Source organism: Acetobacterium tundrae, from assembly GCF_008086615.1.
In the GTDB taxonomy this organism is placed as follows: domain Bacteria; phylum Bacillota; class Clostridia; order Eubacteriales; family Eubacteriaceae; genus Acetobacterium; species Acetobacterium tundrae.
In genome coordinates this window covers 57672-115342 of sequence record NZ_RXYB01000008.1, presented here as the reverse complement: position 1 = coordinate 115342, position 57671 = coordinate 57672, and the positions used below count along the sequence as shown (strand labels likewise).

General features: G+C 38.1%; 50 protein-coding genes (2 of these 50 cut by a window edge). 39 read left to right on the top strand and 11 right to left on the bottom strand.

Features of this window, described 5'->3' with window-relative positions; all coding sequences use genetic code 11:
* Window positions 1-193, bottom strand: the 5' portion of a protein-coding gene (locus FZC40_RS08445) for an LCP family protein (RefSeq protein ID WP_186843702.1). The gene continues 1382 nt to the left of window position 1, outside the view; only the first 193 of its 1575 coding nucleotides appear in the window; it begins with the start codon at window positions 191-193; its stop codon lies off the left edge, out of view.
* 251 nt (window positions 194-444) lie between these two features.
* Between FZC40_RS08445 and rfbD the strand changes: the two genes are divergently transcribed.
* The 21 genes from rfbD (at window position 445) to FZC40_RS08340 (ending at window position 27376) form a co-directional block, all read left to right on the top strand.
* On the top strand, window positions 445-1305 hold the full coding sequence (gene rfbD, locus FZC40_RS08440; protein WP_148603463.1) for a dTDP-4-dehydrorhamnose reductase: 861 nt from the start codon (window positions 445-447) through the stop codon (window positions 1303-1305).
* Window positions 1306-1324: 19 nt separating this feature from the next.
* Window positions 1325-2194 (top strand): glucose-1-phosphate thymidylyltransferase RfbA, encoded by an 870-nt coding sequence (gene rfbA, locus FZC40_RS08435; protein ID WP_148603462.1) that lies wholly within the window; start codon window positions 1325-1327, stop codon window positions 2192-2194.
* Window positions 2195-2202: 8 nt separating this feature from the next.
* Complete coding sequence (gene rfbC, locus FZC40_RS08430) at window positions 2203-2769, top strand: dTDP-4-dehydrorhamnose 3,5-epimerase (RefSeq protein WP_148603461.1); 567 nt, start codon at window positions 2203-2205, stop codon at window positions 2767-2769.
* 18 nt (window positions 2770-2787) lie between these two features.
* Window positions 2788-3891 carry a dTDP-glucose 4,6-dehydratase gene (rfbB, locus tag FZC40_RS08425; RefSeq protein ID WP_148566872.1) on the top strand — a complete coding sequence of 368 codons (1104 nt, stop codon included), beginning with the start codon at window positions 2788-2790 and terminating at the stop codon, window positions 3889-3891.
* 66 nt (window positions 3892-3957) lie between these two features.
* Entirely contained in the window at window positions 3958-4767 is an 810-nt protein-coding gene (locus tag FZC40_RS08420; RefSeq protein ID WP_148603460.1) for an ABC transporter permease, read from the top strand.
* Window positions 4768-4798: 31 nt separating this feature from the next.
* Window positions 4799-6031: an ABC transporter ATP-binding protein gene (locus FZC40_RS08415; RefSeq protein ID WP_148603459.1), complete on the top strand. Its 1233-nt coding sequence runs from the start codon at window positions 4799-4801 to the stop codon at window positions 6029-6031.
* Window positions 6009-8285 (top strand): glycosyltransferase family 2 protein, encoded by a 2277-nt coding sequence (locus FZC40_RS08410; protein WP_148603458.1) that lies wholly within the window; start codon window positions 6009-6011, stop codon window positions 8283-8285. Before FZC40_RS08415 ends, FZC40_RS08410 begins: the two co-directional genes overlap by 23 nt.
* Before the next feature lie 64 nt (window positions 8286-8349).
* Window positions 8350-11175 carry a GBS Bsp-like repeat-containing protein gene (locus tag FZC40_RS08405; RefSeq protein ID WP_148603457.1) on the top strand — a complete coding sequence of 942 codons (2826 nt, stop codon included), beginning with the start codon at window positions 8350-8352 and terminating at the stop codon, window positions 11173-11175.
* Between the two features lie 192 nt (window positions 11176-11367).
* Complete coding sequence (locus FZC40_RS08400; protein ID WP_186843701.1) at window positions 11368-13605, top strand: GBS Bsp-like repeat-containing protein; 2238 nt, start codon at window positions 11368-11370, stop codon at window positions 13603-13605.
* A 90-nt stretch (window positions 13606-13695) separates the two neighbouring features.
* The gene (locus FZC40_RS08395) at window positions 13696-14679 is read left to right on the top strand and encodes a glycosyltransferase family 2 protein (protein WP_148603455.1); all 984 of its coding nucleotides are present in this window, start codon (window positions 13696-13698) and stop codon (window positions 14677-14679) included.
* A gap of 92 nt (window positions 14680-14771) precedes the next feature.
* Window positions 14772-15638 (top strand): glycosyltransferase family 2 protein, encoded by an 867-nt coding sequence (locus FZC40_RS08390; protein WP_148603454.1) that lies wholly within the window; start codon window positions 14772-14774, stop codon window positions 15636-15638.
* 26 nt (window positions 15639-15664) lie between these two features.
* A complete protein-coding gene (locus FZC40_RS08385; protein ID WP_148603453.1) occupies window positions 15665-17062 on the top strand; it encodes an undecaprenyl-phosphate glucose phosphotransferase in 1398 nt (465 codons plus the stop codon).
* Between the two features lie 23 nt (window positions 17063-17085).
* Complete coding sequence (locus FZC40_RS08380) at window positions 17086-17433, top strand: EamA family transporter (RefSeq protein WP_148566881.1); 348 nt, start codon at window positions 17086-17088, stop codon at window positions 17431-17433.
* A gap of 7 nt (window positions 17434-17440) precedes the next feature.
* A complete protein-coding gene (locus tag FZC40_RS08375) occupies window positions 17441-18163 on the top strand; it encodes a glycosyltransferase family 2 protein (RefSeq protein WP_148603452.1) in 723 nt (240 codons plus the stop codon).
* Window positions 18160-18519, top strand: a complete 360-nt coding sequence (locus tag FZC40_RS08370) for a DUF2304 domain-containing protein (RefSeq protein ID WP_148603451.1) — start codon at window positions 18160-18162, stop codon at window positions 18517-18519. Before FZC40_RS08375 ends, FZC40_RS08370 begins: the two co-directional genes overlap by 4 nt.
* A 1-nt stretch (window position 18520) precedes the next feature.
* On the top strand, window positions 18521-19297 hold the full coding sequence (locus FZC40_RS08365) for a glycosyltransferase family 2 protein (protein WP_148603450.1): 777 nt from the start codon (window positions 18521-18523) through the stop codon (window positions 19295-19297).
* 34 nt (window positions 19298-19331) lie between these two features.
* Window positions 19332-21188, top strand: coding sequence for a DUF2142 domain-containing protein (locus tag FZC40_RS08360; RefSeq protein WP_148603449.1), 1857 nt, complete (start codon window positions 19332-19334; stop codon window positions 21186-21188).
* A gap of 162 nt (window positions 21189-21350) precedes the next feature.
* Window positions 21351-22322: a UDP-glucose 4-epimerase GalE gene (gene galE / locus FZC40_RS08355; RefSeq protein ID WP_148603448.1), complete on the top strand. Its 972-nt coding sequence runs from the start codon at window positions 21351-21353 to the stop codon at window positions 22320-22322.
* 46 nt (window positions 22323-22368) lie between these two features.
* Window positions 22369-24537, top strand: coding sequence for a DUF7657 domain-containing protein (locus FZC40_RS08350; protein ID WP_148603447.1), 2169 nt, complete (start codon window positions 22369-22371; stop codon window positions 24535-24537).
* Between the two features lie 98 nt (window positions 24538-24635).
* Window positions 24636-25997, top strand: coding sequence for a DUF3329 domain-containing protein (locus FZC40_RS08345; RefSeq protein ID WP_148603446.1), 1362 nt, complete (start codon window positions 24636-24638; stop codon window positions 25995-25997).
* Window positions 25998-26011: 14 nt separating this feature from the next.
* Window positions 26012-27376, top strand: a complete 1365-nt coding sequence (locus FZC40_RS08340) for a DUF6056 family protein (RefSeq protein ID WP_148603445.1) — start codon at window positions 26012-26014, stop codon at window positions 27374-27376.
* Between the two features lie 90 nt (window positions 27377-27466).
* Here the strand turns inward: FZC40_RS08340 and FZC40_RS08335 are convergent, their stop codons facing one another.
* Window positions 27467-28669, bottom strand: coding sequence for an LCP family protein (locus FZC40_RS08335; protein ID WP_148603444.1), 1203 nt, complete (start codon window positions 28667-28669; stop codon window positions 27467-27469).
* A 284-nt stretch (window positions 28670-28953) separates the two neighbouring features.
* Here FZC40_RS08335 and FZC40_RS08330 point away from each other — a divergent pair, with 284 nt between their 5' ends.
* From FZC40_RS08330 to FZC40_RS08305, 6 genes are all read left to right on the top strand, one after another.
* Window positions 28954-29523 carry a hypothetical protein gene (locus FZC40_RS08330; RefSeq protein WP_148603443.1) on the top strand — a complete coding sequence of 190 codons (570 nt, stop codon included), beginning with the start codon at window positions 28954-28956 and terminating at the stop codon, window positions 29521-29523.
* Between the two features lie 4 nt (window positions 29524-29527).
* A complete protein-coding gene (locus tag FZC40_RS08325) occupies window positions 29528-31051 on the top strand; it encodes a hypothetical protein (protein ID WP_148603442.1) in 1524 nt (507 codons plus the stop codon).
* A 285-nt stretch (window positions 31052-31336) separates the two neighbouring features.
* Window positions 31337-32107: a transporter substrate-binding domain-containing protein gene (locus tag FZC40_RS08320; RefSeq protein ID WP_148603441.1), complete on the top strand. Its 771-nt coding sequence runs from the start codon at window positions 31337-31339 to the stop codon at window positions 32105-32107.
* A gap of 152 nt (window positions 32108-32259) precedes the next feature.
* Window positions 32260-32925, top strand: a complete 666-nt coding sequence (locus tag FZC40_RS08315) for an amino acid ABC transporter permease (protein WP_148603440.1) — start codon at window positions 32260-32262, stop codon at window positions 32923-32925.
* A complete protein-coding gene (locus FZC40_RS08310; RefSeq protein WP_148603439.1) occupies window positions 32906-33637 on the top strand; it encodes an amino acid ABC transporter ATP-binding protein in 732 nt (243 codons plus the stop codon). Before FZC40_RS08315 ends, FZC40_RS08310 begins: the two co-directional genes overlap by 20 nt.
* A 112-nt stretch (window positions 33638-33749) precedes the next feature.
* The gene (locus tag FZC40_RS08305; protein ID WP_148603438.1) at window positions 33750-34853 is read left to right on the top strand and encodes a hypothetical protein; all 1104 of its coding nucleotides are present in this window, start codon (window positions 33750-33752) and stop codon (window positions 34851-34853) included.
* Between the two features lie 64 nt (window positions 34854-34917).
* On the opposite strand, the gene FZC40_RS08300 is transcribed toward FZC40_RS08305, so the two are convergent.
* On the bottom strand, window positions 34918-36156 hold the full coding sequence (locus tag FZC40_RS08300; protein WP_186843700.1) for a glycosyltransferase family 2 protein: 1239 nt from the start codon (window positions 36154-36156) through the stop codon (window positions 34918-34920).
* Between the two features lie 290 nt (window positions 36157-36446).
* On the opposite strand from FZC40_RS08300, the gene FZC40_RS08295 reads away from it, so the two are divergent.
* Genes FZC40_RS08295 through FZC40_RS08275 form a run of 5 tightly spaced genes read left to right on the top strand, consistent with a single transcriptional unit; the run spans window position 36447 to window position 41195 of the window.
* Window positions 36447-37316 carry an efflux RND transporter periplasmic adaptor subunit gene (locus FZC40_RS08295; RefSeq protein ID WP_148603437.1) on the top strand — a complete coding sequence of 290 codons (870 nt, stop codon included), beginning with the start codon at window positions 36447-36449 and terminating at the stop codon, window positions 37314-37316.
* On the top strand, window positions 37316-38005 hold the full coding sequence (locus FZC40_RS08290) for an ABC transporter ATP-binding protein (protein ID WP_148603436.1): 690 nt from the start codon (window positions 37316-37318) through the stop codon (window positions 38003-38005). Before FZC40_RS08295 ends, FZC40_RS08290 begins: the two co-directional genes overlap by 1 nt.
* Window positions 37998-39170, top strand: a complete 1173-nt coding sequence (locus tag FZC40_RS08285; protein WP_148603435.1) for an ABC transporter permease — start codon at window positions 37998-38000, stop codon at window positions 39168-39170. The genes FZC40_RS08290 and FZC40_RS08285 overlap by 8 nt, the downstream gene beginning before the upstream one ends.
* Before the next feature lie 21 nt (window positions 39171-39191).
* On the top strand, window positions 39192-39863 hold the full coding sequence (locus tag FZC40_RS08280) for a response regulator transcription factor (RefSeq protein ID WP_148603434.1): 672 nt from the start codon (window positions 39192-39194) through the stop codon (window positions 39861-39863).
* Window positions 39864-39881: 18 nt separating this feature from the next.
* Entirely contained in the window at window positions 39882-41195 is a 1314-nt protein-coding gene (locus FZC40_RS08275) for a HAMP domain-containing sensor histidine kinase (RefSeq protein ID WP_148603433.1), read from the top strand.
* Window positions 41196-41378: 183 nt separating this feature from the next.
* On the opposite strand, the gene FZC40_RS08270 is transcribed toward FZC40_RS08275, so the two are convergent.
* The 4 genes from FZC40_RS08270 to FZC40_RS08255 all read right to left on the bottom strand — a co-directional run bounded on the left by FZC40_RS08270 (window position 41379) and on the right by FZC40_RS08255 (window position 46429).
* Window positions 41379-41615: a hypothetical protein gene (locus FZC40_RS08270; protein ID WP_148603432.1), complete on the bottom strand. Its 237-nt coding sequence runs from the start codon at window positions 41613-41615 to the stop codon at window positions 41379-41381.
* 235 nt (window positions 41616-41850) lie between these two features.
* Window positions 41851-43731, bottom strand: coding sequence for an ABC transporter transmembrane domain-containing protein (locus tag FZC40_RS08265; RefSeq protein ID WP_148603431.1), 1881 nt, complete (start codon window positions 43729-43731; stop codon window positions 41851-41853).
* On the bottom strand, window positions 43728-45962 hold the full coding sequence (locus FZC40_RS08260; protein ID WP_148603430.1) for an ABC transporter ATP-binding protein: 2235 nt from the start codon (window positions 45960-45962) through the stop codon (window positions 43728-43730). Before FZC40_RS08260 ends, FZC40_RS08265 begins: the two co-directional genes overlap by 4 nt.
* The gene (locus tag FZC40_RS08255; protein ID WP_148603429.1) at window positions 45959-46429 is read right to left on the bottom strand and encodes a MarR family winged helix-turn-helix transcriptional regulator; all 471 of its coding nucleotides are present in this window, start codon (window positions 46427-46429) and stop codon (window positions 45959-45961) included. The genes FZC40_RS08260 and FZC40_RS08255 overlap by 4 nt, the downstream gene beginning before the upstream one ends.
* 244 nt (window positions 46430-46673) lie before the next feature.
* On the opposite strand from FZC40_RS08255, the gene FZC40_RS08250 reads away from it, so the two are divergent.
* The gene (locus FZC40_RS08250) at window positions 46674-47387 is read left to right on the top strand and encodes an AzlC family ABC transporter permease (protein WP_148603428.1); all 714 of its coding nucleotides are present in this window, start codon (window positions 46674-46676) and stop codon (window positions 47385-47387) included.
* Complete coding sequence (locus tag FZC40_RS08245) at window positions 47384-47716, top strand: branched-chain amino acid transporter permease (RefSeq protein WP_148603427.1); 333 nt, start codon at window positions 47384-47386, stop codon at window positions 47714-47716. Before FZC40_RS08250 ends, FZC40_RS08245 begins: the two co-directional genes overlap by 4 nt.
* Before the next feature lie 90 nt (window positions 47717-47806).
* On the opposite strand, the gene trmB is transcribed toward FZC40_RS08245, so the two are convergent.
* The gene (trmB, locus tag FZC40_RS08240) at window positions 47807-48460 is read right to left on the bottom strand and encodes a tRNA (guanosine(46)-N7)-methyltransferase TrmB (protein WP_148603426.1); all 654 of its coding nucleotides are present in this window, start codon (window positions 48458-48460) and stop codon (window positions 47807-47809) included.
* Window positions 48461-48746: 286 nt separating this feature from the next.
* On the opposite strand from trmB, the gene FZC40_RS08235 reads away from it, so the two are divergent.
* Window positions 48747-49898, top strand: coding sequence for a transglutaminase domain-containing protein (locus tag FZC40_RS08235; RefSeq protein WP_186843699.1), 1152 nt, complete (start codon window positions 48747-48749; stop codon window positions 49896-49898).
* Window positions 49899-49949: 51 nt separating this feature from the next.
* On the opposite strand, the gene FZC40_RS08230 is transcribed toward FZC40_RS08235, so the two are convergent.
* From FZC40_RS08230 to thrC, 3 genes are read right to left on the bottom strand one after another with little or no spacing between them, the layout of a single operon-like run.
* A complete protein-coding gene (locus tag FZC40_RS08230) occupies window positions 49950-50384 on the bottom strand; it encodes an ACT domain-containing protein (RefSeq protein ID WP_148603424.1) in 435 nt (144 codons plus the stop codon).
* Window positions 50385-50388: 4 nt separating this feature from the next.
* A complete protein-coding gene (thrB, locus tag FZC40_RS08225; RefSeq protein ID WP_148603423.1) occupies window positions 50389-51279 on the bottom strand; it encodes a homoserine kinase in 891 nt (296 codons plus the stop codon).
* The gene (gene thrC, locus FZC40_RS08220) at window positions 51272-52777 is read right to left on the bottom strand and encodes a threonine synthase (protein WP_148603422.1); all 1506 of its coding nucleotides are present in this window, start codon (window positions 52775-52777) and stop codon (window positions 51272-51274) included. The genes thrB and thrC overlap by 8 nt, the downstream gene beginning before the upstream one ends.
* Before the next feature lie 140 nt (window positions 52778-52917).
* Between thrC and FZC40_RS08215 the strand changes: the two genes are divergently transcribed.
* The 4 genes from FZC40_RS08215 to FZC40_RS08200 all read left to right on the top strand — a co-directional run.
* Entirely contained in the window at window positions 52918-54174 is a 1257-nt protein-coding gene (locus tag FZC40_RS08215) for a homoserine dehydrogenase (protein ID WP_148603421.1), read from the top strand.
* 20 nt (window positions 54175-54194) lie between these two features.
* The gene (locus FZC40_RS08210) at window positions 54195-55403 is read left to right on the top strand and encodes an aspartate kinase (protein WP_148603420.1); all 1209 of its coding nucleotides are present in this window, start codon (window positions 54195-54197) and stop codon (window positions 55401-55403) included.
* A gap of 159 nt (window positions 55404-55562) precedes the next feature.
* Entirely contained in the window at window positions 55563-57230 is a 1668-nt protein-coding gene (locus FZC40_RS08205) for a C39 family peptidase (RefSeq protein WP_148603419.1), read from the top strand.
* 171 nt (window positions 57231-57401) lie between these two features.
* Window positions 57402-57671: the beginning of a GGDEF domain-containing protein gene (locus FZC40_RS08200; RefSeq protein ID WP_186843698.1), read on the top strand. It continues 849 nt past the right edge of the window; only the first 270 of its 1119 coding nucleotides appear in the window; it begins with the start codon at window positions 57402-57404; its stop codon lies off the right edge, out of view.

Below are 57671 nucleotides of genomic sequence, written 5' to 3'. Positions count from 1 at the left end.
CGTCGATACCAAAGACTGCGATATTAACGGTATCAATATCTAAATTATTAGTCACATTTAATTGTGATTCATCCAGTTGGGGTACTGCGACCATTTCATTGATTTTGCTGAGCGTGTTAAAGCCATAGACTATTCCGGTGCCGACAAGTGAGGCAATCAAGAAAAGTATGACTAGAATTATTTTCTTTTTCATAAAGATTCCTTTCGCTTTACGAGTTAAAATCATATACACTACATAATAACATAAACTTGCTTAAAAAAACATTGAATAATGACGGGAGACGATAAATATTTAATCGAAAAGATCATTTTAAATCGCTAAGATTATCTTAAGAATGAGAATGAATCCAGAAAAAAATAGACTTTTAAGAGAATATCGAGTATAATAACAATGAATTTTTATGGCTAAAAAAGTTAAAAAAGAACAATGAAATCAGGTGAATTATGAAAGTATTATTAACAGGTTCAAACGGTCAACTTGGTAGGGAACTCACGCAGCAGCTTAAAGAAAAAGAAATAGCTTTTGTGGGATATGATATTCCTGAGTTTGACATTACTGATAAAGAAAAGATTGCCGATATTATTGATAAAGAGCAGCCGACCGTTATTATTAACTGCGGTGCCATGACGAATGTAGATGGCTGTGAAACCCAGAAAGAAATGGCCATGGCGATCAATGCCATGGGACCGAAATATTTAGCGGAAATTGCCAGAGCCAAGGATATTGTGCTGGTACAGGTTTCAACGGATTATGTGTTTGACGGAGCGGGAATATTGGAAAACGGGTCTTTGCGGCCTTATGTCGAAACGGATGCGATTGATCCTCTGACAGTCTATGGCGAAAGCAAAGCCGCTGGCGAAAAAGCGGTTTCGGACATTGCGCCGAAGTATTTTATTGTTCGAACCGCCTGGCTATACGGGGATGGCAAGAACTTTGTGAAAACCATGTTGGATCTCGCCTCCAAGCATCCAAAGATCACCGTTGTAAATGATCAGATCGGTTCTCCGACGAGCACGGTGGATCTGGCCGCGGCGATTATTGATTTGATTCAGACCGATCATTACGGACTTTATCACGGGACTTGTGAGGGACAGTGCAGCTGGTATGATTTTGCGTTGGAAATTTTCAGATTGTCGGGGATTGACATTCCGGTGGAACCCGTCACTTCAGAGCAATTTATTAGTCCGACTCCCCGTCCCAAATATTCGGTATTAGACAATAAAAAACTGAAAGATTTGAAGATGAATCATTTCAGACCATGGCAAGAGTCTTTAGTGGAATATCTGAAAAAATTGAACGCATAATTTAAGGAAAGAGGCAATCATGAAAGGTATTATATTAGCTGGAGGTTCCGGCACACGACTTTATCCCATTACTCGGGCGGTATCAAAACAATTGTTACCTGTTTACGATAAACCGATGATTTATTATCCTCTGGCAACACTGATGCTGGCAGGGATTAGAGACATTTTAATTATTTCAACCCCCATTGATCTTCCCATGTTTGAACGACTTTTTGGCACTGGTGAAGAATTGGGATTGAATTTTTCTTATGAAGTTCAGGAAGCCCCTAATGGCTTGGCGGAAGCCTTCATTATTGGTGAAAAATTTATTGGTGACGATAAGGTTGCCCTTGTATTGGGCGACAATATTTTTTACGGACACGGATTCACCGAATCCGTTCGTAATGCAGCTAAGCTGGAAGAGGGGGCCGTTATTTTCGGGTATCCGGTTACCGATCCGGAACGCTATGGAGTGGTTGAGTTTGCAGAAGATGGCACAGTTCTTTCGATAGAAGAAAAACCGGAGATGCCAAAATCGCATTTCGCCGTTCCAGGGCTTTATTTTTACGACAATAAGGTTATTGAAATTGCCAAAAACATTAAACCATCACCACGAGGTGAATTGGAAATTACAACGGTCAACGAAACTTACCTAAAGCAGGGAAACTTAAAGGTTGAACTATTTGGACGGGGAATGGCATGGCTTGATACGGGAACTCACGACAGTTTAATTGAAGCATCCAACTTTGTTGAAACCATTCAAAAACGACAGGGGCTTTATGTAGCGTGTATTGAAGAAATTGCCTATCGACATAAATTTATAAATCAAGATCAGTTATTGAAGCTGGCTGAACCATTAAGGAAAACAGCCTATGGTCAATACCTGATTCAATGTACAAAAGAAAAGTAGGAGAGAATATGGCAAAAATCAATGTAATAGAAACAAAAATCAAAGGCCTGGTTATTATCGAACCCTCTGTTTTTGGGGATGAACGCGGTTATTTTATGGAAACTTATAATGAAGAAGAATTTCATAAAGTTGGATTGACGATGCGGTTTGTCCAGGATAATGAATCAAAATCAAGCAAAGGTGTGTTTAGAGGCCTTCATTTTCAGCGGAAATTCTGTCAGGGAAAATTGGTTCGGGCAACCAGAGGCAAAGTATTTGATGTCGCTGTTGATCTTCGCGAGGGTTCGCCAACTTATGGACAATGGGCAGGCGTGACTTTAACGGAAGAAAACAAAAAAATGTTTTATGTGCCGGAAGGCTTTGCCCATGGTTTTTTGGTCTTGTCTGATGAAGCGGTGTTTAATTATAAATGCACCAATCTTTATGCCCCGGAATATGATGGCGGGATCCGCTGGAATGATCCGGAAGTTGGCATAGAATGGCCGCTCGATGGAATCGGAGATCTTTTGCTTTCGGAAAAGGATACAAAACTGCCGTTTTTAAGAGAAATCAAAGACACGTTAAGATTTGAATAAGGATAGAATGGAGTAAAAATGAAAACAGTATTAGTCACCGGTGGTGCCGGATTTATTGGTTCTAACTTTGTAAAATACATGCTGAATCAGCACCCGGATTATAAAATAGTTAATTTGGATGTCCTGACCTATGCCGGAAATCTTGAAAATTTAACCGATATTGAAGATAATAAGAATTATGTTTTTGCAAAAGGAGATATTGCGGACCGTCCTTTTGTTAAGGATCTTTTTGCAAAATATGATTTTGATACGGTGGTCAATTTTGCCGCCGAGTCTCACGTCGACAGAAGCATTGAGGACCCTGAGATTTTTGTCCAGACCAATGTAATGGGCACACTGGTGCTTTTGGATGAGGCGAAAAATAACTGGCAAACGGGGAAAGATGAGAATGGCTATCCGACCTATCGGGCTGGGGTACGGTATCATCAGGTATCCACCGATGAGGTTTACGGAGCGTTGGGAAAAACGGGAATGTTTACCGAAACAACACCGATTGCCCCAAACAGCCCTTATTCAGCATCCAAGGCCAGTGCGGATTTGATTGTTCGGTCTTATGGTCAGACGTTTAAATTACCAGTCACCATCAGTCGCTGTTCAAATAATTATGGCCCTTATCATTTCCCGGAAAAGCTGATTCCACTGATGATTTCAAACGTCATCGCTCTAAAAAGTCTTCCTGTTTACGGGGATGGCATGCAGATCAGGGATTGGCTGCACGTGAAGGATCATTGCAGTGCGATAGATACCGTTTTGGAAAAAGGGGTGGCCGGCGAGGTCTATAATATTGGCGGAAACAATGAAAAAGCCAATCTTGAGATCGTTAATTTAATCATTGAAAATGTCGGCAAAAAACTCCGCTCAGGAAAATATAATATTGATAATGATGGCACAAAAATCAGCAAAGATCTCATCACCTATGTTGAAGATCGCTTGGGCCATGATCGCCGGTATGCCATTGACAATACGAAAATCACTACTGAACTGGGCTGGAAACCATCCTATACCTTTGAACAGGGGATCGCGGAAACCATTGAGTGGTATTTGAATAACCAGGAATGGCTGGAACGCGTGAAATCCGGTGGGTACAAAGCGTATTATCAGAAAATGTATTCAAAAAAGTAAAATAGCTTGGAAAAAAAGCACATTAGATTGTGCTTTTTCAATTAAGATTTATGATGAGGTGTTAAGTTGTATTTATTCAAAGATTTATTGGAGTATTTCAAAGATTTATATGAAAATCGCGAACTGATCGCAAAATTTTCGAAAAATGATTTTAAGTCACGGTATGCCGGTTCGTTTTTAGGAGTTCTCTGGGCATTTATTCAGCCAACGGTCACCATTGCCGTGTACTGGGTTGTTTTTGGTTTGGGCCTGAAATCAAGCCCGGCCGGGGGGATGCCTTTCGTGCTATTCCTGATAACCGGAATTATTGTCTGGTTTTTCTTTTCAGAAGGACTGACCAATGGTACAAACTGTTTTCGGGAATATAATTATCTGGTTAAAAAGATGACGTTTAATATAAAAATATTGCCAACGGTAAAAATAATATCTTCTTTATATACCCATGCATTCTTTATCGCCTTTGCAGTGGTTATGGTGTTGCTTTATGGGTATTCGATCACGCCCTATTTTTTGCAGATTTTCTATTATTTATTTTGTTTAATTGTTTTTTTAACCGGACTAACGTGGGTAACGGCTTCATTACAGCCCTTTTTTACGGATATTCTGCAATTTATCAATGTGATAATGCAGGTTCTATTCTGGGGAACCCCGATTTTAGTACCAATTGAAACATATCCGGTTGGTTTATTGCGGATTATGAAATTAAATCCCCTCTATTATATTGTTCAAGGATATCGGGAGTCTTTTTTCGGGCAAGGCTGGTTTTGGCAACATCCCGCCATGACTGCTTATTTTTGGGGATTCACATTTGTACTGCTGCTGGTCGGGATTGCAGTTTATAGAAGATTAAGACCGCATTTTTCTGATGTCTTATAGAAAAGCGGATTCAGTATCATTGGAGGACAAAATGTCGGAAGTGGCAATAAAAATAGAAGACGTTACGAAGATTTATCGTTTGTACAAACGGCCCATGGATCGATTGAAAGAATCCATGAGTCTGATTCGAAAGAAAGAATATCATCATAAATTTTATGCCCTTAAGAATATCAATTTAGAAATTCTTAAAGGCGAATCCATTGGCATTATTGGCAGAAATGGATCAGGAAAATCCACGCTTTTAAAAATAATTTCGGGGGTATTGACTCAGAGCGAGGGTAATGTTTATGTCGATGGAAAAGTTTCCGCTTTATTGGAATTAGGAACGGGTTTTAATCCGGAATATACCGGGATCGAAAACATTTATGCAAATGGCCTTATTATGGGCTACAATAAGAAAGAAATGGATAAACGGGTTGACAGTATTATCGATTTTGCTCAAATTGGGGAATATATTGATCAGCCGGTAAAGACTTATTCAAGCGGAATGTTTGCCCGTTTGGCATTTGCGACAGCCATCAATGTTGATCCGGAAATACTAATCGTTGATGAAGTATTGGCTGTTGGTGATTCCAAGTTTCAGATTAAATGTATCAATAAAATGGAAGAATTTAAGGCATCTGGAAAAACGGTTTTGTTTGTTTCGCATACGCTTGAACAAATCAAACGTTTTTGCACCAAAGGCGTTTGGATTGACAAAGGTGTGATGCGCATGGTTGGTGAAGTGAATCACGTGATTGATATGTATGAAAGTGAAATTTTAAAAGAGTCAATGGAGCAAAAAGCAGCGGAGAGCGGAAGTTCACCAGTGAATATGGCAGAACTTGAAACGAATCTTGGAAAACTAAAATCAGTGAGTTGCAACAGTAAGGAACTGACAACCTTTGATGATTTTATCGTTGATATTGAGTATGAATTATATGATGATATTTCAAGTAAACCTTTAGTGGGAGTGGCATTCTATACCATTGATCGACAGTATATTTTTGGGCCCAATACCTATTTAGATGGAGTGGATATTCCGCAAACAAAGGGAATTCACCGCGTTTCCTATGTGGTGCCAAAATTACCGCTGCTGGGGGGGAAATACGAGGTTGATATTGGACTCTTTGCAAATAAAAGCATTGTAAATCTGGATTACAATACGTGTGCTTTTGTAATAACCGTTTCGGCCGATTATTTTACAGAAGGTCTGGTGCACATGGAACACCATTGGAAAATTATTGAAGAAGGGATTGAAAATGGAAAGAAAATCAGTTGTTGAACAAGAAGAGATAAAATATTTTATCGATAAAATAGTGAAAGATGAAGAAAATCATTGTGCAAGTGTTCAAGGATGGGCCTTTAATACCAAAACGAAGGAAACGGTTGAGCTCTATATCGTTGGTCATGAATCGGAAGGGGTTACCTTTAAACGGGATTTTAGAATTGATGTCAATAATAAGTATTGCTTGCCTGATGATGCAAAAGCCGGTTTTATTATTGAATTTGACGAAAAAACTTATGGTAAAATATTAAATCTGAAATTTAAGAATGGACAGGTATCAAAAGTAATAAAATTAAATTTGAAGAAAAATTATGATTACCTGAAAAAGCCAAATCTTTTTAATGCAACAAGACTGGTTAATACAGCAACGAGGACAATTGGGTATTTTAGCCGGAATGGATTAAAGAACACAATCAGAAAAATTAAGTTTGAAGTTAAATATAAAAATCAGGAAAACTATAATTTCTGGATTGAAGTTCATGAAGACTATGATATAAAAAAAGTGCTGGACGATATCAGAAAATTTGACTATTCGCCTAAAATATCCATTGTGATGCCGGTTTACAATGTGGAAGCAGAGTGGCTAAGTGCCTGCATCGATTCTGTTTTAAACCAGCATTATAAAAACTGGGAATTGTGCATTGCCGATGATTGCTCAACGGATGAACATATCAAACCACTATTAGAATCCTATAAAAGACAAGATCCTCGAATAAAGGTTATTTATCGGGAAGAAAACGGACATATTTCCCAAGCTTCCAACTCAGCCATGGAAATTGCGACGGGTGAATTTGTTGGACTTCTGGATAATGATGATACCTTGTCAGAATTTGCCTTATATGAAGTTGTGAAATTATTAAATGAACATCAGGAAGCGGATCTTATCTACAGCGATGAAGATAAATTAAGCGAAGACAATAAACGGAGCCAACCGTTCTTTAAAACAGACTGGGCACCGGATATACTATTGGCAACAAACTATATTTGTCATTTCGGTGTTTATCGAAAAACAATCGTTGATGAAATCGGCGGATTCAGAAAAGGATATGAAGGCGCCCAGGATTATGATTTGGTGCTGCGTTTTACTGAAAAGACAGATAAAATTTATCATATTCAAAAGGTTCTGTATCACTGGCGGATGATCAGCAATTCTACGGCCGTCAATCCTGATTCCAAGGGTTATGCCTTTGAAGCGGGAAAAAAATCAGTGGAAGATGCCCTCGCGAGAAGAGGTATTAAAGGAAGCATTTCTCATGGCGCTTTTCCCGGGGTATACAATGTTGAATATGAAATTGTGGATGATGGATTGGTATCGATTATCATTCCAACCCGGGATAATGCCGTGGATCTGAAAGCCTGTGTAGATTCGATTTTCGAAAAAGCAGCAGATGAAAAATTTGAAATCATCATTGCTGATAATGGCAGTGAAAAAGAGGAAACCTTCAAATTATTTGAATATTATACGAAAAAGTATAAAGATCAGTTCAAAGTGGTTCGTCTGGATATGCCATTTAACTTTTCACGGATCAATAATCTGGCAGTTAAGGAATCAAACGGTAAATACCTACTCTTTTTAAATAATGATATCAAAGTCATCACCCCAGGATGGATTAAGCGGATGATGAGTCTTGCTCAGCAGGAACGAATTGGTGCCGTCGGAGCGAAACTTTATTATCCGGATAATACCATTCAGCACGCTGGAGTTCTCCTTGGCATGGGGGGCGTGGCCGGACATGGTCATTGCGGATATCCCCGTGGGGATTACGGCTATTTTGGAAAATTAGTGATCAATAATAATTATTCGGCAGTGACGGCCGCTTGTATGATGGTGAAGCGTAAAGATTTTGATGCCGTTGGCGGATTTGAAGAAAAATTAACAGTGGCATTTAATGATGTTGATTTTTGTTTAAAACTTTATGCATTAGGAAAATTTAATGTTTGGATCCATGATGTTGAATTGTATCATTATGAATCAAAATCCCGGGGATCTGAAGATACCTATCAGAAATATAAACGCTTTAACAGTGAAATAGACTTTATGAAAAAACACTGGCTGAAATATGTAAAGAATGATCCCTTTTATAATACAAATCTTACCAGAGTCGATGGAAATTATGCGATTTGCGTTGATATTGTGGGTTATGTTAAAGGAAAAAAAACGGACTCTGATTTTGATGAAATAGAAGACGAAAAAAAAGTAAAAGATAAGCGTAACAAATGTAACAAAAAAATTGACGAGCATATTATTTAGTGATATTATCGTGACAAGTAAAATATAGAAATTTTCTATAATTATAGAAGAAAGGAGGATTATTTTGGAAAGTACGAAAAGCAGTAAAAGATTAGTAAGTATGGGGGTAATTATATTACTTCTGTTTTTAACAGCATTTTCATATTACAGTCCGAAAGCTGATGCGGCAGGACAGACAATCATTATCAATCCAGGACATCAGGTAGGAACAGATAGCGGTGCGGTAAACAGCACAACGGGCATTACCGAAGTTGGGCTTAACAATGCTTTGGCGATTAAGATTGTAACGACTTTGAGAAATAACGGTTATAATGCCATGCTGAGTCATCAAATTCCCGAGAACACAATGGGTTTGCCAACTTTGCTTGCAACGACAACGAATGATTCAACACAGATAGCTAATGCGGCCAATAAACTGGGTGCTGATTTACTAATCAGTGTTCATCATAATTCAGGCGGCACAACAGCCAGCGGCTATGAGTTCTACTGGAGCAGTTATCATCCGTCCGTTGATATCAATGGGCTTTATGAAGTAACCGGTTTATGGTCAGATGGCTCGTCGGCAACATTGGATTCAACTCCTTGTGCAATAGCTTTGAAGTCCAAGGAATTGGCCAATCTTTTTAATACGAATTTTGAAAGTCTGGATTATGTTCCCAGTCGGAACAAAGTGGTTGAACGCGATGACGCTTTCACAAGAAAGACCAGCATGCCTTCAGTGCTAATTGAAGCGGGTTTTGTATCCAACGATGCTGAATCTTTGGCAATGGCCGACGGCGGCAATCAGCAAAAGATGGCAGATCAGGTTTTGGTCAGTGTCAATCAGTTGTTTGGAAATGATACAAGTACGACTGTTATTACAGCCGATAGTGTAAAAGCAACGGTATCCGGGAGTCAGATTACCGCAACTGTCAGCGGGATTAATACACCGGACTCAGTAAAAACTATTCAGTTCCCGGTATGGAGTGATGCTAATGGACAGGATGATTTAATATGGTATACAGCAACCAAACAAAGTGATGGAAGTTACCAGGCAACCATAAACATTAGTGAGCACAATAATGTTGGGGGAGTTTATAATGTTCATTGCTATGCAACAGATATTAATGGTAAGGTGTCGATGCTTGGCCATACGACGGTTGATGTAGCGGTAGAGTCCATGACTGCCAGTCTGACAACGAGTGTGTCTGGGGATAAGATTAATGTTAGTATAAAAGGCCTTATAGCCCCATATGGTGTAAAGACCATTTATGTACCAATATGGAGTGAAACCGGTGGACAGGATGATCTAAAATGGTATACAGCGACCAAACAAAGTGATGGAAGCTATAATCTAAGTGTTGATATTAAAGATCATAATTACAATAGCGGAATATACAATGTTCATTGCTATGGCGTGGATAGTAGTGGAAATTATACTTTGTTGGGAACAACAACAGCTACTGTTAGCGGCAGCGTACAGACGATGACCGCCAGCACAGTTAGCAATAGTGTATCTGGTAATAAGATAACCGTAAGTATAAGTGGGCTGGCGGCGCCAAATGGCCTACAGACTATTTATGTGCCGACATGGAGTGATGTTAACGGACAGGATGATATCAAATGGTATACAGCAACCAAACAAAGTGATGGAAGCTATAGTTTAACGATCGATATCAAGGATCATAATTATGATAGTGGGGTTTACAATATTCATATTTATGGTGTGGACGATACCGGAAAATATACATTCTTAAAGGCAATGACAACCAGTGAAATAGTTCCGGAAATAATGTCAACAAGCAGCATTAAAGCTAGCGTAAGCGGTAACCAGATTACGGCAACAATTCAAGGCATCACCTCACCAAATGGGGTTAAAAACATCAGTGTACCTGTTTGGAGTGAGTTGGGTGGACAAGATGATATTAAGTGGTATTCAGCAACGAAGCAAAGTGATGGGAGCTACAGCGTAACAATTGATATTAAAGATCATAACTACGATTGCGGAACCTATTATATCCATTGCTATGGAACTGACACATCAAATTTGACGACGTTTTTGGGAGATACCAGTGTTAATATAAGTACAACTCCGATGACGGCAAGTAAGATTACGGCTTCGTTTGCGGATAATATGATTACCGTTAATATCGAGGGCATTACAGCTCCAAATGGAATTCAAAGTATTTTGGTTCCGACATGGAGTGACAATGGCGGACAGGATGATATTGTTTGGTATACGGCAACCAAACAAAGTAATGGAAGCTATCAGGCAACCATTGATGCAAAGAATCATAATGGAGATAGCGGCACATACTCCATTCATGTTTACGGCGTTGAAGCGGATGGTCGAAATGTATTCCTTGGAAATACGTCCGTGAGTGTGAGATATGTGGAAACACCTATTATGGGAGCGACCACAGTAACTGCGGCTGATTTGATTGCCTATTATAACGGAACCGGATGCACATACCCACAGATTTATACGAATATTGGTGTTAATCTGGAAACTTTTGTTAATATGTATATCCAAGAGTGTGAGGCAGAAGGGGTTCGGGCAGAGGTCGCTTTTGCACAGGCGATGTTGGAAACCGGCAATCTTCAATTTGGCGGCGATGTCAAGGTCAGTCAATTTAATTTTGCTGGGTTAGGCGCAACCGGTGGCGTGCCTGGTTACGATTTTTCGGCAACTTACGGCAATACCAGTACAGGTCTACAGATGGGTATCCGAGGACATGTTCAGCATTTGAAATGTTATGCCAGCGATGAGCCATTGAATCAGTCAAAAGTTGATCCAAGATGGAATGATAAGCTAAGATTAAGAGCATTATCTGTCGAAGAATTGGCAGGAACGTGGGCAGCGGACAAGACTTATGCTGGAAAAGTCAAGGCGATCATGAATAAGTTCTAGATTTGAAAAACAGGATTGAAAATCAATCCTGTTTTTTTAGTGGAAGATTTTTGCCGGAAGTAAGGCTTTTTATGTCGGTTTGATTGGTTACTAATAATTATAATAAATTGGTCGATATAGATACAAATAAACGATTCAATGGTTTATAATAATGAGAACATGAGAAATAGAATTGAGGAAGAAGAGGGAATAATGCAAATTATACATGAGAAGTTCGGAATGAAGTGGTTTGCTTTGTGTTTGGCACTTATTTTGATTTCGGGATACTTGCCATGGCATGTTGCGGCACAGGAAAACAACGGGACAACAAAGCTGGCTATTCTGGTGAAAACTGAAGAAGGTCAGCCGATTAAAGATGCTGTTTTTGAAATTCAAAACGAGCAGAAAGAAGTGTTGGAAACCTGTATCAGTGATGAAAATGGTCGAGCTGAAATAAAAGAAGTTGATGACGGAGACTACCAGCTCGTGCAGATTAAAACGCAGGAGGAATATGAACCTGCAGTGGAACGACCCATTGAAATAAAGGCAGAAGTTCCGATAAGAGAAGAAATCATAATCAATAAACCGAGTTTGAAAGAACCGGAAGACGACCCATCCGCGGTAAATAAAAAGGTTGGTTCTGAACAGTATGAAGAGGATACGCATGCTGTTGAAAAACAGCTTCCAGAAACAACAGGCGATAGTGTCAAAGAAGACAGCTCAGAAGTAAGAACAGAAAACAATACCATCAGCATCAGTGCCGGAGATGTTGCTGTGAATATCGCACAGAATCCGGATAGTACAACTCAATTTACAGTCAGTACGCTTGGTTGTGCAGGAAAAAATGGGATTGGCAGTGTGTTGTTTCCAACCTGGACCGAAAGAAATGGACAGAATGATCTGGTGTGGTATCAGGGAACGCTGGGAAGCAATGGCGAATACAGTGTTACCATCGACAGTAAGGATCATGGGTTTGAAACGGGCATATATAATGTACATACCTACATTTACGGATTGCAGGGGGATGTAATCAAAACATGTGTTAATACTTATAAAATGGCTGATCCTACGGCAAATATCAGTGTCGGTGAAGTGAGTAATGACAGCTACAATGTGAGGGTTACCGGTGTCAGCAGTTCAGAAGGTGTCAGCGGGGTCATGTTTCCGACCTGGAGTCAAAGCAATGGCCAGGATGATATTCGCTGGGAAAGCGGGATCTATGTGGGAAACGACACATGGGAAGCAACAATAAATCTCAAAAATTACAGGAGCAGTTATGACACATTTATAACGCATGCCTATGTGGTAAAAGAGAATCAACAGTTGAAATATATCAGTCAAACGGAGAAAACCATAAACAATCCTTTTCAGGCCGAACCGTTGGAATTAGAAATACAGCCAGATCGGGATGTTTCAAAATTTGTCATCAGCACAAAGAACTGTAGCGGCAAATCCGGAATTGGCTATGTACTTTTTCCGGTATGGACAACAAGAAATGGGCAGGATGATATCCAGTGGATTCAGGGAATATTAGGGAGCAATGGTGAGTATAGTGCGGTGGTGGATATCGAAAATCATGGCTTTGAAACAGGACCTTATCTGATTCATGCTTACCTGTATGGTAACGGAGATGAAAATATCGCATTTTCGAACAATTCATTCACTTTGGAGAAAACGACGCCTACTTTTGAGTATGATAATGCCGTCTTAAACAATGTATTTAAAATGAGAATAAAAAATGTCAGCAATGAAAATGGAGTATCCGGAGTCATGCTTCCAACTTGGAGCAATATCGATGGGCAGGATGATATCCGTTGGGAACAAACAACATATATTGGAAATCATACCTGGGAAACAACGGTGGACTTAAAAAAATACAATCAAATTGTTGATACGTTTATTACCCATGCTTATCTTATTGATAAAAACGGGAATTTTGTTATGGCGGCGCAATCCTCCAGAACGATTAAACAAAACACGGCAACGGTTTATGGCTACTTTGCATATCCTTTGGATACACAGTATCAGCCAAATCCGGATGATCCCACCGATTGGTTTGGAGCGAGGTGGGGAGACATTCATGAAGGGATCGACATACCGGCCGATCGATACGCTAACTGCTATTCGGTCTGCAACGGAACGGTTGAAAAAGCGGGCTATTTTATGGGATATGGTAGATATGTTCGAATTCGAACGACTGACCGCTATGGAGAGAGTGTGTCTTTCTTTTATGGACATCTTCAGGAAATAAATGTCAGTGTTGGCCAAAATGTGGGAATAGGAACGAAGATTGGAGCAGTTGGCGGATCTGGTTTCGATGCCAATGGAAATTATATCGATAATGCCTATGGCTCCCATCTCCATTTTGGAGCTATTGCTAATGCAGACGATGCCTGCGTTGATCCGGAAATATGGATTGATTTTCATAATCCCTATAATAATATCAATTAAAGGACACGGATAATAGTCGCTTTATTATTTAGAGAAAACACGATACTGTGTTATAATGAAGCGAATTTATTATCATACAAGGAAGTATTTATGAAGAGTGATGTTTCTGTTATTATTCCGAATTTCAATGGAGAAAACTATATTGCCAATTGTCTTGACAGTATCCTCGATCAAAGTTTCAATCAATGGGGCCAAATAGAAATCATTGTTGTTGATGACTGTTCCAGTGACGACAGCATCAATATTATTAAAGGATACAAAGATGTAAAGCTGAGAGAAAATACCACTAATTCAGGTTTTGACAAATCGGTTAATGAAGGCATCAAGGCCAGCAGTGGGAGATACTGTTTGCTTTTAAATAATGATGTGGTGGTTGATCACAATTTTGTTAAATATTTATATGAACATATTGACAAAAATCCCAAAATATTTTCAGTTAGTTCGAAAATGATTCGTTATTTTGAACGGAATAAGCTTGATGATACAGGAGATTTTTATAACATTTTTGGCTGGGCATATAAACGCGGAGACGGAAAACGGATTGGGTCTTATCAAAAAGAGACATCGGTTTTCAGTACCTGTGCCGGAGCAGGCATATATCGCCGATCGATTTTGGATGAGATCGGTTTATTTGATGAAGCTTTTTTTGCCTATCTGGAAGATGTGGATATTTCTTACCGAGGGTTGATTTTTGGTTACCAAAATCAATATGAGCCTTGTGCAGTATGCTATCATATTGGAAGTGCTACTACCGCCAAGGGAAAAAAGTATAGTCCTTTCAAAGTAAAAATTTCGGCAAGAAATAATATTTATATGGCTTATAAAAACATGCCGTTAATTCAACTTTTGATAAATAGCCCTTTTTTAGTTGTTGGGTTTTCAATAAAATATATGCTTTTTTTAAAACGGGGTTTTGGAAAAGACTATGCTGCTGGAATTAAAGAAGGACTAAAAACCTGCTCACAGATAAAAAAGGTGCCGTTACAGTCTAAAAATATAGGTCATTATTTTTTAATTGAAATACAACTTATTTTTAATGTGTTTCGCTTTATTTTGAATAAACTAAGCAGATAGGTCTGAAATTCATTCTTTTCTTCCATAATTGAAAAGTGCGTGGTATAATATAGTGTCTTTTGGATGAAAAAATAGCATAAGAAAGGCTTGAAATGGATTTATCAATTATCATTGTTAACTATAAAACACAGGAAATGACATCAAATTGTATCGACTCAATTATTAAAAGCAATACAAAAGGGCTAGATTATGAAATAATTGTTGTGGATAATGCTTCTGATGATGGAAGTATTGAAGCAATAGAAAAACTTTTTCCGCAAGTAAAGACAATCAAAAACCATGAAAATCTTGGCTTTTCCAAGGCAAATAATATGGGCATAAAAATCGCGGATGGCGATTATATTCTGTTACTGAATTCTGATACAATCGTGGAATTCAATACATTAAAAGGAGCACTTCAGTTTATAAAAGATCATAAACATATTGGTGCTTTAGGCTGTAAAATACTTTTGCCGTCAGGAAAATTGGATGCAGCCTGCAAGCGGAGTTTTCCTACTCCCGCCAATGGTATTTATCACAGCTTGAATTTAGATACGTCTTTTCCGGATAACGTGCGTTTCGGAGCCTATAACCTTACTTACGTAGATGAAAATAAAACGAGCTCCATTGATTGTATTGTCGGAGCTTTTATGATGATTCCTCGTAAAGTGATTGATGAGGTTGGTATGCTGGATGAGGATTATTTTATGTATGGAGAAGATATAGATTGGTGCTATCGTATAAAAAAAGCGGGCTACCAAATCATGTATTATCCAGAGGTTCGAATTTTTCATCACAAAAAAGCCAGTGGTATTGGCAAGCGAAATCCTAAGGTGATTGAAGCATTTTATGATTCTATGGGAATTTTTTATAACAAACATTATCAAAATAAATATAGCAAATTTACACGGTGGTGCGTGATCACAGGCATGGTAATGATGAAAAAGATAGCCTTATATAAAAATAAACGAAGAAAATAAGAGACTAATAAGGGGAAAATGCAAAAATGATTAAAAGTAATCAGCGCTTTTTTAATTTTATACTGGTATTGTTTGATATCATCGTCGTGACTGTATCACTATTGTTTGCTTGGTATATTCGGTTTGTATCTCCTTTTTTTGATGATGGGGTACGCACCATGGATCTTGGCGCTTATTTGGATCTGTTGTTAATTATCATACCACTTTATCTTATTTTATTTGCTGCTTTTGGACTGTATAAGCCCTATCGAAAACAACCATTTTATAAAGAGTGCCGAGAAATAATTGTTTCAAATATCATCGGCATCACGATCGTAATGGCGATCCTGTTCACCGGAAAGAACATCCATTTTTCCCGATACATGCTGGGAATGTTTTTTGCGTTCTCAACCATTTTGATGATGATTGAACGTGGCTTAATCAGAAAGATTTTACGAATGGCCCGTGAACGGGGATTCAATATCAAGTATATTATCATTGTTGGAGCCGGAAGCATCGGTCAGACTTTTGCCACGAAAATTATCGGGGACCGACAACTTGGATATAAAATCACCGGTTATGTTGATGACTATTATCATAAAATGGAAAAAAACGGGATTCCCATTTTAGGTACGACTCATGAAATGAATGAAATCCTTGAAGAATATCAGGTGGATGAAGTGATCATTGCGCTGCCGAATACCAGTTATAAACGGATTGATGAAGTGATCGATATTTGTGAGTATCAGGGAATAAAAACCCAGATTATACCGGATTATTTTCATTTAATTCAAGGGACGAAAGCGTATTTTGATGAACTGGATGGAATACCGCTGATTAATACGCGCTATATCCCATTGGATCAACCCTTTAACAATTGGATAAAACGGATTACAGATATCATTCTTTCGCTGATTATATTGATTTTGATTTCGCCAATCATGTTGGTGACGGCAATACTTGTAAAACTGACTTCGCCGGGTCCGATTATTTATAAACAGATACGGGTTGGAATGGGACGTAAAGAATTTTGGATTTATAAGTTTAGATCGATGCGATGCAATGCTTCTCTTCCTGGTGATATTGGATGGACCATTGAGGATGATCCGAGAAAAACAAAATTCGGGTCATTTATCCGGAAAACGAGTATTGACGAACTGCCTCAGTTTTTTAATGTTTTAAAAGGGGATATGAGCATTGTTGGGCCAAGGCCGGAAAGACCGCACTATGTGACCCAGTTTCAACATGAAATTCCGAAATACATGATCAAGCATCATGTCCGACCGGGAATCACAGGTTGGGCACAGGTTAGCGGCTGGCGTGGTGATACCTCGATTCATAAACGGATTCAATGTGATATTGAGTATATTGAAAAATGGACATTATGGTTTGATGTGAAAATATTTTTCATGACGTTCAAAGCAGTGTTTGAAAGTGGATATTAAGTGTCCATAAGAGAAAGGATTTTATGATTATATTATTTTTATGTTATTTGGTTTGTACGGTTAGCGGATTGACACTGGTAAAGGTTGGAGCGAATAATAATGCATTTGCTTTAAATAGCAGTTTTTTCAATTTATCGTTGTCCTACACAACGTTATTAGGACTGTTCCTTTATATCATTAGTTTCTTAATGTGGATAGTAATTGTGCAGAAATACAACTTGAGTTACATTGCACCAATGGCAACGGGTTTATCACAAGTACTGATCATTCTGGCTTCAATTTTTATCTTAGGAGAGAATATTGGGACATTTCAATGGCTGGGGATTGCCTGTGTTTTAGGTGGGGTAGTTCTGATGAATATTAAAGGATGATGGTCGAATGAAAGTATTAATGATTATACCAGCTTATAATGAAGCGATGAATTTAGAAAATGTTGTTGAAGATATAAATTCGAATTTCAAGGAAGCAGACATATTATTTGTAAATGATTGTTCCAAAGATAATACCTTGGAAGTAATAAAAAAGATTGAAAATGTTGAATATGTTGATTTGCCTATAAATTTAGGCTATTCTTATGCCGTCCAAACCGGATTGAAGTATGCAGTCGAATATGGTTATGATTATCTTATTCAATTTGATGGAGATGGACAGCATTTAGCTTCAGAAGCAAAAAAAATGTATAAATATGCTTTGGAAAAAAATATTGGAGTTGTGATCGGCTCCCGATTTTTAAAAGAAACATCATATTCACATTCTTTTTTCAGAAAAGTTGGAACGGGATTATTTCAAAAAATCATCAAAATGTTGACTGGAAAAAAAATATCGGACCCAACATCAGGTCTCCAAGTTATTAAACGAGATGTTTTTTTGCCCCTTTCAAAAATGTATGGATATCCTGAATTTCCTGATGCAAATCTATTGATTCAACTTATTTATCAAGGCGTGACAATTGGCGAAATTCCAGTTGAAATGAAGAATCGAGAATTTGGAGAAAGTATGCACGGGGGGATTATAAAACCGATAAAATATATGATAAAAATGTTTTATTACATTATCATTGTATTTGCAACAAATTTATATGGAAAGGCTAATAAAAAATGATAACAAATTTATTTTATATTGCAATTGGCATTTTGTTGATTGTTTTTATTTTTATTAATGTGCAAAAACATATGATGTCTGAAGGTGAAAGCATTTTATGGATGGTTGGTGCGTTTTTCATTTTAATATTAGCAATCTTTCCTGATATTATAATATTTTTAGCCAATTTGGTAGGAATAACATATGCGCCTTCATTGTTGTTCTTTTTAACATCTATTTTCTTATTGATCTTTTCATTTCGAAACAGTCAACAATTAAGTATTCTTGCTGAAAAAAATAAAGAGCTTATTCAATTTAGTGCTTTATTAGAAAAAAGAGTAAGGGTTCTGGAAGATTTCAGAACAGAGAATAAATAAAATGAAGAAGCATATATTTGTGATTTGTGCTTATGGAAAATCTCGCTTTTTAGAAGAGTGTGTCGATTCAATACTAAAACAGACAGCAAAAGAGAATATTATTATATCTACAGCAACACCCAATGAACTGATTGAAGGAGTAGGCAAGAAATATCAGATAGAAATCAGAACTCATGATGTTAGTGGCATTGGGATTGATTGGAATTCCGGATATGAATGTGCGGATTCTAAATACGTCACATTGGTTCATCAAGATGATGTTTATAAAGAAGATTATCAAAAAAAGATTTTAATGAGTATGGATAAAAATGAAGACAGTCTAATTGCATTTTCTAATTATCGTGAAATCAGAAAAGACGTAATTGTTTCTCCAAATAGAAATATTAAGATAAAAGAGCTGATGCTTTCACCATTAAAACATGTAAATCGTAATCGGTTTATCAGAAGAAGAATACTTTCTCTTGGAAATCCAATTTGTTGTCCATCGGTGACATATAACAAAAGTTTGTTACAAAACTTTTCTTTTGACACGGAACTAAATACTAATTTAGACTGGGCGGCATGGGAAAAAGTTTCTAAATACAAAGGAAGATATATATATATATCTGAACCCCTGATGTTCCATAGAATTCATGAAGATAGTGAAACATCCAATACAATTGAGAATAAGAAAAGAGCTGAGGAAGATTTAATGATGTTGAAAAAGTTTTGGCCTTCACCCATTGCAAATTTCATATTTCATTTTTATAAAAACAGTGAAAAATCAAACGCGCTATAAAAATTGAAAACCAGTATTAAATTATGGTAAAGAGATGAAGAGAAAATTAGTAATAACCGGTATTATAATAATTATATTATCTCTTAGTATAGAGATTTTTATTTTTAATTTGAATTTTTTTATAAGGGGAAATGAAAGTGAAAGAATTTCGGAAATAACATCTGACAATCTTATGGTTCTAGAAAATGGAAATTATAAAATACTTGAAAATGGGGCGACTATTCGCTTAGATGGCATCAATCATTTTATTAATAAATTAGAATTTAAGACAAATTCTTTTAATAAAAATATTAATATTCAAATTGCTTATAATGGCATAATAAAAGCAGACAATATTAATAATATAGATAAAAAAAGTGTCTGTATCAATGACTGGGTTGATTCTATTCAGATAACTTTCATGGATGGAAAAGGGCAAGAAATTTGTATGGATGAATTTTTTGGTGCTAATTATTTTCAATTCAATCCTTTTAGATTTTTGATGATATTATTGTTTTTTATATTATCGGGAGTGGTTGGTTATACCGTTTTTAATAGAGGAAATGTAAAACTGGAAGTAGTGTTCCTAATTTTAATTTTATGTTTTGGGTTATTAAATTCAATCATGACACCTACATTTTATTCCTGGGATGAAGCGGAACATTTTATAAGGGCTTATAATTTAGCGAATAACAATTTAGTAATGCAAGACGGAGATAAAATAGCATATCCGAGCCATTTAAAAGAATTTTTTGATAAAAAGCTTCAAATTGAAAACCCAAATTATCGTACATTTGAAGAATATAGTGTTGTTACACAAAAAAATTTATCAGTAAACTATGCTGATACTGAAATGGCATATTATCCGACTACCGCAATTAGTTATACATTTATTCCTTACTTGTTCAGCTCACTCGGTATAGTAATTAGCAAAATAATGAATTTCCCTTTTTTAATTTCTTTTTATTTTGGGAGAATGTTTAATTTGTTGATGTATGCAGCACTTGTTTATTTTGCTATCAAAATTATTCCATGTGGGAAAAAGCTATTATTTTTATGTGCCTTACTGCCAACAATTGTTTTTCAGGCAGCTTCCTACTCAGCTGATGTTATAATTAATGGTTTATGCTTTTTTATTTTTGCATTGATTATAAAATTGATCGTTGAGAAAAAAATGCTGGGAAAAATTGATTTTGTAATGATGTGTAGTTGCTTTGTTTTAATAACAGCGAGTAAGTTAGCTTATGTACCCATCTTCCTGCTAGTAATGATTTTAAAACAGGACAATTTTACTGCCAGAAAAAAAGAATGGATTATAAAACTTAGTATTTTATTATTGGGATGCTTGACTTTTGTGGGTGCTTTTATATATGGACAAAAGTTTGGATTATCTCAATGGAACATTCCCGGAGTTAATGCTAAAGAACAGATAATATCAATAATTTATAATCCAATAAATTACGCTGCGGTAATACTAAGAACAATTATGACACAAAAGGAATATCTGTTAGGCGGAGCGAGTGTTTCATTGGCATACATTGGATATTTAGGAAGAGATGCATTGTTAATTGTATTTTTTATGTTATTCTTAATATCAGGAATTGATACAGATAACAGTACATCAATAATAAAAATTCGTGACAGAGGAATTATCTTTATGGTTTGTTTGTTGACTGTAGGTTTGTCAATGACAGCTTTGTATATTACATTCACACCTGTTAGAAATACTACAGTATTAGGATTTCAGGGGCGTTATCTCATCCCATTAATATTTCCGTTTTTGTTTTTGTTTCAAAGAAAAAAAAATAGTGCTTCAATCAAATCGGAAATAGTGAATACAATCGTGATTTTGTTTTCGGTATGCATTTTATTCATTTCAATAGTGTATGTTTTTAATCTCTATTATGTCTGAAAGAGAGAGCAATAATATTTTAGTTCAAATAATTAAGGATATTGTGATTCTAAATGCATAAATACTGAATTAATATGAGAACATTACGATAAATAATGTAATATTGTCAAGAAAAAAAGTTTGATCAAATTAATATTTATATAAAAAATTAGGAGTATATTAATGAAAGTAATGGTTTCAGGCGGAGCAGGATATATAGGAAGTCATGCAGTTGTTCAATTGTTAGATCAAGGTTATGATGTTGTTGTTGTTGATAATTTGTCAAAAGGCATTATAAGCGCAGTGGATATAAGGGCTATTTTTTATCAATGTGATATACGAGATAAGAAGTCTTTAAACGAAATTTTTAAAAAAGAAAAAATTGATGTTGTTATGCAATTTGCAGCAGATATTGTCATTGCTGAGAGTGAAAAAGATCCTTTGAAATATTTTAATAATAATGTGGCAGGAACAATTTCTTTATTAGAAGTGATGGTTGAAAACGAAGTAAAGAAAATTATCTTTTCTTCAACGGCAGCAATATATGGTAATACAGAAAAAATTCCGGTTGAAGAGACAGATGCGATTGATCCAATTAGTCCATATGGAACGACAAAAGCATTTGTAGAAAAGATTTTAGACAGTTGTAGACAAGCATATGGGATGAATTATTGTGTATTTAGATATTTCAATGTAGCCGGAGCGCATGAAAAATATCCGATTGGCCAAAATGTGAAAAAGAATACAGCTCTGATTCCAATTATACTGGAAGTTGCTGCAGAAGAAAGACCATATATAGAAATATATGGTAATGATTATGAAACAAAGGATGGTACTGGCGTTCGTGATTTCATTCATGTAGTTGATTTGGTAGATGCGCATATTTTAGGAATCATGCAACTTAATAAAAATTTAAGTGGCATTTATAATCTTGGAAATGGCCAGGGCTTTTCAGTTAACGAGATGATTGAAGCAGCTCGCAAGGTAACAAAAAAGAATATTCCAGTGAAAATATCACCAAGACGAGAAGGTGATATTGCCGTTTCAATAGCATCGAGTGATAAGGCTAAGAAAGAACTAGGATGGAAGCCCCACTATACAAATGTTGAAAAAATAATTGAGACAGCCTGGAATTACAAAATAAAAAAGCACTAAAATCACCTTAGTTAATACTATAAATATAGAATGAAAGAGAAAAATAATGATGATGAATCAAAAAGTGAAAAATCTGAGTAGAAATACAGAAAATAAAATACTCTTTTGCATATTGGGGTTTTTAATTGCGATTTTGCTATGCGGCTTAGTATATTATTGGAAAAATGATTTTCAGAACATTGTTGTTATTGGAAAACAAATCGCGTTTAGTTTTTTCGCAGTATGGATGTTCCTATTTTTAATGGTGACAATATATTTTATAAAAATGAATCAACTGGGAAAAAGTTTTTTGGTAACAACAAAAATATTGCTTGATTTTTTTATCAACTATCGATATCGAATAGCTACGATTGTGTTTGTTATATTGGTCGTTTTAGGAATCAATTTTTCATCTCTGGCATCTTGGGAGACAACGACTTATGAGGAATCGCATTCTGTTATATTTGGGCAAGCAAGGTCAATTCGATCGGATGAATGGCTGGTGGAAACACCCTGGGTTTTATCTCAATATAACGAGGGTTTTCCAACCGTAAATGATGACATTCGAGTTGATGGTCAAAATATGCTGTTTATGAGTACAAAAACACCAATAGAACACATTTCTACAATTGGAAATCCTTATAATTGGGGATACTTTTTCTTACCTATCGAACAAGGCTATGCTTGGCATTGGGTCTTAAAATTATTATTATTACTTTTGTTTTCATATGAATTCCTACATATTATTACTAAGGAGAGTCGATATGTATCTTTTGTTGGTGCATTTTGGATTGCTTTTTCGCCAACGATTGCATGGTGGTTTGATACTTCGGTTATTGAAATTGTTATTGCTTTTCAAGCGTTGTTTGTTGCTGTATTTTATTATTTTAGGGTCAGCAAGGTTTATCAGAAGATTTTGTTGCTCGCAATGGTTGTTATTTTTGGACTAAATTTTATTTTAGATTTATATCCCGCATTTCAAATTGTATTGGGATATGTTTTTTTAGGGTTGCTTATTTATTTAGTAATTAAAAATTATAAAAAAATTAAAAAACAAGATATTATCTTCATTACTTTATCGGTCATTTTTATAATAGCGGTAGTAGCAGTTACAATTATCCCGTCAATTTCGGATATAACCATTATGATGTCAACGTCATATCCTGGAAGCAGAATGATAACCGGCGGTGGAATGAGAATATCTGATTTGACCAAATATTTATATAACTGGTTGATTCCTTTCGTTGATGTTCCCCCGGAAACATTGCTGAATAATTGTATTGCCAGTGCTTATGTAACCTTTATTCCGGCATCACTAATAATAATTTTGAAAAGCTGGAAAGAAAAAAAGTATATTGACAACGCCTATTTAAAAATATTTATAGCGTTTTATATTGTGTTTGCTTTATGGATACTACTACCCTTTCCAGAATTATTTGCAAAATATACTTTGTTGTATATGGTCACGCCGCAAATGTCGTTAATGGGGGCAGGGCTAATGGGAGTCTATATTAGTTGCATTGTTATTAGTCAATTAAACGAAAGAGCGGGCTTTAGTAAAAAAGGAATAATCGCTTTTCTTTCAATTTTAGGCTGTTATTTTTTGTTGGCGCTTTATTTTAATAAGGCAATCAGTTATTTAGGAATAATCGGAACAAGTATTACAATAATAATTTTTTTATTGGCGAATTACTTTTTCATTATTGGAAAAAAATATGTGGTTTTGATTTTTGTTTGCATTGTTTCAATCATTCCGGGATTTTTTGTCAATCCTGTTAATGTGGGACTCGCGCCGATTAAAGAAACGGTACTTGCTAAGTCAATACAAGAAGTGGTTAAAGAAGATCCGAAGGGATTATGGATGGGATATGATTCGGTAACATTGCCTAATTATATCCTTGCTGAAGGAGGAAAAGTACTAAATAGTGTCCACTACTATCCAAATAACAGATTGTGGGCGCAGATAAGTAATGACACAAATGATTATACAATATATAATCGTTTTGCACATATTCAAATAGAATTTAGTGCTTCGGAAAAAACTAAATTTGAATTGATTGCCACAGATCATATAAAAATCACACTGAATGTAAATGACTTAGAAAAACTTAATGTAAAATACATTGTTTCTTATAATCCATTAGAGAAATTTAACAATCAAAACGTTTCATTTATTAAACAAAGCCAGAATGATGCTGGTACAATATTTATTTATCAAGTGATATATAACAATTGAATTTAAAGTGGATATAAACAAACTATGGCAACAATGAAAAATTCATATAAAGCGATTTTAAACAAAATGAATAAATTAAGAATGGATGGTTTTGATTATTGAAGAAGAAAGAAAAGTATTTTGAACTTGTTGATAGGGAGATAACCTCAAGAACAAATATTATTATTTTTGGGGTTATCCTTATTTTCACTTTTTGTTATATGTTGTTTCTAAACATTAAAACCCCTTTGATTGCTGACGATTATGTTTATAAATTTATTGCCGGTACCAGTACTCCCATTAATTCTTTTGGGGATATTGTACAATCCCTGATTCTTTTTTACCTAAGCTGGGGTGGAAGGCTTGTCGCAGAGCTTTTTAACCGACTGTTTATGCTGTGGGGAAAAGAAGTTTTTAATGTGTCGAATAGTCTGTGTTATATTGTATTTGTTTTAACTGTTTATTTTTTAGCCGTTGGACGCAAAATCAGTGCGTTTAAATTACTGCTGGTTACTATTCTAGTCTGGTTTTTCACTCCGGTATTTGGGCAGACTGTTATTTGGCTTACCGGTTCCTGCAATTATTTATGGTGTGGAACTCTGATTGTTCTGGCCCTTTTGCCTTTCCGTTTTTACGAAGAGAAGCAGACCGCGCTGTTAAAGAGTAAGTGGCTGGCCGTCGTTTTAATCCCTTTGTTTTTTATGAGTGGGATAACCAATGAGAATTCAGCAGGAGCAATGATTCTTATTATGATCTTGTTCAGCTTGCTTTTTTATAAACGCAAAATAAAAATTCCTTATTTTGCCTGGACTGGCATCATTTTTTCGATGATTTCTTTTTTATGCATGATTTTTGCTCCGGGAAATGGAATGAGAACAACCAATGAAGCCCCCATCGCGGAAGTAACGCAGATGGTGGGTTCCAATCCTATTATTACGAAGTTTTCCTATTTTGCCTATAATTTATATGATTTAATGCCTTTGCTGATTTTAGCAGTGATTGCCGGCTTGCTATTATATAAGAAAAAGGATCGAAATATTTTGATGGTATTTGGCATTTTTATTATTGCCGCAGCGGCTGCGATGTTTGTGATGCTGGCACCTCCTAAATTTCCGCCTCGAGCCATGTTTGGCTTATCGGCAATGATTAGCATTGCCATTGTTTATGCGGTTGATCAACTTGAAATAAAATGGAATCATCAGTTGATTCTAATACCCTTTACAGCAGTGCTGCTATATTATGTGATGTCGTTAGGGTATGTGGGTATTGATGCGATTACCGTTTTCAAGGAGTCGGAAACCCGCATTGAAATCATAAACGAAAATAAAGCTGAAGACGTCATTGCTGTTCCGGGAATTACACCGTTAACCGACCATAATGGTATGTATGGCCTGAAAGATGTTCAAATGGATCCCAATCACTGGGTAAATCGTGCCCTTGCAGATTATTATGGTGTTAAAAACATTGTTTTAGAACCATAGAAGGAGAGAAAGTTTTGGAAATAATAAAAACAAAAATAAAAAGTGTGACACGTTGGAATTACTTTCCAATACTGGTTTTTACCTTTTTCATTTTGATTATGCACTTTTTTTTAAGCCCATCAGGAGATGACATCACCTATGGAACGATTTTTTATAAAGAACCGGTATTAACTTTTGTTTCACAGTCTTTTTATGAATGGAGTTCCCGGATTATTATTATGCCGGTAGCGGCATTCTTTGCAGGCAATTCGTTTTTTCTGTTTTCCATTTTTGATGTTTCCGTTTATTTCTTATTGGCCTTTATGATTTCAAAACTCTTTGTTTATGACAATCACCGAAAAATGAATTGGATTATTGTGCTGCTTTTAGCATGTGTGCCGTTTGTTTCAATGTTGACAACGGCAGGATGGGTCGTCACCAGTATTCATTATTTTTGGCCGCTTACGTTGAGTCTGGTGGCGTTATACCCACTCAAAAAAATACTGTTTAATGAAGAGATTAAATGGTACGAATATCCGGTGTATTTTATTGCCACCGTTTTTGGCATGAATATGGAAATTATGGCGGCAATTTTAGTGTCATTTTATTTTATATTTTGCATTTTCTTTATAGCCAAAAAAAATATTTCTGGCTATACGATTTTTACCACCATTGTTTTAATTGGTAATTTGATTTTTATTCTTCTTTGCCCGGGAAATGCCGTTCGCGACATAGCGGAAATTGCTTCACAATTTCCGGAATATGCCTCTTTTGGCCTTCTTCAGAAGATGACCTTATCAGCTACATCGTTTATTGTCACGATTGATCAAAATTTTATCATGCTAACCGTTTTAGGGTTAGCTTGGCTTTATTCCTGGAAAAAGTATCAAACTTGGGTTCCAAGAATAATGGGGATATTGCCGTTTGTTATTTGCGCACTGATTGATATGGCTCGGGTTGTCGTTTTGAGCCCCAAATTTGCCTGTGGTTACAAGTTATTAACGGGAAATAATATTACTGACTGGATTTCTTTTCAAGGTATTACCAGCGGAACTTTGGGAGTTTACCATTACCTGGTACTTGCGGCAATGACAATATTCGTGATTTCATTAATGGCTATGACGATTACTTTGTTCAAAGATTCTCAGAAACGATGGATTGCAGTTCTGGTAATGGGCGCAGGGATCATGTCGCGGGTTGCGATGGGATTTTCTCCAACCGTATATAAGTCTGGGGCACGGACATTCTTATTTCAATACATTGCCATGGCTATTTTGGGACTTTTGATATATCAGGAATTCAATTCAAGCTTGTCTCCTAAAAATCAAAAAAGAGTTATCTGGGGTTTGGCGCTTTTGGCAATTTGCGGTTATCTGGAGTCGCTTTGTAAATTAATTTAAAAAAAGATGAAGCTGGAAAACAATAACAAGTTAGAAAAAGGCTCCGAATGGCGATTCAAATCGCCATTCGGAGCCTTTTCTCACATCGCTTTACTTTGTTTTGCTGACAATCTCTTTGCTGATTTTTGTTGCGGCACTGGAGGGGCTGTAGGAGTCCTCGTAAATAAATTGATATAAAGCTTTAATATTATCGACTAAAGTATTTGGGACAACATAAGCGACTCCATCAAGTGTATCCAGAGAAACATAGTCATCTGTTGGAAAGCGACTCTGCTCAATATCTTTTGAAGGCATAAGGGCAAGGTTGATACCGTATTTGATAAGTTCCAGGGTGCTCAAGGATGTTTTAACATAAGGCAAGGTTGACTGAACGAGCTTAAATTGATCAATCGGATTAAGATCCATTGCCTTAGATAACACTTGTTCAAAAACATCTCGTTGCCGTTGGGTTCGATCAAAGTCACCATCGCCGACATAACGCACTCGACAGTAAGCTAAAGCTTGAGAACCGTCAACAACTTGAGAACCGATTTTTTTGAGATCCGGTGAGCTGGTATTAACTTTATCATTAATATCCATCAGATACTCATTTACCCAGTTTAATTCATCTTGACTTTTAATATCAATGGTAACGCCGCCGACCGCATTGACCATCGAGACCATCGCATCGAAGTTAATCGTGACATAATCGGTAATCGGCGTATCAAAGTTTTCATTGATGGTTTGAACAGCTAAATCCGGTCCGCCATAAGCATAGGCGGCATTGATTTTATCATAACCATATTTTGGGTTAATATACGCATAATCATCGCGCATAATGGATGCTACCTTCAGTTTGCTGTGTTCATAGTCTGCTGTGGCGACCATGATGGTATCGGTACGGTCACCGTCAACGTCATCTCGGCCATCAACACCAAAAACGGCGATATTGACAATCTTATGCTGTTTGGCAAAAGCGGCAGCTTCATTACTGATGCCATAACTGCTTAAATTTCCTTGCAGATCACTGGTTACATTTTGCAAGAAAAATGCATAAATGGCAAATGCAGCGATCAAAAGAAAAAGGATAAGCATAAAAATCGTTTTCAAAAATTTCTTAAACCTACTTTTACCTTTTTTCTTTTTCTTGGGCATGGGTAAGGCCGTTGATTGCGGTCTCGATTTTTCCTGTTTTGAATTATTTTGTCGTTTTTTGTCCGTTTGACTTGTTGACTGTCTTAAGTTTTTATTGCTTTTTGGTTTTGATGAAGGAGTACGTCTATTTTCGATTACGTTTTTTTTTCGTGCGCTCAATACTAATACCTCATTTGGAAATCGTTCATTTGCAAAAACAGTATTTGCAAATTAGTGCAAAGATGTGCATTCTTAGGGTTTCTAAGGGTAAAAGGTACACTTGAATTTTAAAATGCGTCTGAATTTTAACTTCTAGATAAATATTATATCATATTTGTAAAAATATGTAAAAAAAAATATATTAATAGAAATTAACAGGAACCGTAAATCTTGTTATACATTTCACTAAAACTTTGTTATAATATGGATTATAGATTCATATTGAATATAGGAGTGGGGTTAATATGGCAAATAAACAGGAGCTCAAGGGGAAAAATGAGTACTTTGAATATGTTGAATCACGCATTGAAAATTTAGAGAAACTAATTTTACAAAAAGATGATGAGTTAAAATCTTTAATTCTTAAAACTGCCCAAAATGGGGCGGGTCAATGGAAAAGTAATCCGAGTGAAGAAACGGTAACGATAAAAGAAAAAGGAAATTTTGATCGAGTGTTTCAAGATATCAAGGAAGAAGAAGCACGCTTTTTAAAAAATGAAGGGGAGTTGCCTCAATACAAGGCTGAGGAACTGAATGAACAACTTTGCAACATCGAGAAAAGAGAGAAAATAGTTCAGGAAATGTTGGACTCTTTGGGGTCAGCGCTGTCAATCCTAAAACAGCGTCACGAAGAGGTGAACCGTAAGGAAGAAACCCTTAATTCTGAATATCAAAAGCTTTTAAAAATAGAAGAGTTATATAGAAATACCCAGGGGACCGATTCTTTAGGATCATCCTTTGGACAGTTTCCTATTGGCAAAGGAAGTTCTAAAGATGAAAAAAGAACTCCCATAAAAAAAGACAGCAAGGAGTGATTCGATGAAATTGAGTCTTGGAAAATGTTGGGGTTTGTTGATTTTTGATATGATTGGTTTAGCCATTTCAGGTTATGCTTTTTTACTGGTTTATCAGATTATAACAACCCTATCAAATGCAAATGCTTTTATAATATTAATGGGATTTTTTGTTGGAATTAAAGTTGTGGTATTGTCGTTATACGATTTGAACCGGAATATGTTACATAAAAACATTCCGTTTTTAGGTGCTCTAATTTCTGTTCTTGGGAATGGGATTATTTTTGGCCTGTGCTGGTTTCTTATTCCTGAAGTTCCGGCAACCTTTTTTATTGGATTGGCAATTATTGATTTTTTGATGGTTACGCTATGTCATCTTTTATGGTGGGTACTGATCGGAAAAGATGAAGAAAACGGTAAGGAAAACGGTAAAGTTAAAGAAAAAGTTGTCAAAAAAAAAGAAGAAGCTGTCAAGATGAAGGAAGAAGTTGTCAAGAAAAAAAAAGGAGCTAAAGAAAAAAAAACATGGTTAGCCCCCACTGACGATGAAGAATCAGAGTATGATAGCATTTTTACCAGTCTATTGGAAAATGAAAAAAAAGGACAGAAAAGATATACAGAACCAGAAAATAGAAATGTATTTGAAGAAGAAAAACGATATCAAACCAGCGATTTTTTAGATGAAATTAAACAAAATTTAAAAAAGGATCATCAGCTGCCGGAGGAAAGATTGGGAGTCAGAGCACCATCCGTTTTCCAAAGCCCATCTCAAAAGCAAGGGCTCGTTGAAAAAAAAATAGAAACTGAACTGCCAGGTAAAAAAAAAGATGAAATAAATGATCATTTACCGATCAATATAAAAAATGAAGTGGCAGAACCCTTTCAGAAAACGACTGAAAAGCCGGCTTTAAGTCCAACAAATCCGTTATCTACTAAAGATACGAATGAATTATTTGTTCCTTTTCCTAATGTTCAAAGGAAAGAAAATACAGTTCCCGTCAAAAGTGAAGACCGATCTGATAATGCGTTGGGAATAGGTGAACCGACTGTAGAAAGAGAAGAAGATTTTATTTCCATTGAAAGAAGATTGAGTTATCTCTTTAATGAAATTGAAAAATCAATGAAGGAAACACAGTATCTTCAGAGCGCTGTGGGGGTTTTTCAAAAAGAAGTGGAAACCTACACCCCAATTACTGGTGATGAAAAAATTATCGCTACCGGGAATTTGATTCGAGAGAAGCTTAAGATGATTATTGATAAACAATTTGTTGTCGACGAAGTGTTGGATGATCTCATTCGTTTATCTAAACTGATTAATAATCGGATTAATGATTTGGATATCATTGAGGCGGGACTTAATCAACGAAAAATAGCTTTGGATCAAAAAGATGTTCTCTTTGTCGAAGAGCATGATCGAGGCGAAATGGATACAGAGATAGAAATAATGCCAGAGGAAGTTGTCCTGGAAAATCTCGATTCAGAGTTTATTGTTGCCGGAGATGATTACGAAACAGTGCGCAAGTATTTGATTCAGAACCCTGAAAAATGAGCAGTAAAAAACATCCTCTCAATTGTAAGGGATGTTTTTTTTATTATGAATATTAATTTCCGTTTTTTTTGATTTTTTCAGGAAGTGCTTGCAACTATTATGGGGATTAAAAAATTCACTTAAGAAAGAGTCGCTAAAACAATGAAAAAAGGGGATGCTTCTGCCAATGAATAATTATTTTTTTATTGCGAATGTTTAAGAAAAATGGTATACTGCTACCTGTATAAAAAGTTGGAGCATTGATTAAAGATGCATCAAAACTTATTATTATTAGGAGGAAAAGAAATGAAAAAGATCACAAAGCTCGGTATTTTGATGATGGCTGTTGCCATGATTTTCTCTCTTGCTGCCTGTTCCAGTGGAAAAACCACAACAAGTACTGCGAAGAAATATGTTATTGCGACAGACACAACATTCAAACCATTTGAGTATGAAAACGACAAAGGTGAACGTGTTGGTATCGATATTGACCTGTTAGCAGCGATTGCTAAAGATCAGAATTTTGATTATGAACTTAAAGCAGTCGGTTTTGATGGCGCTTTAGGAGAAGTAACATCAGGTCAGTCGGATGGTATGATTGCCGGCATGAGTATTACTGACGCCAGAAAAGCCACTTTTGATTTTTCTGATCCATACTTTGATTCAGGCGTTGTCATGGCCGTTTCAGCTTCAAACGATACAATTAAGACTTATGCAGATTTGAGCGGACAAAAAGTTGCTGTTAAAAATGGTACCGAAGGCGCTACTTTTGCAGAATCAATCAAAGCACAATATGGTTTTGAAACCGTTTCTTTCCCAGATTCAGCAAACATGTATGAAGATGTTAAAGCGGGAAATTCAGCTGCTTTGTTTGAAGACTATCCAGTAATTGGGGATGCCATTGCCAGCGGGGTTCCACTAAAAATGATGGGAAATATGGAAGCCGGAAATTCTTACGGATTTGCTGTTAAAAAAGGACAAAACGCTGATTTGCTCAAGATGTTTAATGCTGGTTTAGCAGATGTAAAAGCTAACGGTGAATATCAAAAAATCTTAGATACCTACATCAAAAAATAATTTATCAAAAATAATTTAGTCGTTATTTACTAAGAAATCATCTGTCAGTGAAATATACTACTGACAGATGATTTCTCTAAGTTATCTAAAAGTGTTTACTCGCGGTGTGAGTAAAGACTATTGGACAACTGGACCCATTGAAGGAGGTTGACGTGAGTATACCAGAATTAGTTGTACAGAATTGGTCTCGTCTGTTAGCGGGACTCGCCATGACCGTTGAACTAACCATTATTTCTCTTATTATTGCCGGAATGCTGGGGTTGTTATTTGGTCTTTTATCGGTTTCAAAGAAAAAGAGTTTACGTGCAATCGCACTTGTTTATGTCGATATTGTTCGCGGAACGCCATTACTGGTCCAGGCATTTTTTATTTACTTTGGTATTCCGGCCGCACTTGGGATCCGATTAGATGCTAATACTGCCGGGATCATTACCTTGAGCCTCAATGCCGGAGGATATTTAGCTGAAATATTTAGAGGCGGAATTGAATCCATTAGTAAAGGCCAGATGGAGGCAGCCCGTAGTTTGGGATTGCCTTATAGTTTGGCAATGACTAAAGTTATTTTACCTCAGGCTGTTCGCACCATGACACCGGCGCTGATTAACCAGTGTATTATTACACTAAAAGATACATCGATCCTTTCGATCATTGGCATTCAGGAATTAACCCAAACGGGAAGGCTCATTATTGCTAATAATTATCAGGCATTTGAAATGTGGACAATCGTTGCGGTTATGTATTTTGTCATTATCATGATTTTAACAAAAATATCAAAACGTATTGAAAGGAAAATGTCTTATGGGAAAAGTGAAAATTAAAAACCTGAAAAAGAGTTTTGGTGAATTAGAAGTCCTAAAGGACATTAACCTGGAAGTTTGTGAAAGAGAAGTTATTTGTATCATCGGTCCTTCTGGTTCTGGTAAAAGTACCCTTTTGCGTTGTATCAATGCTCTTGAGGTGGCCACCAGCGGAACGGTGGAGGTTGATGGGAATGATATTACCGGTGCTGCTGATAAAGACATTAATAAGTATCGGCAAAATATTGGTATGGTGTTCCAACAATTCAACCTTTTCCCCCACATGACCGTTTTGGAGAATATTTCATTTGCTCCGGTGACACTTAAGCTAAAAAGTAAGCAGGAAGCGAATGAGAAAGCCCTTAAGCTTTTAAGACGTGTTGATCTTGAAGAAAAAGCAAATGTTTATCCGGAACAGCTTTCCGGAGGACAGCAACAGCGTGTTGCCATTGCCCGGGCCTTGGCGATGGATCCGGATGTGATGCTTTTTGATGAACCGACTTCCGCACTGGATCCTGAAATGGTTGGTGAAGTCCTGAACGTCATGAAAAAACTCGCAAAAGAAGGAATGACCATGATCGTGGTTACCCATGAAATGGGATTCGCAAGAGAAGTTGCGGACCGTGTTATCTTTATTGATGAAGGATTTATTGTCGAAGAAGGCCCACCTCAGGAGCTATTCGGTGCGCCGAAAAATGAACGGACCATTAATTTTTTGAACATGGTTTTATAAAAAAAGATGAACCATCTCCTTATTCAGAGATGGTTTTTATTTTACAGGTCATGTTAAGGTTTTCAAAAAAGGGTATAAAAAATTTCGACAGGGTTTTAGGAGGAATAATAAAATGATGATTAAACGACGGTTGATTAACGGCGTTGAGTTTTTAAAAATAAAAATCATGGAAAACAAACAAAGAACGGGAGCAGTATTCTGCATCCTGCTCGTACTCATCGGCTTTTTTATGCCATTTATGAGTGCCAAGGCGGAGGTTTCAGTAACCGGGATCATGAATAATACGCTGGAAATTATAAGTCCCGAAAACAACATGCTTTCCGTTAGCCTGGGCGATTTCGTGCTTCAGAAGCCCATTGATGAAATTACCGTTTATAATACAAAACTGGGAGATGTTAAACTATTTAATCAGTCGGTATTAGGAATTCTCAGAAATCCAATCCCAGATAAAGGCGTGATCGGAGATGTTAACGAAGCTTTGTCCAGTTCAGCACTAGATTATCTTGTTGACCCAAAGGTTCAGGAAATCATTGCCACAAGGCTGGCAAGGGGAGACAAACTCAATATTATCCTTGTGAGTACCTGGAATGCGATTCAAGATGCTAAAAAAATTGTCGGCGCAGTCAATGATGTGTCCATCCAGGCTCGCCAATCGATGAATCAGGTTAACGAGACCATGGCGACGATCGACGGGTATAAATCCACGGCAAATGGTTTTGTGTTTGTTCTTTTTGTACTAATGATTGGGTTAATGGCTTTGGTGCTATATAAACGAGCAAATATTAATCTTTCTATTGTTCTATCTGGAATTATGCTGTTCTTTTTTGCAGCAATTGGGATGGGGACTTCCATTGCAAATAATCAGATTGAACTCCAAATTGCCGAATTGGTTGGACAAGTTAACAATAGTGCAATGGAGTTAATTCGGTCAGTATTAACAGGAACATTTGGTGATATCGGAACCTTTATTGCAAATTATATTGGGGAACAGGCTAACTTTTTAAAAATGTCTTTTTCCATTCAATTGAATGCGGGATATTGGGTTATTTTATTGGGACTGTTAGGAAGTTTTATATTATGCATCCTTGTCGGACGACAAAATAAAAAACAGAGTGGCGATATACAAGCAACAGCTGAAATAAAAGAAAAAGAAATTGAAATGATTGAATGCAACGAGTTACAAGAAAAAGATGAACGTATCGAAGAAGTGAATTAAACAGTTTAAACTATTTGCTTGCAAAAAAAAGGATGGCCATGATGGTCATCCTTTTTTGATTTGGTTATTTAACTAATTGCGAGATTTTAATATTTTGGGTGTGTTCAATTGGTTCCCAGATTTCAATCGGTTTAAGGAAACATAAAATGTTAATGGGAATCCAGGACATAAGGTAAAACCAAAAGGAAAAAATAGAAATATTGTTTACGTCGCTAATCTTTTTACCTTCCAACCATAAGACCATTACAGTAAAGATAACACTGAACGCAACTCCGCCAACGGCAATTAAGATGGCAATAGTTAACGCATTAGACCATATACCGGTGGTGATAAACAGCATTCCTAAGATGATAAAGGAACAGATGGTGTAAATGCAGGTTAGAACCTGCATAAAGGGTGAAATCAAGTACATGATCATGTCAAAAGAACAACGATTTTTATCCTTAATCACACGATCCCGCAATTGTGGTGAATAACGTTCAAAACACTGGATGGTGCCGGTTGACCATCGCTTGCGCTGGGACCAGGACTGTTCAAAGGTAAGAGGGTGTTCATCAAAGGTAATGGCGTCTGGTGCCCAAGCCACTCGGTATCCCTTGATAACACATTGAGTGGTGAATTCAATATCTTCGGTAAGGCTGAACGTCTTAAAGCCTTCTTTTTTAAGCACATCGGCATGCATCATAAAACCGGTTCCATTTAATGCAGCGGATAAACCCAATTTATTACGTGCTAAATTCAGAAAACGATTCAGCGTCCAGTAGAATACGGATTGACACCCTGAAATCCAGGAATCGTTTGGATTTTTGCTGTCCCGATAGCCTTGGGCGATTTTTTCGCCAGATTCGATGACACTATTCATTGATGAGAAAAAATGTTTATCAACAACATTGTCAGCATCAAATATACAGAAAGCATCGTAAACATCATTTTCGCTAAAGATATAGTCAAAAAACTGGGAAAGGGCAGTACCTTTCGACTTGACCTCGCCGGTGCATGTCATGATTTTTGCTCCATGTGCGCTAGCAACCTCTTTGGTATTATCCGTACAATTATTGGGAATAACATAAATATCCATTAATTCTTCCGGATAATCTTGTTGGTGCAAGCTTTCAATAAGATTGCCGATAACACCAGCCTCATTTCGAGCGGCAATAACAGCAGCCATACGATTTTTGGGAGGTGCAGATGTATATTTATTTTTTTTTGAATAGCCAAATAAACCGACGACAAAAAAATAGATACCATAAATAAAAAACGGGATACCTAAAATAAATAATAGGGTAAAGATTTGTGAAACCATTTTTATTTATTTCTCCTTCATATTAAATTGTGAAATGCGATTAACTTTATATATTCTAACATGGAACGACACTTATAACAAGAAATCTTAAGGCAATCTAAAGGCTTGTATCTGTTTTGTGTCTTTTATAAAGCTTCCGGTTTCTAGTTCTCTTGTAAAGTGCTTTGTTCAATTAATACCCCGAAAATCCTGATAGATAACAAACTTAAAGAACTAAAGAGTTCATTTCTAGTTAATATTGAATGTTTAGTATATAAATATAAAATAAATTCAATAGTTGGAGGATAAAAGTGAAAACGAAAAAGAAGATTATAATTGGGTGTATTGTTGGCGTATTAATTGTTCTGGGCGGGATTGTTGGATATCAGGTTTTTGGGAATAAGACAACTAATCAATATACCGAGTCCAAAGTTACTGTTGAGAAAATTGTCAATGATAACCGGTTTACAGGAGTCATCGAAAGCCAGTCCAGGGAAAATATTATGGCGACAAGTTCTCAAAAGATAAGTGAGTTTTATGTCAGTGAGGGCGATGAAGTCGAGAAAGATACGGATCTTTATGAAACCTCCACCGGAGAAGTCATTAGTGCCACAAAAAGCGGTGAGGTATCAAAAATTTATTATGAAGAGGATGATACGGTACCCGCCGGGGGAGAAGTTATGGATATTGTCGATTATACCAACTTGCAGGTTAGTATAAAAGTAGATGAGTATCAATTATCCAGCATTGCAGAGGGTTCGCCAGTAACGATTAATATTGATAGCATTGGCCGAAGTGTTCAGGGAACAGTCAGTGAAATCAGTCGGGAAGCCAAAAACGAGAATGGGGTTGCTTATTTTACAGCAATTGTGGATTTTCAGGGCGATTCAGCAATCCGAATTGGAATGAATGCAGAAGTTATTATTGTGAAAGAAAGTGCGGAAAATGCATTAGCGGTTCCGGTTGCTGCGATTCAATTTGGGGAAAACAATCAAACTTATGTTATGGTGAAGAATAATTCGGATACCATTGAGAATCAAAACGTAACGACAGGCATTACCGATGGTGTGAAAATTCAAATAACTCAAGGTCTCAACGAAAATGATACGGTGATGATTCCGAAAATCACGACTTCAAATACAACAAGCATGCAACAGTCGGCTACAAGTGGTGGCAAGTAATGGCAGAAAGAATTTTAGAAATGAAAAATCTGGTTAAAACCTATGTTATGGGGGATGAGGAACAAGTTGTTTTAAAAGGAATCAATCTTGAAATAAACCGGGGCGATTTTCTTTCTGTATTGGGACCATCGGGATCGGGAAAATCCACCCTGATGAATATCATCGGGTGTTTGGATGTTCCCACCAGGGGGACTTATTATCTATCCGGTGAATTGATTCGGGATTTGCCTGAGGTGAGTCTTTCCCATATACGAAACCGTGAAATTGGATTTATTTTTCAGCAATTTCAACTGTTGCCGCGGTTATCCGCCCAGAAAAATGTGGAGTTGCCACTGATTTATGCAGGCGTTTCTGAGAAAGTGCGACATCAGCGAAGTGCTCATATCCTGGAACGGGTGGGATTAGCAGAAAAAATGAAAAACCGACCCAATCAGTTGTCCGGAGGTCAGCAACAGCGGGTGGCAATTGCCAGGGCTCTTGTGACGGAACCAACCATCTTATTGGCAGATGAACCTACAGGAGCATTGGATCAACAAACCGGTCATCAGATTATGGATCTATTTAAAGAACTTCATGCCGAAGGCAAAACCATTGTCATGATTACTCATGATGCGGAGGTTGCTAAAAACGGAAGCCGGATTGTGCGGATTGTGGATGGAAATCTCAGTGAGGGGGTATACAATGCTTAAAGAAAGTATTAAAATGGCATTAGAAAATATTGTTAGCAATAAAATGCGCTCCTTTCTCACCATGCTGGGAATTATCATTGGGGTCGGGTCGGTAATTGCCCTCATTACTATTGTCTCCGGAGCAACCAGTACTGTCACTGATCAGGTGGCGTCCATGGGAGCAAATACGGTGACAGTTCAGGTAAAGGGGACACCGCTAAAACAGGGATTAACTCAAGGTGATGTGGATAAAATATCAGAACTTTCGAATATCTCAGGCATTGCCCCGACGATTTCAGGAACAACAACCGTGGCTTTTGATGGCAATACGATGGATGACATTACCCTTCAGGGTAAGAATGATGTGTATTTCAAAAACACCGAAGACGTTATTTCCACGGGACGAATCATCAACACCATTGATACTGAAAATAAAAGTAGAGTTGCTCTAATCGGAAATGATATTGCGAGTGAATTATATGTTGGGAAGAATCCCATTGGACAGCAAATAAAAATAGGCGGAATCACCTATACCGTCATCGGCATTTTACAGGAATCAAGCAGCTTTGCATCCGCTGATACAAATAAATCAGTGATCATACCCTATACTACTGCCATGGGGGCTGTTGGTGCAAAATATATCAACAGCATGACCATTTATATTGCCGACGAAACGATGGCGGATACGACAACCCGGGAAATTGAAGCGGTTTTAACAAAAGCATTTAATGGCGATGATGATGGTTATTCCATTGTCAACATGCAAAGTATTCTCGATACCATAAAAAGCATGACCAGCATTCTCTCCATGATGCTAGGAGGAATTGCATCGATTTCGCTGGTAGTAGGCGGTATTGGCATTATGAACATGATGCTGGTTTCAGTCTCGGAACGAACCAGTGAAATTGGTCTTCGCAAGGCTCTGGGGGCAGAGCCCAAGCAAATTCAGCTTCAGTTTCTGATTGAATCGGTGGTGCTCTGCCTCATCGGTGGAATCATTGGCTTCATTGTGGGGGTCAGCCTGGCATGGATTGTGGCCAACATCATCGGAATCGGATTTGCTCTGACAGCTTCCACCGTTATTTTGGGAATTGGTTTCTCGGCAATCATTGGCATTATTTTTGGATTTATGCCAGCCCGAAAGGCATCCCGACTCAACCCCATTGATGCCCTTAGGAGTATTTAGAAGAAAAAACAGGAGAATAAGATGTTAAGTATTTTGATTTGCGAGGATGACAATCACATTCGGCGTCTGTTTCGGGATACCCTGGAAAAAGAAGGCTATTCAATTTTTGAAGCAGCTGATGGCATGATGGCTTTGGAGGTGCTCAAAAAGCATCACATTGACTTGCTGATCACTGATGTGATGATGCCTCATTTGGATGGTCATGGCCTGACTCAGGCGCTAAGGGATGGGGGATTTGAACTCCCCATCCTCATGATTACGGCAAGAGAAAGTATTGATGATAAAAAAAACGGCTTTAAAGCTGGTACCGATGATTATATGGTAAAACCCGTAGACATGGATGAAATGTTGCTGCGGGTTTTTGCCCTGTTGCGTCGTTCCAAAATTGTCAATGAACAGCGGTTGGCGGTGGGAAAAACCGTTATGGATTATGGAGCGCTGACATTAAATATTGGTGATGAAACCATTACACTGCCTAAAAAAGAGTTCCTATTGCTGTTCAAACTGCTGTCCTCGCCCAATCGGATTTTTACCCGAGCCCAAATAATGGACGAAATCTGGGGGTATGAAAGTGAAAGTGATCATCGTACGGTGGATGTTCATATCAATAGATTACGGGAAAAAACAGAATCAAATACAGATTTTAAAATTGTTACGGTAAAAGGATTGGGGTACAAAGCCACGATAAAATAATGTCAAAAGAGGAGCTTCATGCGAAAAAGATTTTTTAATTCAATCTATTTTAAATTCATACTGATTTTTTTAAGCATTCTTTTTTTCTCGGCAACGGTTACCTTCAGCGTTGTTAATTATACACAATTTGGGAATTTTTTTGATGAGGCTAGGTCAGAGCTGGTAAACCAGACCGAGGCCGTTCAGACCTTGAGCCAGAAAGGTTTATCAAATGAGGAGATTGTCGCTTTGTTTAATAAAGGCGTTATGGTTTCCTGGACCGTGTCAACCCTTAATGAAACCGGATTTGATTTGTCTGAAGAAGACCGACAAACAATTGAAAACGGAGGCACTATTTTAAGTCATCAGCGTAATGGAAATCACCTTCCGGGGGCCATTGGGAAAATTCAAAACGGATATGCCGTTACTTCGGTCAATATCGAACGTCAGCAAATATCCGGTTTTTTCGATCGGCAGAAAGCGACACTGCTTTTAATGCTCATGGTTGGCACCGTTCTGACGCTGATTATGGTTGCTATGATTGTGAAACCCATTAAAGCTGTTTCGGAAGCGACAAAAAAAGTGGCTGAAGGTGACTTTGATCTGAGACTGAAGGTAAAAGGAAATGACGAATTAGCTGTTTTAGCCAGAAATTTTAATATCATGACAGAAGCGCTTTCCAAAAATGACTACATTCATCGTGATTTTGTCAGTAATGTTTCCCATGAATTCAAAACGCCCATTGCTTCCATTAAAGGATTTGGAAATTTATTAAAGGATCCCCATATTTCTGAGAAACAACGACAGGAATACGTGGATATTATTGTGGATGAAAGCGACCGACTGTGGAAACTTTCCTCGAATGTGTTAAAGCTCTCTGAACTTGAAAATGGGATTCTTGGACTCAAAAAAGAGCTGTTTTCTTTGGATGAAGAAATTCGCAGAGTCGTTCTGCTGCTTCAGGAAAAGTGGGAAACGAAAAATATTGATCTGGATATTCAGATGGATGAAATAGTTTATCGGGGTGACGAGGAGATGATGGCTCAGGTTATCATCAATATTTTTACAAATGCAATCAACCATAGCCCGGCGGATGGAACGATTAATATTGAGCTTCATGGCAATACTGAAGAAATTGTCATTAAAATAAAGAATTCCGGAGCGGGCATTTCCAGAGAAGAACAGGAAAAAATATTTGATCGTTTTTACAAGGTAGATCAATCTCGAAGTACACCGGGAACAGGACTCGGTCTGACGATATCACAACGAATTGTTAATCTTCACGGTGGTAGTATTACAGTGGAAAGTGTGGTTGAGGAAAGCAGTACCTTTATTATCAAGCTGCCTAGATAACCCAATCTAAGCAGCCAAAGAGATAAATGCGTACATCGGCTTGAACATGGGTAGTTTACAAGTTTTTCTATAGAATAAACATGAACAATTAATTGGAGTGGATAGTATCTGACAGCTAAAAGAAAAAAACCAGGAATATTTGCATTCCTGGACTTTTTTTTGGAATAAATATTTTTGCATCTTTTATAGATCTTCCGGTTTCTTTTTTATCAGTTGGGTCCGCGGCAGTTTGCTTTTTTGGGTGTCATCCAAATAGCGCCATAACATGAAAATACCAATTGGCCAAATTAGAAGACTCCAAACAGCAAGCCATACTTTGGTATAATAAAATGGAATTCCCGGTGATTCAGATCCCGGGCTAACCTTATCAGTTTGATTTAAGGACTCATCAGCAACTCTTTTTTGTTCTTCTGATAGCATCTTTTCTTCCCCCTTGTTTATTAGTTCGTTATATAAGTGATACCCGATATTAGGAAGAATAATCAAATATAAAAAATATGGAATAGCGCGTTTGTTTTATTTACAACAGTTTTTGATGCTGAAGATAAGGTGAATTTAAAAAAGCACAAAAATAAAGGCCAACGTTTATCTTGTTGTGTAGCTTTAAACAATGATAAGATTGGCCTTTAATAATTAATTTAAAAACTAGATTATATTAATCTTCTTCAGTGGCTCCAGCGTCCTCAAATTGAGAATTATAAAGATCGGCATAGAAACTACCTTTACTCAAAAGAATATCGTGGGTGCCTTGTTCAACAATATCACCATCTTTCATGACCAGGATCAAATCAGCATTTTTAATGGTAGACAATCGGTGAGCAATGATAAAACTGGTTCGCCCTTTCATGAGATTATCCATCGCTTTTTGGATGAGTACTTCGGTACGAGTATCAACGGAACTGGTGGCTTCATCCAGAATTAAAACTTTTGGATCGGCTAGAATGGCCCGGGCAATGGTAAGGAGTTGTTTCTGTCCCTGGGAAACATTGCTGGCTTCTTCATTTAAAAACATGTTATAGCCATCCGGCAGCGTATGGACAAAATAATCAACTTGAGCAGCAACAGCGGCAGCTTCAACTTCGGAATCGGTAGCATCTAAACGTCCATACCGGATGTTTTCACGGATGCTGGCATTATAGAGCCAGGTATCCTGGAGGACCATGCCAAAAATATTGCGAAGATCACTTCGACTGAAATCCTGAATATTATGTCCATCCACTAAAATTGCTCCGGTATTCACATCATAAAAACGCATGAGGAGCTTGACCATGGTGGTTTTGCCGGCGCCGGTAGGTCCGACAATGGCAATTTTTTGTCCCTCGGTGATATGTGCGGAGAAGTCATTAATAACGATTTTTTCCGGATCATACCCGAAATGCACATGATCAAAATCAACACTGCCATGGACTTTTTCAAGATCAAAATCGGTGGCGTTTTCTTCGATTTCTTCTGTTTCGTCAAGGAAGGCGAAAACCCGTTCGGCGGCGGCAGTGGTTTGCTGCAGAATATTGGATATGTTGGCAATTTGCGTGATGGGTTGGTTAAATTGTCTGACATATTGGATAAACGCTTGAATGTCACCGACAGTCACTTTTCCGTTTACGGCTAGATAACCACCAAGTATACAGACCGCTACATAGCCTAAATTTCCGATAAAGTTCATCATGGGCATCATCAGACCAGATAAAAATTGAGATTTCCAGGCAGAACTGTAAAGCGTGTCATTATAGTGATCAAAGGTTTCAAAAGAGGATTCTTCTCCATTAAAGGCTTTTACCACATTGTGTCCGCTGTACATTTCCTCTACATGGCCGTTGATATGGCCCAGATAAGTTTGCTGCTCGCTAAAATGTTTCTGGGATTTTTTTACAACGAGAATGACGATAACAAAGGAAAGCGGTACAATGCAGATGGCAACTAGGGTCATCTGCCAACTGATCGAAAGCATCATGATAAGGATACCGATGATCGTTGCAATTGAAGTGATGATCTGTGTAACACTTTGATTCAGCGTCTGGTTTACTGTTTCAATGTCATTAGTAAGGAACGAAAGCACCTCGCCATAACTGGTTTTATCAAAATATTTGAAGGGCAGTCGATTAATTTTAGAAAAAATATTTTTTCTAAGGTTATAAGTTACCTTCATGGAAATTCCGGTCATAATAAATCCCTGAATGCAGGAAAAAATGACGGAAATGGTATAGAGCCCAATCAGAATAAGAATGATCTGACCAATATAGTTAAAATCAATTCCTTTGCCGTTATCGGCAATGATGTTCATAATGCCTTCATAAATAGCGGTTGTTGCATTTCCCAGAATTTTTGGGCCCACAATATTAAAGATGGTAGACGCAACTGCAAAGATAAAAACAAAAATCAATCCTATTTTATAGGCGGCTAAATAATGCACGAGTTTTTTAAGACTTCCTTTGAAATCCTTCGGTTTTTCTCCCGGCATCATTCCTGCCGGACCACCCGGGCCACGACCCATACCCATGCCACCACGTTTTGGTTTTGGTTGTTGTTCATTTTTCATAGTGTCAGTTCCTCCTCGGTAAGTTGTGAGGATGCAATTTCTCGGTAAGTCTCACAGCTGTTCAATAATTCAGTGTGAGTTCCTTTCCCGACCACCTGGCCGTGTTCCAGAACAATGATCTGTTCGGCCTGCATAATGGTATTGATCCTTTGAGCGACGATCAGCACGGTACTGTTGCCGGTGTATTCTTTGAGTGCCCGTCTTAAGGTGACGTCGGTTTTGTAATCCAGGGCGGAAAAACTGTCATCAAAAATATAGATATCCGGTTTTCGAACCAGCGCTCGGGCAATGGAAAGTCGCTGTTTCTGTCCGCCGGAGACGTTGCCTCCGCCTTGAGCGATCTCGCGTTCGAAGCCGTCTTCACTGGATTCAATAAAGCTGGTGGCCTGAGCAACCTGGGCGGCAATGGCTAAATCTTTCTCAGTGGCTTTATTATCGCCATAAAGAAGATTGGAAGCGACGGTTCCTGAAAATAAGGTGCCTTTTTGTGGAATATATCCGATTTTTTCACGAAGATCATGTTGCGTGATTTCCCGAATATCGAGGTTATCAATGCGAATAACACCGGAGGTAACATCAAAGAATCGCGGAATCAGATTAACCAACGTAGACTTCCCAGAACCGGTTGAACCGATAAAAGCGGTTGTTTCACCAGGATTGGCAGTAAAACTGATATCATGGAGGACATCTTCGTCCGCACCTTCATAGCGAAAAGAAACGTGGTCGAAAGTGAGCATGGTTCGGTCATTTGTCGGTAATTTCTTTGGCGAAGCGGGATCAATAATACTGGGTTCGATGGCTAATACTTCCTGAATACGGTCTCCGGAAACGGAGGCCCGGGGGATCATAATAAACATCATCGACATCATCAGGAAGGACATAATAATCTGCATAGCATATTGCATGAAAGCCATCATATCACCGACTTGCATGGTTGATTGGGCGATTTGGTGAGCACCAATCCAGACAACCATGATACTGACGATATTCATAATAAACATCATCGCTGGCATCATAAACACCATCACACGATTAACAAAAAGGTTGTTTTGGGTGCTATCTTTATTAACCGCATCAAAACGATTTTCCTCAAACTTTTGATTGCCAAAAGCCCGAACCACCATAAGGCCAGTCAGGTTTTCTCTGGTGACCAGATTTAGTTTATCAACCAAACTTTGAATTATTTTAAAGCGGGGCATTGCAATGAAAAAGACAATGCTGATGATGAGGACAATGGCAATGACAGCCACCAGGATAATCCAACCCATGGAGGTCGTTCGTCTCAAGGCCATGATAATACCGCCGACTGCAAGGATGGGTGAATAGCAGAGAATACGGATACCCATAATCAGTATTGTTTGAATCTGGGTGATATCATTTGTGCTCCTCGTGATTAAAGAGGCAGTTGAAAATTTATCAAACTCGGCATTAGAAAAACATTGTACCTTTCTAAAAACATCCCGTCGCAGGGTTTGAGCAACCCCGGCAGCAATTTTTGCCGCCAAGAATCCAACCGTAATAGCGGCTGAAATACTGAGTAAAGAGAGCAGCAGCATCAGTCCGCCAATTTTTAAAATATACAGGTTTTGTACCGAACCTAAATCAATACCCAGCTCGGTATAAAATTGATTTGTAAATTGTATAGCGGTTTGAAGTTGGGTGGATTCTGAGACTTGGGAAGCCTGATCACGAGCGGCATCAAAGGTTGATGAAGGCAAACGGGTAAGCATTGGTAAGGCTTTGTAAATTTCCGAGAAATCCACATTAGACATGCTTTCAGTTGCGGTCGAATCAGTGGTATTGGTGCTTAGCGAACGCATGTAATAAACGAAGGTCCAGGTTGACTGACCAAAAATGGGGTCAAGAACTTCAAAGGTTTGAGAATCCGACTGATTTAACACATAAATACTTTCTGTTTTCAAAAGCGGATATTTTTTAAGGGTGGAATCATAATTTGAATTCGATGTATCATTCGGAGTCATGAGGGTGTAGTTCTTGTCAACCTCTGACTTATTAGCTGCTGTCATGAAAGTTGTCATGAGAGTATAGCCATCTTCGCTGATAGCTTCAGGAGTTGCATGCTCAATTCCGTTTTGCTGAATCCCAACGTTAACAATATCAGACATAAAATTGGGAAGATTAAGTTCTGATATAGCTTGGACGAAAAGCAGTGCCAAAGCGATGAGCAGCATAACAAGATAAGGCTTTAAATAGCGTGCGAGTTTTATCATGGTGTTTTCCTTTCGGTATTTTCATTTTGTTTTTCATCATTTCGTTTTCCGTCAAGGGTATCTAATGCCGTCGATAACTTGTCCAATAATGAGATAAGCGACGTTGTATCTTTTGTACCCAGAATGGCGGCGGCATCATCATAAATTTGAAAGCAAGATTGGGAATATTCTTTTTCCAGCGCTTCGCCTTTTTCGGTAAGATTGACATAAACTAAGCGGCGATCCATATCGGTGGTGATTCGCTTGACATAACCCTGTTTAACCAGGTTGGTTATGATCTGGGAAACTCCCGGCATGGAAATTTCTGAACAGCGACTGAGTTCGGAAATTTTGAGCCCTGGGGGAATGGGAAGACCGTTGGCTTCGTGTTCGGTTTTCAAAGCTGAATAACGGTTTAGGATGGTGATGAGCATAAAAAACTCATGGGGTTTGAGACCGTTAAAGCGCTTATGGTTAAGTCTATTCATGCTGGATCTTTTTACGCGATGAAAAGATTTAAAAAGTTGTTGTCCGTAATTGATCAAAAAAATCTCCTTTCTGAAATAAATAGTTAAAATCGTTAATGGTTAATCTACTTAAGTATAAAATATTATAGCTTAAATAAGGGGAAATGCAATAAAAATATAAGATGAAACGGTTTTCTGAAAAAAAATATGCTATAATAACCAAATGAATTAAGGAAAATTAAGAAAGAGGAGCAGAGCCACAAGAATGACAACGAAAAAGGAAATAATAAAATACGCATTTATCCAAACACTGCCGGTCCTGTTTGGCTATGTTTTCATGGGAATTGCATTTGGAATTCTTCTGGAAGAAGCGGGATATAATTTTGTTTGGGCGCTTTTTATCAGCTTGACTGTGTACTCTGGTTCCATGCAATTTGTGTTAATCGGATTATTGGGTGGGGGTATGGGAATCATCTCAATGATTATTTTAACCTTATCGGTTCAATGCCGTCATATTTTTTATGGGCTATCTTTTATCGAAAAGTTTAAAGCGATGGGTAAACGGGGATGGTATATGGTGTTTTCATTAACCGATGAAACGTATTCGCTGCTTTGCGGAATGAAGATTCCTGAAGAACTGGATAAGAAAAAAGTGTTTTTGGCAGTGGCGGTTTTGGACCAGAGCTATTGGGTTTTAGGCTGCACCATTGGCGGCATCCTCGGAAGTTTTATTGGATTTGACACAACCGGAATTGATTTTGCTATGACAGCCCTGTTTGTTGTTATTTTTATCGAGCAGTGGTACAGTTTTCCATCCCATATTCCGGCCATTATCGGAATTTGCTGTGGAACGGCAGCACTGATTATCTTTGGCGCCAATGCTTTTATTTTGCCGGCCCTGATTGCTTCGGTATGCCTGCTGTTATTATTGAAAAATACGATTGTCAAACAGGATGATTGTCAGGAGGCCTGTGAATGAGTTCAAGTTTATTTACCCCCTTTCTCATTACCTTGCTGGTGGCAGGTCTTACCTTTTCAACCCGATTCTTACCGTTTGCTCTTTTTGGCGGAGGAAAGAAAGTTCCCGCGATCGTACAGGCTTTGGGAGAACTGCTGCCGCCGGCAGTCATGGCGATCTTAGTCGTCTACTGTCTGAGAAACGTCAGTATTATGATGGCACCTCATGGCTTGCCCGAGTTTATTGCAATCGGAATTGTCGCAATCCTTCATATCTGGAAGCGGAACAACCTTCTGAGTATCGGCGGAGGAACGGTTATCTATATGGTATTGGTTCAGATGGTATTTTAAAAAGTGCCGGCATGCAAATAATATTACATGTCGGCACTTTTGCTTTCTGGATTTGATACTGGCTTTAAAAATTATCCGGAATATTGCAGCTTAAAGTCCGGCGATTAAAAACTTGATTTTGATGCCCTGAGAGGCATACATCTTTTCGTGCTCGGTTTCGATATTTCCAGGATAATCCGAAGCGTGGAGATCCCAGATCAGAGTTTTGATCTTAAAATCAGAGGCTTCGAAATATCTGATGGAGTCCTGAAACAGCGCATCATTATCGGTTTTAAAATAAATCTCGCCATCCGAGGCTAACAATTCTGCATATTTTTTAAGCTGTTTGGAATGGGTGAGACGTTTTTTATGATTGCGTCTTTTGGGACAGGGATTGCAAAAATTAATATAAATCCGCTCAACATCGTCTTTCGAGGAGAGAATGTTATCTATACGTTCGACATCCCAGGACATCAGCTGGATATTGTCAATGGGCTGTTCAAATCGGTTATAGACGGATTCAATATTACGTTTGGCGACCCCTAAAACAGCGTCAATTAAATCAATAGCGAGGTAATTGATTTGCGGATTTTGGCTTCCCAACTCTGCCATAAAGGTCCCCTTACCGCAGCCAAGTTCGATATGGAGAGGCTGTTTTTTCTTGAAAATATTTTGCCATTGGCCCTGGTGCGCTGGTGGATTGGCCTGGAAAAAGCCCGAGGCTTCCAATTCCGGACGCGCCCATGGTTTAGGTCGTATATGCATGATGATGCTCCTTTTTCGAATTTTAGTCTATATAAATTGTAACATAAAATTATGCTATTCGCTTAGAAATGAAAGCTGCTCTTCCGATGAAGGATAAGCTTTCAGTTTTACCTTCATCGGCTTACGCCCACCGCAGATTATTTCTTGCCTTTTTTAAGTATAATGCATTAAAGTTTAGCTTGTCGATAAGAAACTATGATAAAATAATTAACTAATTATTTAAAATTTTACATTCTAAACATTTAAAAGCAAAAATAGATAGTCAGAAATTCTAAGGAGGATGAGGATGGGCAGGCAAAATCATAAAAGTGGAAATGCAGCAGCAATTATTATTATTTCGATACTGATTATTTTACTGCTTTCAGGTGGGGTGTTTTTGGCCATCGGTGATCTAACTGGCAGGATTGATATCACGTCTTTGCTTAACACTGTTGAAGGTAATGGCAATCAGGATCAATCAGAAATTCAGGCACAGAAATATGATGCTTATTCTTTCTTGAATACAGATGAAAAACAAGTTTATGCGAAAGTGGTTGATATGCTTTCAAATTATGATACTGAGGTTAAAGTCAATAGCGTAACGACGGATGAGGTGGAACGGGTCCTCAATGCAATCGACTATGACCATCCGGAAATATTTTGGATCGGAGAAATGTCCTATTACTTTGATGAAACAAATCATAGTGTCAGTAAAGTAATGGTAACCTATCCCTATAATGAAGACGTGAAAAATCAAAGACAGGCAGAAATTGATACGGTTGTCGAGGACTACCGGGCAGGAATGACAGTGGGTATGGATGAGTATGAAAAGGTTAAATATACCTATGAATATGTGATTAAGAACACTGTTTATCGAGAGGATCCTCAGGATGATCAAAATATTTACAGCGTTTTTGGGAAAAAAGCGTCCGTTTGTGCCGGCTATTCAAAAGCAATTCAGTATCTCTTGAAAGATTCAGGAATTGAATGTTCGTACGTTGCTGGTGAAGCCATCGGTCAAGGCGCTCATGCCTGGAATATCGTTCGGGTGGATGGCGAATACTATTATTTGGATGCTACTTGGGGTGAGTTCAGTGTTGAAGATAATGTTGAACCTGAAAAAAGTATTTTTTATGATTTCTTTTGTGTAACAACGGCAGAATTAGAAAAATCACACCAAATTGATCAGACCCTGGTACAATATCCGAAATTAACAGCAACGGCGGCAAATTATTTTGTCCGGGAAAATAAACTCTATGATCTTAGTAAGACTGAAGAGCAGAATCGATTTGTAAAAGACATCGAAACGGGTATCAATCAAGGGGAAAAGTATTTTCATTATGTCATCACGGATTCAAGTACCATCGGTGTGGCGGAAGATCTGATGGATAAGACACTTGGCTCTTATTATTGGTTTTCAAGTGATGACAGTTTGTCAAATACCGTTGAACTTTATTAGAAAGAACTATTACCCCCCATTCTAAAACAATTAGAATGGGGGGTGTTGTAGTTACTCCATCGCGATCAAGTGGACGCTGTAGACGCCATCAAGTGCTTCCAGAATAACAATGAGTTCGTCAATCGTGATAGTTAAGTTTTGGCCGTCCAGGGTTACAATGACAATCGCCGCCTGATTGATGGGAATATCCTGATGAATCGTAATAATACTGGTTTGATGATCTCTGAGGAGATTTAAAATATTGGATAGAATTCCCTGATGATCTGCCAGTTTAAAAGAGAGCGTGAACTTTCGCCCGTAATTTTTGGAAGGCGTGAAAATATAGTCCTTATATTTGTAATAGGTGCTGCGGCTGATTCCCACTTTTTTGACGGCATCGCTGACTGATTTACATTGCGAGGATTCCATTAAAATGCGGGCTTCCACCACTTTGGAATAATAGTCCGGCAATATTTTTTTATTGACAATAAGATAATCTTTAATCACTGGCTTAACCTCTCGAAATTTGAACGCCGGCATTATCGGGAAACAATGCGATGAGCTGCCAACCCGGCATTTTTGCCATTAAAAACGCAGCCATTTCATGTTGAAAGCGGTGGTTGTTCACTGAATTTACAGCCAGAATGGTCGGACCGGCACCACTAATACAGGTGTTGAGACACCCCATATCCCGAGCTTTTCTGGTAATCACATCATAATGAGCGATGAGCTTTTTGCGGTAGGGTTGATGAAGACGATCCTTCATGGAAGCCTTTAAGATATCTTCGGACCCATTTGCCAGGGCAAGATAGGTCATTGTTGCCCGAGAAAGATTGTGAGTAGCATCGCTGAAATTTATTTTTTTGGGTAAAATTTGGCGGGCATCCGAGGTGGATAAAGGAAAATCCGGTACTAAAGCATAAAATTCAAAACAGGGATGGACTTCGTTTTTGATATAGAAGTTTTTGCCCTGATCGTTCAGAGAAACCACTAAGCCGCCGAAAATAGCCGGAGCAACATTATCTGGATGCCCCTCCATTTCGACTGCGATATCAAAAAGTTCTTCAGTTGTGAGCGGCGAGCCAATGAGTGTATTGGCCCCAAAAAGTCCGCCGACGATACAGGTAGCTGAGCTGCCGAGGCCACGGCTGATGGGAACGCCGACGTCACTGTGAATATAGAGCCCATTAGGATGATGATCGGCTTTTTTAAAGACTTTCAGCATTGAACGATAAACGAGATTGGTGGTACCCTGATATTTTTTTTCAACCCCGCGGATGGTGAGTTTACCATCCGCTTTTTCTTCAAAACTAAAGGTGTTGTAAATCGTAAGGGCCAGGCCAAAAGCATCAAAACCGGGACCAACATTGGCGCTTGTCCCGGGAACCCGAACTTTAATCATGATTTTCCATCCTTTCGTTTAAAAAGCTTATAATAGCTCGGGACATTTCAGCTTTTTTACACTGAGTATGGTGTTGGTTTTTCTTTTGGTCGAGGTCTTTCAGCGGCTGGGGAATGGCGGTATCGGTTCGTTGGGCCAAAAGATCCAGGAGAGCATAATCATCAAGTTCGGAAGCCCCAAAAATACTTTCATAAACCGAACGGCCAAATTTATAAGGGCTAGCTGTGGATACGATCACTGTTTTGCTCGGATCGCCGGTTTCGCGGAGATAATCCTCATAAACTTTGTTGGCAACGGCGGTGTGCGGATCTATCAGATAGTGGGTGTTGTCAAAGATACTTTTTATGGATTGCGCCGTTTGAGTTTCATCGGCAGTTCCGGCATAGAAAAGATCCGTTTTTTCCATTAGTGCTTTTGAGGCCTGATAACTACCCTGGCTTTTAAGCTCTTCCATGAGTTCGCTGACTTTTTTCGGATCAGAACCGGAAACATCATAGAGCAATCGTTCCAGATTGCTGGAAATTAAAATATCCATGGAGGGGGAAGATGTTTTATAAAACTCGCGATTTCGATCATAGGTGCCGGTCTTGAAAAAGTCGGTCAGGACTTTATTGGCATTGGATGCGCAAATCAGTTTATTGACTGGCAAACCTAACTGCGAGGCATAATAACTGGCAAGAATATTTCCGAAATTCCCGGTTGGCACCACAAAATTAATTTTTTCTCCGGCAGCAATTTCGCCGCGTTTTAAAAGCTCGTAATAGCTGTAAAAATAATAGACGACTTGGGGAAGCAGCCGACCAATGTTAATGGAATTGGCGGACGAGAAAAGAACATTGGCTTTTTCAAGTTCTTTGGCTAATTGGGCATCATTAAGAATTTCTTTGACGCCGTTTTGGGTATCGTCAAAATTCCCATCGACACCAACCACACAGGTATTATCACCAAGCTGAGTCAGCATTTGTTTTTCCTGTATCGTGCTGACTCCATCTTTAGGATAAAAGACGATGATGCTAATGTCCGGAACATCGGAAAATCCTTCTAATGCGGCCTTGCCGGTATCTCCTGAGGTAGCGGTAAGGATTAAAATTTTGTTGTTGCTGTTCACATTTTTCATGGCTTCCACCATAAAATATGGTAAAATAGTCAAAGCCATATCTTTAAAGGCACAGGTTGGACCATGGAAGAGTTCCAGAAAATACCGATCTTTTATTTTTTTTAAGGCAACGGGCTCTTCATCTTCAAATTTCCCGGAATAATAGGCACCTTGAATTGAATCAGCAATTTGCTTTTCACTAAAATCATTCAAGAAAGCGGCGAATATGACCTGGGCCATTTCCCCATAGTTTTTTCCAATCAATTTTGTTTTATCCAGTTGGATGTTATGAATAAAATTGGGAACAAATAGTCCCCCATCTGGGGCTAATCCCTGCAGGATTCCCTGGGATGCAGTAACGTTGATGTCTTTGGATCGTGTGCTGTTGTAACCGTTTTTCATGAATTTCCTCCAAATATTTATGGTATAATGGGAAAAAATCTTCCCATCAGGGTATTGAATATCCCTTAAGTATATGATAAAATGTTTTTCAGGAAAAAACAAGTGTTTTTAAAATAAATACATAAATGAGGTGAAATTTTTTGAATATTGCACTTTTAGGCTTTGGAACCATCGGTTCGGGGGTCTACGAACTGATCAATTTAAATAAAGGAAAGTTTGCGAGCAATTTTACAGACTTGGAGGCTAGAAAATCAAGCCCTGTGATTACCAAAGTTTTGGAGCGTGATACGACTAAAGATCTTGGAGATGACGTGGGCAGGATTGTTACCGATCCCAGGGAGATATTAGAAGATGATAGCATCGGTCTTGTCATTGCGTTAATGGGTGGGATGGACTTTGAATATAAAATGATCAAGGACTGCCTTAAGGCCGGCAAACATGTCGTAACCGCAAACAAGGCGGTTATATCAGAGTATTTTCAAGAATTATTGACTCTGGCGGAAGAAAATGGCGTGGTTCTTCGCTATGAGGCATCTGTCGGCGGTGGGATTCCGATCATCGGCAGCTTAAAGGAAGAAATGAAAATTAATCGGGTAACAGAGATTAAGGGAATCCTTAATGGCACAACGAATTTCATTTTATCTAAAATGACTGAAGAAGGCGCAGATTTTGGAGAAACTTTAGCCATGGCTCAGTCCATCGGTTTTGCCGAGGCAGATCCGACGGCGGATGTTGAAGGTTATGATGTATCCCGAAAGCTTTCCATTCTTTCATCGATGGCTTATGAGGGAATTATCAAGGATGAAGATATTTATAAGCGCGGCATTACAGATATTCGAGCGGTGGATATTGAGATGATCACCAGCATGGGTTATGTTGTCAAGTACTTGGGACATTCCATTCTTGAAGAAAAAAACAATGTTTATTCAACGGTAGAACCGGTGTTATTTAAAGAAGCTTCCATTATGAGTAATGTCAACAGTGAGTTTAATATTATATCCATTACCGGAGACATCATCGGAGAATTGCAGTTTTACGGTAAGGGAGCGGGAAAGGATGCAACGGCTAATGCGGTGGTTGGAGATGCGCTATATATTCTCAACATCGTTGGAGATCAGAATTTACCAAAACCCTTACGGCTTAATCGAAAGCTAAACAAAGTAGGAACCGCTATCTTCAAAGGAAAATACTATTTAAGAGCTAATCTTAATGATAAAGAAATGCTTAATCAGGTATTGGGAGCAGTGGAAACCATTGCTGAGCGTAAAACGGTTATTGTGAATGACAATAGGGCGTATGTGGTGACAAGTGTCATTGCGGCGAATGATTTTAATATGATGGCAGAAAAATTGAAGGAAACGGTTCCGGAAATTTTTTATGCTCGTATCTACGAATAGGAAAAGAGTGACTGAAGTAAATGCAAGATTTAATTGTACAAAAATTTGGCGGCTCGAGCGTCGCCAATGTAGAGAGAATAAAAAGAGTTGCCGGTCGAATTATTGAGACCAAGGAAAAAGGGAAAAAGGTTGTGGTTGTTGTTTCGGCCATGGGTGATACAACGGATGATCTCATTGATTTGGCCATGAAGCTCAATGCAAATCCACCCAGCCGGGAAATGGACATGCTTCTTGCGACGGGAGAACAGGTATCGATTTCGTTATTGGCGATAGCCATACAAGCTAAAGGACATGACGTGGTGAGTTTAACCGGAGCACAGTGTGGTATTATTACCTCAAGCGTTCATAAAAAGGCGCGGATCAATGATATTCAGACCAATCGTATTGAAAAAGAGTTGGCAGCGGGGAAAATTGTCATTGTCGCAGGGTTTCAGGGAGTTGATGAAAACAGAGATATCACTACTCTCGGACGAGGCGGATCCGATACATCAGCAGTAGCTTTGGCAGCATCATTAGAAGCTGAGTTATGCGAAATATATACGGATGTTGACGGGGTTTACACAGCGGATCCCCGAGTCGTTGAAGAAGCATCAAAAATAGATGAAATTTCTTATCAAGAAGTTTTAGAAATGGCAAGTACCGGGGCAAAAGTCTTACATCCCCGATCAGTAGAAATGGCTGAAAGGTTCAAAGTGCCGCTGGTAGTGCGATCAAGTTATAATTACAACGAAGGAACCATTATTAAGGAGGAAGTTAAAATGGAAAAAGTATTAGTTCGAGGGATATCCCTGGATGAAAATATCGCAAAAATTTCAATTTTCGAAGTGCCGGATCAACCAGGGATTGCATTTCGATTATTTAGTGCATTGGCAAAATCCAATATTCACGTGGACATGATTGTACAAAATGTTAACCGAACAGCTGTTAATGATATCTCATTTACCATTGATGTCGATGAGCTGCAGGAAGCGGTATCAGTGGCCCAAAAGTTTGCGTTTGAAGTTAATGCTCAAAAGGTGGAGTATGATCAGGGGGTGGCAAAACTTTCTGTCATCGGCACGGGAATTGTTGCCAATGCTGAAATTGCCTCTAAATTCTTTGAAGCACTGTTTGAATTGGGCATCAATATTCAAACCATCAGCACCTCTGAAATTAAGATCTCATGCTTGATTGATAAAGAACGCGGGAAAGAAGCCATGGTGCATATTCACAAAAAGTTTGATATGTAGCTTTTTAAAAGCCTTGAAACCGTTGATGTCAAATGGTTTCAAGGCTTTTTTGTTGCCAGTTTCGCCCCCGAATAATTGTAAATATTATAATTACTTGCGCCAAAATATGATAGAGCTATAATAAACTTAAGGGAAAAATAAACTTGGAGAGAAGAAAAAATGAAAAGTTATTTAAAACGAGGATTTGGTTTGCTATTTGCTTTATTAATGATCGGTGGATTAGTTCCGATTAGTGTTTCAGCGGCAACAAGTCCAAATGTATCCTATCAGACACACATTGAAAACATTGGTTGGGAAGTCGATGCGGGTATTGGGTTAAAAAGCAATGGAGAAATCAGTGGAACGTCCGGTAAAAGCCTGCGTTTAGAAGGTATCAAAATCAATTTGGATAACCAGGGCTATGATCTTGGTGTATCCTATCAGACACATATTCAAAATATTGGGTGGGAAGCTAATACAGAAAGAGGTTGGAAAAGCAATGGGGATATGAGTGGTACAGCCGGGCTGAGTTACCGACTGGAAGCTATCCAGATTAAATTAACCGGTTCCGATGCAGATAAATTCGATATTTATTATCAAGTTCACGTCCAGAATATGGGTTGGCTGGGCTGGGCAAAAAACGGTGAAAGTGCCGGAACGGCTGGTTATAGCTATCGTCTGGAAGCCATTAAAATTCAAATTGTACCAAAAGGTCAAGGCGCTCCAACGGAAACAACGGCCATTCCTTTCCATGAAAAAAAGTTAATTGATGGAAATTTATTAATTAACTCATCTTCAAATGATTTTAATGAAAATGCTTTTTCTCTAGAAGATGTTGAAATTTCCAATAATAGTGGAGATGGAGGAATCGTACTTAAATCCGGTACCCAAAGTGGTGTTTATACGTCAAATCCATTTAAGACCAATCCATTTACTAAATTAGTTCTTTCCTGGAGTAGTGATACCCCAGAGGGAACCTCAATTCAGGTTGAAGCAAGGGTATCTAAAAATTCATGGGATTCAAATGGACAATTAACAGAAAATTGGTCAAATTGGCTGACTTGGGGAACTTGGGGAACAACAATACAAAGGGCGTCTGGTACTGGTATCACAGATGATTCGGTGGCTAAAGTTGATGTTGATACCTTAGTTGTAAGTGGTGGAGAAACGGCCAGTGAAATTCAATATCGCGTTATATTAAATTCAAATACATCTGGCGTAACACCGATCGTCCGTTTAATATCAGGAGCACTAAGAAATACAATCCCCGGTCAGGGAATTAATAAGGTGTTTACAGATAATCCGGATTTATCGAATCTCAAGGTCCTTGATGTACCGCAATTGTCTCAGATGGTCAGGGATCCTTCAATCGCTGATTCTATATGCAGTCCAACTAGTGTTGCCATGATATTGAATTATTATGGAACACAAGTACAACCTGAAGAAGTCGCCTGGGGGGCGTATGATTATAGTTATGAAGACTTTGGCAACTGGCCATTCAATACCGCTTATGCTTCAAGTTTTGGCTATCAGGCTTATGTTGATTATTCAACGATAGACGGTTTAAAGAGAGAAATTGCTGCGGGACATCCGGTTGCAGCTGCGGTGGCATATAAAAATAGCGATTATGCTGATGGCGATTTGCCTGTTATAGACGGGGCCCCAATCACATCAACATACGGTCATTTGATTGTTGTATGTGGTTTTACAAATGAAGACGGAACGGACTATATCATAATCAATGATCCGGCTGCTTCGAGTGATGCCGGTGTCAGAGTGATGTATCGGCTTGATCAATTTGCTGCGGCATGGGCAGAGTCCGGAAATATAGCTTATATTATCCATTAACAGAAAGAATCGTGAAATTTTATTGAAAGAAAACTGTTAAAGCGGGTAGGTGCTAATTAGATTAGTACCTACCTTTTTTAGTGATTAAAAAACAAGTTTTAACTGTTCTTGTTTTCGATCGAAATTTCACCGCCGGAAAGGGTATTGGCAAAAGCCGAAACGAGATTTGCGTTGACAGATGAATCAGAAAAAGATACGATGGAAGTAAAAAGACTGAGGTTTGACAAGAATATGGACAGCAATCGAAAATTGCTTTATAAAATCGTTCAATTAGTCTGTGTTTTCGTTTTGGGGATTATTCTCTTTAATATTTTTCAGCTGGTGGAAATCATCCAGGGAACCGGGCGGGTGATCAATTATACCGGGATTATCCGCGGGGGCACCCAGCAGCTGGTGAAGCTCGAAACAAATGGCATTCCCAGGGATGATCTGATCGTTTAT

Coding starts and splice junctions, on each gene's coding strand:
- thrB (WP_148603423.1), bottom strand. CDS start 51,279: ATGATTAAAGTTCGGGTTCCCGGGACAAGCGCCAATGTTGGTCCCGGT.
- FZC40_RS08330 (WP_148603443.1), top strand. CDS start 28,954: ATGGCAAATAAACAGGAGCTCAAGGGGAAAAATGAGTACTTTGAATAT.
- FZC40_RS08300 (WP_186843700.1), bottom strand. CDS start 36,156: ATGGTTTCACAAATCTTTACCCTATTATTTATTTTAGGTATCCCGTTT.
- rfbB (WP_148566872.1), top strand. CDS start 2,788: ATGAAAACAGTATTAGTCACCGGTGGTGCCGGATTTATTGGTTCTAAC.
- FZC40_RS08360 (WP_148603449.1), top strand. CDS start 19,332: ATGAAGAGAAAATTAGTAATAACCGGTATTATAATAATTATATTATCT.
- FZC40_RS08400 (WP_186843701.1), top strand. CDS start 11,368: ATGCAAATTATACATGAGAAGTTCGGAATGAAGTGGTTTGCTTTGTGT.
- FZC40_RS08285 (WP_148603435.1), top strand. CDS start 37,998: ATGCTTAAAGAAAGTATTAAAATGGCATTAGAAAATATTGTTAGCAAT.
- FZC40_RS08325 (WP_148603442.1), top strand. CDS start 29,528: ATGAAATTGAGTCTTGGAAAATGTTGGGGTTTGTTGATTTTTGATATG.
- rfbC (WP_148603461.1), top strand. CDS start 2,203: ATGGCAAAAATCAATGTAATAGAAACAAAAATCAAAGGCCTGGTTATT.
- FZC40_RS08275 (WP_148603433.1), top strand. CDS start 39,882: ATGCGAAAAAGATTTTTTAATTCAATCTATTTTAAATTCATACTGATT.
- FZC40_RS08260 (WP_148603430.1), bottom strand. CDS start 45,962: ATGATAAAACTCGCACGCTATTTAAAGCCTTATCTTGTTATGCTGCTC.
- rfbA (WP_148603462.1), top strand. CDS start 1,325: ATGAAAGGTATTATATTAGCTGGAGGTTCCGGCACACGACTTTATCCC.
- FZC40_RS08415 (WP_148603459.1), top strand. CDS start 4,799: ATGTCGGAAGTGGCAATAAAAATAGAAGACGTTACGAAGATTTATCGT.
- FZC40_RS08255 (WP_148603429.1), bottom strand. CDS start 46,429: ATGAATAGACTTAACCATAAGCGCTTTAACGGTCTCAAACCCCATGAG.
- FZC40_RS08390 (WP_148603454.1), top strand. CDS start 14,772: ATGGATTTATCAATTATCATTGTTAACTATAAAACACAGGAAATGACA.
- FZC40_RS08235 (WP_186843699.1), top strand. CDS start 48,747: ATGGGCAGGCAAAATCATAAAAGTGGAAATGCAGCAGCAATTATTATT.
- FZC40_RS08250 (WP_148603428.1), top strand. CDS start 46,674: ATGACAACGAAAAAGGAAATAATAAAATACGCATTTATCCAAACACTG.
- FZC40_RS08205 (WP_148603419.1), top strand. CDS start 55,563: ATGAAAAGTTATTTAAAACGAGGATTTGGTTTGCTATTTGCTTTATTA.
- FZC40_RS08380 (WP_148566881.1), top strand. CDS start 17,086: ATGATTATATTATTTTTATGTTATTTGGTTTGTACGGTTAGCGGATTG.
- FZC40_RS08265 (WP_148603431.1), bottom strand. CDS start 43,731: ATGAAAAATGAACAACAACCAAAACCAAAACGTGGTGGCATGGGTATG.
- FZC40_RS08305 (WP_148603438.1), top strand. CDS start 33,750: ATGATGATTAAACGACGGTTGATTAACGGCGTTGAGTTTTTAAAAATA.
- FZC40_RS08410 (WP_148603458.1), top strand. CDS start 6,009: ATGGAAAGAAAATCAGTTGTTGAACAAGAAGAGATAAAATATTTTATC.
- FZC40_RS08210 (WP_148603420.1), top strand. CDS start 54,195: ATGCAAGATTTAATTGTACAAAAATTTGGCGGCTCGAGCGTCGCCAAT.
- FZC40_RS08290 (WP_148603436.1), top strand. CDS start 37,316: ATGGCAGAAAGAATTTTAGAAATGAAAAATCTGGTTAAAACCTATGTT.
- FZC40_RS08270 (WP_148603432.1), bottom strand. CDS start 41,615: ATGCTATCAGAAGAACAAAAAAGAGTTGCTGATGAGTCCTTAAATCAA.
- FZC40_RS08370 (WP_148603451.1), top strand. CDS start 18,160: ATGATAACAAATTTATTTTATATTGCAATTGGCATTTTGTTGATTGTT.
- thrC (WP_148603422.1), bottom strand. CDS start 52,777: ATGAAAAACGGTTACAACAGCACACGATCCAAAGACATCAACGTTACT.
- FZC40_RS08365 (WP_148603450.1), top strand. CDS start 18,521: ATGAAGAAGCATATATTTGTGATTTGTGCTTATGGAAAATCTCGCTTT.
- FZC40_RS08375 (WP_148603452.1), top strand. CDS start 17,441: ATGAAAGTATTAATGATTATACCAGCTTATAATGAAGCGATGAATTTA.
- FZC40_RS08395 (WP_148603455.1), top strand. CDS start 13,696: ATGAAGAGTGATGTTTCTGTTATTATTCCGAATTTCAATGGAGAAAAC.
- FZC40_RS08385 (WP_148603453.1), top strand. CDS start 15,665: ATGATTAAAAGTAATCAGCGCTTTTTTAATTTTATACTGGTATTGTTT.
- FZC40_RS08280 (WP_148603434.1), top strand. CDS start 39,192: ATGTTAAGTATTTTGATTTGCGAGGATGACAATCACATTCGGCGTCTG.
- FZC40_RS08310 (WP_148603439.1), top strand. CDS start 32,906: ATGGGAAAAGTGAAAATTAAAAACCTGAAAAAGAGTTTTGGTGAATTA.
- FZC40_RS08245 (WP_148603427.1), top strand. CDS start 47,384: ATGAGTTCAAGTTTATTTACCCCCTTTCTCATTACCTTGCTGGTGGCA.
- FZC40_RS08350 (WP_148603447.1), top strand. CDS start 22,369: ATGATGATGAATCAAAAAGTGAAAAATCTGAGTAGAAATACAGAAAAT.
- rfbD (WP_148603463.1), top strand. CDS start 445: ATGAAAGTATTATTAACAGGTTCAAACGGTCAACTTGGTAGGGAACTC.
- FZC40_RS08320 (WP_148603441.1), top strand. CDS start 31,337: ATGAAAAAGATCACAAAGCTCGGTATTTTGATGATGGCTGTTGCCATG.
- trmB (WP_148603426.1), bottom strand. CDS start 48,460: ATGCATATACGACCTAAACCATGGGCGCGTCCGGAATTGGAAGCCTCG.
- galE (WP_148603448.1), top strand. CDS start 21,351: ATGAAAGTAATGGTTTCAGGCGGAGCAGGATATATAGGAAGTCATGCA.